Origin of the sequence: Nocardioides sp. WS12 (assembly GCF_014108865.1) — a bacterium.
Taxonomy (GTDB): domain Bacteria; phylum Actinomycetota; class Actinomycetes; order Propionibacteriales; family Nocardioidaceae; genus Nocardioides.
Genome location: NZ_CP053928.1, coordinates 4,200,008 through 4,255,959, shown reverse-complemented (window position 1 = coordinate 4,255,959; position 55,952 = coordinate 4,200,008). Strand labels below are relative to the sequence as shown.

Sequence of the window (55,952 nt, the reverse complement as noted above, 5' to 3'; positions counted from 1 at the left end):
TGCCGGTCGACAGCCTCGGCCGCCTGTCGGTCGACGCGCTTCGCGCCGCCGTCGAACTCGAACCCGCTTCCGTCGCAGCAATCACCGTGATGTGGGCCAACAACGAGGTCGGGACGCTCCAGCCGATCGACGAGGTCGTCGCCCTCGCCGCCGAGCACGGCATCCCCGTCCACACCGACGCAGTCCAGGCGATTGGTTCGGTCCCGGTCGACTTCGCCGCCTCCGGTGTCGACGCGCTGTCAGTCTCGGGTCACAAGGTCGGCGGTCCGCAGGGTGTGGGTGCCCTCGTCGTACGACGAGAGGTGGACCTGACCGCGCTGCTGCACGGCGGTGGCCAGGAGCGGGATGTCCGCAGCGGCACGCTCGACGTCCCGGCGATCGCGGGTTTTGCGGCTGCGGTCGAACTGGCCGTCAAGCAGCAGGCGGACCACGCCGCACGGCTGACCGTCCTGCGCGACCGTCTCGTTGTCGCCGTACGACGCGAGGTGCCTGACGTGGTGCTCAACGGTGACCTCGACAACCGGCTCCCCGGCAACGTGCACCTCGGTTTCCCCGGCTGTGAGGGCGACTCGCTGTTGATGCTGCTCGACGCCCGCGGCATCGAGTGCTCCACGGGTTCGGCCTGTTCGGCCGGCGTCCCGCAGCCGTCACACGTCCTGCTCGCGATGGGGCGCAACCCCGAGGACGCACGCAGTTCGCTGCGGTTCAGCCTCGGCCACACCAGCACCGACGCCGACATCGAGGCCGTCGCGGCCGCCATCGCTCCCTGTGTGGAGCGGGCTCGCGCGGCCCGCGCATGACCGGCGTCGGGGGAACAAGGTGATCGTGCGATGAAGGTCGTTGCCGCCATGTCCGGTGGGGTGGACTCCGCCGTCGCAGCCGCGCGCGCCGTCGAGGCCGGCCACGATGTCACGGGCATCCATCTGGCGCTGTCGCGCAATCCGAAGTCGTACCGCTCGGGTGCGCGGGGTTGCTGCACGATCGAGGACTCCAACGATGCGCGCCGGGCCGCGGACGTGATCGGGATTCCGTTCTACGTCTGGGACCTCTCCGACCGGTTCCACACCGACGTCGTCGAGAACTTCATGGACACCTACGCCGCGGGGGAGACGCCCAACCCCTGCCTGCGCTGCAACGAGAAGATCAAGTTCGCCGCGGTCCTCGACCGTGCCCTCGCACTCGGCTTCGACGCGGTCGCAACGGGTCACTACGCCACCGTCGTGACCACCGACGCGGGGGTCGAACTGCACCGCGCTGTCGACAACGCCAAGGACCAGTCGTACGTCCTGGGAGTCCTCGACGAGCAGCAGCTGCGGCACTCGATCTTCCCCCTCGGTGACACGACGAAGGATGTGGTCCGCGTCGAGGCTGCGCGCCGCGGCCTGCTCGTCGCGGACAAGCCGGACAGCCACGACATCTGCTTCGTCGCCGACGGCGACAACGCCGGCTGGTTGCGCGAGAAGCTCGGCGATCGCGCACCGAACCACGGCGGCGAGATTCGCGACGAGGCGACCGGAGAGGTGCTCGGCCACCACGAGGGCACCTTCGGCTTCACCATCGGCCAGCGCAAGGGTTTGCGCATCGGCACCCCCGCCGCCGACGGCCGCCCCCGCTTCGTGCTCGACATCGAGCCGGTCTCCGGCACCGTGACGGTAGGCCCGCGCGAACGCCTCGCCGTCGACCGCGTCGAGGGTGACCGGCTGCGCTGGTGCGGAACGCCGCTGCCGTCCGGGACGGTCCTCGACGGTGATCGGGTGACGGTGCAGATGCGCGCGCACGGCGCCGAGCATCGCGCCGTCGTACGCGTCACCGACGACCGCTTCGAGATCGACCTCATCGACATCGCCGAGGGCATCGCCCCCGGCCAGGCCGCCGTTGTGTACGACGGCACGCGGGTCGTCGGTTCGGCGACGATCACCGCGACGCAGCGGGTGCCTGCGTGACGGTCCGCGCCACCGGCATCGGCTCCTTCCCCGGCGACACCCAGCGCGACTTCGACGAAGCCGTCGCGCTCGTGCTCGGAGAGCTCGGAGGCGACGAACACGGGTTGCCGTTCCTGCCCGAGGTCCCCGGCCGCGGTGCGCCCGCGGGAATGATCGGCCGGACGCTCGGCCTGGTCACCGGCCTCGATGTCGACCTCCAGCCCGGAGGTTGGCGCCTGACCGGGACCAGCGGGGCGCCGGCCATCGATCAGCGTCGGGCCCGCAGCCAGTTCGCCCAGGACCTCGACGGGCTGGAGGAGCGGGCGTCGGACCACGCCGGTCCGTTCAAGGTGCAGGTCACCGGTCCGTGGACCCTGGCTGCGAACGTAGAACGCCCGCGCGGTGACCGGATCCTCGCCGACCACGGTGGTCGCCGGGAGCTCGCCCAGGCGCTGGCCGAGGCCGTGACCGATCACCTTGCCGACGTACGACGCCGGCTGCCCGCCGCGACGGAACTGATCCTGCAGATCGACGAACCAGCCCTGCCGGCCGTGCTCGCTGCCGCCGTCCCGACCGCATCGGGTTTCGGGCGCCACCGCGCGATCCATCCGCCCGAGGCCAGCCAGGCGCTGGAGTGGGTGATCGCCGCCGCGACCGAGGCCGGGGCAACGCCGTGGGTGCACTGCTGTGCGCCGGACGTGCCGATCGGCTTGCTCCGCGGTGCCGGCGCTCGTGGGGTCATGGTGGACCTCGGTCTGCTCGACGCCACCGGCCACGACGCCGCGGGGGAGGCTCTCGAGGCCGGCGACACGATCGCTCTCGGCATCGTCCCGACGACCGACGACGCCACCGGAGACGCGCCCCTCGTTGAGCGGGTCCGGCGCTGGCTCGACATGCTCGGGCTCGACCCGGAGCAGGTGGGCGGCTCGTTGGTCATCTCGCCGGCCTGCGGCCTTGCGGGCGCGACGCCCGGATGGTCACGCCGGGCGCTCGAACTCTCTCGTCTGGTGGCGCGGTCGCTGGACGGATGACCCGAAAAGGCGACGAGGCCCGCCGGAGCAGTGCTCCGACCGGCCTCGCGCCTGGGGGGATCTGATCAGCCGACGTGGACACCCTCCGGGGCGTCGGTCGCCAGTTCGTCGTGCTTGACGTCCAGGAACGTCCAGATCACGGCGGACGCCGCGAGCATCAGGATCGCTGCGGCCAGGAAGGCATGGGTGGCGCCTTCCGGGAAGCTCGAGCTGAAGATGGCGGCCTGGAGGAAGGACGGGTCGACCTGCCCGCCGTTGGTGCCGATCGCATCCGCCATCGGGCCAGCCACATCGGTGGCCTGCTTGTTGGTGAAGTGGAGCGCGACCGTGCTCAGGGTCGCGAGACCGATGGCGCCACCGACCTGCTGCATGGTGTTGAGCACGCCGGACCCGATGCCGGAGTCCTCCGCCCGCACGTGGTGCACCGCGGTCAGGGTCAGCGGCACGAAGACCAGGCCCATGCCGACGGCCATCATGATGATGAACGGGAAGATGTGCGTCCAGTAGTTGACGTCGGCGCCACCGTCGGCGATCGCGGAGAGCACCGCCTTCGGGGACTCGTCGATCGGGATGCGCGAGAACATGAACAGGGCGACCGCTGCCAGCAGGGTTCCGGTGCCGGCGAGGAAGCGCGGGTCGACCCGGGAGATCAGGTTCGACGAGAGCGCGGCGCCGATCACGATGCCGAACGAGAACGGCAGGAACGCGAAGCCGGCCTCGAGCGAGCTGAAGCCCATGATCTGCTGGATGAAGAGGCTGAGGAAGAAGAACATCGAGAACATCGCGGCGGGGGCGATCATCATGGCTGCGAAGCTGGTGGCCCGGGTGCGGTTGGCGAAGATCCGGACCGGCAACAGCGGGTGCTCGACCCGCGACTCGATGAAGGCGAACGCTGCCAGCAGGGCGAGACCCGCAATGAGCGGGATGATCGTCTGGGGGTCGTCCCAGCCGTAGGCCTCCTCGCCCGCACGGGACAGGCCGAAGACGATGCCGAGCAGACCGAGGGTGCCGGTGATGGCGCCGGGGATGTCCATCTGGCCGGGGTGCGACTCGGACTCGGTGAGCACGCGCGGCACCATGAACGCGGCGATCAGACCGATCGGCACGTTGATCAGGAAGGTCATCCGCCAGCCCTCGACGTCGAGCCCGACGAACGAGTCGAGACCGGTCAGCCAGCCACCGAGGATCAGGCCGATCGCTGCGCCGACGCCCGACATGGTGGCGTAGGCGGCCATCGCCTTGTTGCGCGCCGGACCGGCCGGGAAGGTGGTGGTGATCAGCGCGAGGGCAGCAGGTGCAGCCATCGCGGCACCGACTCCCTGCAGCGCCCGGGAGGCGAGCAGCAGGGCCTCGTTGGTGGCCAGGCCACCGAGGGCCGAGGCCACGGCGAACGTCACGAGGCCGATCATGAACAACCTGCGTCGTCCGTAGAGGTCGCCGAGGCGGCCGCCGAGGAGCAGCAGGCCACCGAAGGCGAGGGCGTAGCCGGTGACGATCCAGGTCAGGTTCGCCTGGGAGATGTCCAGGTCCGCGCCGATGAACGGCAGGGCGATGTTGGCGATGGTGGAGTCGAGCACCACCATCAGCTGGGCGGTGAGGATGAGCACGAGCGCGAGGCCGGCGTGCTTGCTGGGAGTGGAGACCTCGGCGCCTGCGGACGAGGTCGTCTCCGCAGGGTCGAGGGATTCGACGTCGGTCATGGGTGGTTCCTTCGTGAGGTGGTGATGGTGCGTCGGGTCAGCCGCGGGTGGCGGCGGGAAGAATGATCTGGTCGATCACGCGAGCGATCAGATCCGGTGTGGGCGGATCGCCCAGCAGGAACATGCGGTGCAGGATGATGCCGGGCAGAGCCGTCGAGAGCAGGTCGATGTCGGCGTCGTCACGCAGCTCGCCGCGATCGCGGGCCCGTTCGTAGATCTCTCGGCCCACCGCGGCCTTCGGCGCGATGAAGCGGTTGCGGAACTGAGCAGCGAACTCGGCGTCGCGGCCGATCGCCGTGATGACACTGCCCAGCAGGTCGGTCTGGTGCTTGTCGGTGAGGCCGCCGGAGCCGCAGAACACGGACAGCAGGTCACCGCGCAGGCTGCCGGTGTCGTCCTTGACGACCAGCGGTGCCTTCTGTGACATCAGGGCATCGATGACGAGGGCGGCCTTGCCGTCCCACTTGCGATAGAGCGTCGCCTTCGACGCCTTCGCCCGGGACGCCACCGCGTCCATCGTCAGCCGGTCGTAGCCGACTTCGGCGAGCACCTCGAGCGTGGCCTCGAGCAGTTCCTGCTCGCGGTCGCCCTCGACGCGAGGACGGGTGCCCGCCTCCGGCGAGGTGGGGCTCGTTCGCGGTGACATCGTGGTCGTTGCTCCTGACGGGGTGGATCTGAACCGGGGTGGATCTGCATGGAACGGTACGGTTCCGTTTCACTACGATAGTACGGAACGGTTTCGTTTCGCAACCTATTCCGTACGACGAAGTCGGGGTCGCTCGACGAGCCTGACAGCCGCCACCGACAACGGTCGTGGGTCGCGGAGCGGTTGTCGGCGGGGCGCGGCATCATGGTCCCCATGAGCGACGCCACACCCCCCGTCGTACCCGCTGAGGCGCGCGAGGAGCACGCCACCGTCGCCGAGGAGCTCGAGGACGCTCGCTGGCGCTACTACGTCCTCGACGACCCGACGTTGTCCGACGCGGACTTCGACAAGCGGATGCGGCGCCTGGAGGAGCTCGAGGAGCAGTACCCGGAGCTGCGGACCCCGGACTCGCCGACACAGAAGGTCGGGGGCGCGGTGTCGACCGACTTCACTGCCGTCGACCACCTGCAGCGGATGGAGAGCCTCGACAACGCCTTCTCCTTCGAGGAGCTCGGTGCCTGGCATGCCCGCCTGGGCCGCGACGGGATCGAGAGCCCCGCGCTGCTGTGTGAGCTCAAGGTCGACGGCCTCGCGATCAACCTGCTCTACGAAAAGGGGCGCCTCGTGCGCGCCCTGACCCGTGGGGACGGCCGCACGGGTGAGGACGTCACTCCCAACGTCAAGACGATCGCGTCGGTGCCGCACCGGCTCACGGCCACGGCCGACTTCCCGGTGCCCGACCTGGTCGAGGTCCGGGGTGAGGTCTTCCTGCCCGCCGTCGCGTTCGAGCGACTGAACGTGTCGATGACCGAGGCGGGCAAGCCCGCGTTCGCCAATCCCCGCAACGCAGCAGCCGGTTCGCTGCGCCAGAAGGATCCACGGGTCACCGCGACCCGTGACCTGGGCATGGTCTGCCACGGCATCGGGGCGCGCCAGGGCTTCGAGCCGACGGCACAGTCGGAGGCCTATCGCGCCCTGGCCGCCTGGGGCCTTCCGGTGTCCGAGGCCGTCAAGGTGCTGCCGACCCTGACCGACGTCGAGGGCTACATCGCGCACGCCGGTGAACACCGGCACACGATCGTTCCCTACGACATCGACGGCGTCGTGATCAAGGTCGACGACGTCAGCCTGCAGCGCCGCCTCGGCTCGACCAGCCGGGCGCCGCGCTGGGCGATCGCCTACAAGTACCCACCCGAAGAGGTGAACACCAAGCTCCTCCGCATCGACGTCAACACCGGCCGCACCGGCCGGGTGACGCCGTTCGGCGTGATGGAGCCGGTGAAGGTCGCTGGTTCGACGGTCGAGATGGCCACGCTCCACAACGGCTACGAGGTCAAGCGCAAGGACGTCCGTCCGGGCGACACCGTCATCCTGCGCAAGGCCGGCGACGTGATCCCCGAGATCGTCGGCCCGGTGCTCGCGCTGCGGCCCGAGGGCTTGGCCGAGTGGGTGATGCCGACCGCGTGCCCATCGTGCGACACCGCACTGGTCGAGCAGAAGGAGGGCGACAAGGACCGGCGTTGCCCCAACCACGAGCACTGCCCGGCGCAGGTCCGCGAGCGGGTGCACCACGTCGCCGGTCGCGGCGCCTTCGACATCGAGGGCCTCGGCTACGAAGCGGCGGTCGCGCTCCTCGACTCCGGTGCGATCCGCAACGAGGGCGACGTCTTCGACCTGTCGGTCGAGCAGTTGCTGATCACGCCGCTGTTCACGCGCACCGCCAAGAAGGACGAGGAAGGCCCGCAGCTCAGCGCCAACGGGCAGAAGTTGCTCGACAACCTCGGCGAACGCAAGGCGACGGTGCCGCTGTGGCGGGTCCTCGTCGCACTCTCGATCCGGCACGTCGGTCCGACGGCCGCCCGCGCGCTGGCCACCGAGTTCGGCTCGATGGAAGCGATCCGCGCCGCCAGCGAGGCCGACCTGGCCGCCGCCGAGGGTGTGGGTCCGACCATCGCCGACGCCGTCATCGAGTGGTTCGCGGTCGACTGGCACGTCGCGATCGTCGAGAAGTGGACCACGTCCGGCGTCGCGATGGCCGACCAGCGCGACGAATCCGTCGCCCGCACGCTGGAAGGCCTCACCATCGTGGTGACCGGATCGCTGCAGGACTTCTCCCGCGATTCGGCGAAGGAAGCGATCCTTTCCCGCGGGGGCAAGGCCGCCGGCTCGGTGTCGAAGAAGACCGACTTCGTGGTGATCGGTGAGAACGCCGGCTCCAAGGCCGAGAAGGCTGAATCGTTGGGCGTTCCGATCCTCGACGAGGACGGTTTCAAGCGACTCCTGGCCGAGGGGCCGCCGGAGGGCACACTGGAGTCATGAGGCGGTGGATCCCGGCGGTGCTGCTCGGACTCCTCGCGACGTCCTGCTCGGGCGCCGACGAGTCCGGTGACGCTGACCCGGGCGCTCCCACGTCCGGTGGCACCACCACGGCCGCCCCCTCCACCGGGGCGACGGAGGCAACCACCAGTGCCGCCGCCGTACCGAACCGGGTGTCCTTGCCCGCCCTCCGCCAGAAGACGTACGACGGCGACGGGTTGACGCTCGGGGCCGAAGTCCTGCGGACGGCCAGCCACACCCAGTACGACGTGACCTACCGCAGCGGCAAGCTCACCATCTCGGGGCGACTCGCCGTCCCGAACGGCGACGGGCCGTTCCCGACGGTGGTCCTCGCCCACGGCTACATCGAGCCTTCGGTCTACAAGATCGGGCAGGGGATGACCCGCGAGCGCGCCTGGTTCGGGGACCACGGGTACGTCGCGCTGCACGTCGACTACCGCGGTCACGGCGGCTCGGACCCGGATCGCACCCAGGGCCTCGACATGCGGATGGGCTACACCGAGGACGTCATCAACGCGGTCCATGCGCTGCGTGCGTGGGACGGCCCCGTGGACGACGAGCGGGTCGGTCTGGTCGGCCGGTCGATGGGCGGGGGAGTCGTCCAGAACGCACTCGTGGTCGCCCCCGGTCTCGTCGATGCGGGCGTCGTCTTCGCGTCGGTGAGTTCGATCGCCGCCGAGAACTTCAACCACTTCATCCGCTCCGACGGAGCCCGTGACGGCATCACCAACGCGATCCTGAACGCGTACGACGAGCCGAAGGCCAACCCGGAATTCTGGGGCGGCATCAGCGCGCGCACGTACTTCGGTGACATCGCCGAACCGGTGCTGGTCCTCCACGGCACCGCCGACGACACCTGCCCGATCCGGTGGAGTCGCCAGACCACGCGGGCGATGCGGCGGGCGGGGGTCGACGTGACGCTGGAGACCTACGCCGGCGAGGGCCACGCCTTCGGGCCGCAGTTCGATCGTGCGATGCAGGACACCGGCGCCTTCCTCGCCCGACACCTTTCCTGAGACGACTGTCTGCCGCCACTACGCTGGTGCCTCCAGATCACCCTCGAAAGGCGCGACGTTGGCACGCATTCCCGGTGTGGGCGACCTGCTCGGTCCCTACCGGATCACCCGCGAACTCGGTGCGGGCGGCATGGGGATCGTGTTCGAGGCGATCGAGGAGGGGCTCGGGCGTCGCGTCGCGCTCAAGGTCCTCTCGCTGCAACTGGCGTCCGAGCCGGAGTTCCGCACCCGGTTCAAGCGCGAGGCGTCGGTGCTGGCCCGCAGTGACAGTCCGCACATCATTCAGGTCTACAGCCACGGCGAGCAGGACGGCTGCCTCTACCTCGCCACCCAGTTCGTCTCGGGCGGTGACCTGGCGGCTCGCGTCGCAGGCGAGGGGCTGCCGGCTCCCGACGTGTCGCTCGACATCGCGGCCCAGGTCGCCTCCGCCCTCGCGGACGCCCATGCGGTCGGCGTGATCCACCGCGATGTCAAGCCGCACAACGTGCTGCTGCGCTCCGGCCAGGGCCAGGTGCATGCCTACCTCTGCGACTTCGGCATCGCCCGCGACGGCGACTCCTCGCTGACCAGCAGCGGCGTGGTCGCGGGCACCTACGCCTATCTCGCGCCCGAGCGGTTCCGCGGCGAGGCCGCCACCCCGGCGAGTGACACCTACGCCCTCGGCTGCCTGTTGTGGTTCCTGCTCACCGGTCGTCCTCCGTACGACGGAGGGCTGGTCCAACTTGCCCACCAACACGAGTTCTCACCGATCCCGCAACTGCCTGGCGCGTCCGACCAACTCAACGGATTCCTGCTGCGCGCGATGGCCAAGGACCCCGCGGCACGACACTCCAGCGCGGCGGCGGCCGCGGCCGCGTTGCGCGCCATCCGGGCCAGCGGTCGGGTGCCGGACCAGCACTTCGTCGTACCGCCTCCGGCGACGCCGCCGTATCCGTCGTACCCGTCAGGCCCTTCGTACCCGTCAAGCCCGTCGGCGCCGTCGGCCCCGTCCTACGTCGTCGCGGCGTCGGTGCCACCGCCGCTGGCCGCGCCGATCGCTCAGCCGGCATCTCCGCCGCCGTCGTACGCCACCCCCAACCTGCCGACGCCAGTCCCGCGCTCGCGTCGGGGCCCGCTGGCCGCGGTCATCGCCGTGCTCGCCGCCCTGGTCATCGGCGTCGGTGGCGGGGTCGCCTGGCACTTCCTGCGCGACGACGGCGGTGGCACGGACAGCACCAACCCGACCCTGAGCCCCGAGCCGCAGGAGACGCCGACCGACGGCGAGACCGTCGATCCTCCGGGAGCGCGCGTCGGGCCCGTCACGCCCGCCGACGTCAACGGAGACGGCAACGACGACACGATCCTCATCGACAACAGCGCCGACCAGACCCTGGTGCTGACGTCCGACGAGGCGACCGACACCGGTTTCGGTGACTTCGAGACCTGGGCGGGGACGGCGTACGGGTCCGCCAAGGTGGTGCGGGGCGACTTTTCCGGCGACGGCTGGACAGACCTCGCCCTCGTCGAGACGGACCGGGTCCAGGTCGCGCGCTCCAACGGCGTCGGCTTCGAGGCGCCCGAGGACTGGGGCGACGTCCAGTTGCCCGCCAGGTTCAAGGTCACTGCTGGTGACTTCGACGGAGACGGCGTGACGGACCTCGCCTACCTGACCGGTGCAGGGGAGGACTTCATCGCGATCGACGTGGCGCTGTCCGACGGCTCGACCTTCGGCACCGCCAGCAACTGGGCGGGCGTCGAGGGCTGGAAGTTCGACGACATGAAGATCGGGGCCGGCGACTTCGACGGCGACGGTGACGCCGACCTGATCGAACTCGGCAAGCCGTCCGAGGGCGGCGTGGACCTGCGCCTCTTCCGCTCCGAGCGCGACACCTTCGCGGACAACGAGCTGTGGCTCTACTCCGCCACGTGGGAGTGGGGCCGAACCCACCCGGTCATCGGGGACTTCGACGGCGACGGTGACGCCGACGTGGTGGTGATGCTGGACGAGGGCAACGCCCGCTTCGTCCGCATCCTCTCGGAGGGCACCACGCCCGAACTCGAGAGCCAGCACGTCGACGTCGACGACGTCGCCTACGCCGATGCCCGTCCGGTTGCCGCGGACACCGACGGCGACGGGACGACCGACCTGGTGCTCCTGGACCGATCGACGGCGACGGTGCGGCTGTTCCGCTACGGGAGCGACGGCCTCGAGGACACGGGCCGGCTCGCGGCCGGGATCGACGCCGAGAACACGGTCGTCGTCGGCATCACGCGCTGACGGCCGCCAGCCACGCCTCGGACGCGGTCGGTCCGGCGAGGTGCACGAAGCCGACCTCGGGGTGGGTCTCGGTGATGGTCGCGAGCCACGTCAGGTCCGGCTCGGAACCGTCGGCGCGCATCCTGCGCACGGTTCGCCGCACGAGGCCCCGGAGTGTGCCCGGCTCCTCGTGGGTCACGTGCACCACGAGGTCGGCCCGGTCGAGCAACAAGGCCCGCGTGGCGTCGTACTCACTGGTGGTGACCCAGCCGTCGAAGGACGCCAACTGGTCGGCATCGGACGGATCTGTGAGTTCGGCCAGGGGTACGAGAGGCACGTCGAGGGCGGCAGCGAGCCGCTCGAGGAAGCTCGCCATGGCTGGTCCGGCGGTCCCCGCGGTGATCACCCGCTGCGGGATCCGCGGCGGAGTGGGAGTGGGCGGGTGCACCCGGCGGATTCTAGGCACCTGCCCGCGGCCCCGGGACACGGGTCGGAATCATTGCCTCGCTGGAGCACCCTCGGCACGCACCTCGCTGCGTTGCCGTCGGTCGACGGGCCACGGCCCGCCTTCCCTCCGGCGCCTTGCGAGGCACGCACCGAGGGCACCCCAGCAAGACAAGCATTCCGAACCGTGGCCCTAGAATCACCGCCATGTCTCAACTCTCCCGCGACGAGGTGGCCCACCTGGCCGATCTCGCCCGGATCGACCTCGATGCCGCCGAGCTGGATCACCTGGCGCCCCAGCTCAACGTGATCCTCGAGGCGGTCGCGTCCATCAGCGGAGTGGCCGGTGACGACGTCCCGCCGATGTCGCACCCCATGCCGCTCACCAACGTCTTCCGCGAGGACGTCGTGGTGCCCGGCCTGACCGCCGAGCAGGCACTGTCCGGCGCGCCGGAGGCCGAGGAGCAGCGCTTCCGCGTGCCGCGGATCCTGGGGGACGAGCAGTGAGCAACTGGATCACGAAGACCGCCGCCGAACTGGTCGACGCCCTTGCTGCGGGCGAGACCACCTCGGTCGAGCTGACGCAGGCGCACCTGGACCGGATCGCTGCTGTCGACGGTGACGCCACCGCCGGCGTGCACGCCTTCCTCCACGTCGACGCCGAGGGCGCGCTGGCCCAGGCCGCCGAGTCGGACGCTCGTCGGGCTGCGGGGGAGACCCGCCACCTGCTCGACGGCATCCCGATCGCCGTCAAGGACGTGCTGGCCACCCAGGGGCTCCCCACGACGTGTGGGTCGAAGATCCTCGAGGGCTGGATTCCGCCGTACGACGCCACGGTGGTCCGCAAGGTCAAGGCCGCCGGTCTGCCGATCCTCGGCAAGACCAACATGGACGAGTTCGCGATGGGTTCCTCGACGGAGCACTCCGCCTACGGCCCCACCCGCAACCCGTGGGACCAGACCCGCATCCCCGGTGGCTCCGGCGGTGGCTCCGCTGCCGCTGTCGCCGCGTTCGAGGCGCCGCTGGCCCTCGGCACCGACACCGGTGGTTCGATCCGCCAGCCCGGTGCCGTCACCGGCACCGTCGGTGTGAAGCCGACCTACGGCGGGGTCTCCCGTTACGGCCTCGTCGCGCTCGCCAACAGCCTCGACCAGGTCGGCCCGGTCACCCGGACCGTGCTGGACTCGGCACTGCTGCACGAGCTCATCGGCGGGCACGACCCGCTCGACTCCACCTCGGTCAACCAGCCCGTCGGTGCCTTCGTCGAGGCCGCCCGCCAGGGCGCCGCCGGCGACCTGGCCGGCCTGAAGGTCGGTGTCATCAAGGAACTGGCCGGCGACGGCTGGCAGCCCGGTGTGATGACCCGCTTCGCCGAGACGGTCGAACTGCTCACGAAGCTGGGCGCGGAGGTCACCGAGATCGCCTGCCCGAGCTTCGTGCACGCGATGGCGGCGTACTACCTGATCCTGCCGGCCGAGTGTTCCTCGAACCTCGCCAAGTTCGACGCCATGCGGTACGGCCTGCGCGTGGTCCCCGAGGGCGACCCGTCCGCCGAAACGGTCATGCGCGCGACCCGCGACGCCGGCTTCGGTGACGAGGTCAAGCGCCGGATCATGATCGGCACCTATGCCCTGTCGAGCGGCTACTACGAGGCCTACTACGGCCAGGCGCAGAAGGTCCGCACGCTCATCTCGCGCGACTTCGCGGCTGCCTTCGAGCAGGTCGACGTCCTCGTGTCGCCGACGTCGCCGACGACGGCGTTCCCGCTCGGCGAGAAGCTGGACGACCCGCTCGCGATGTACCTCCAGGACCTCGCCACCATCCCGGCCAACCTGGCCGGCGTCCCCGGCATCTCGGTGCCGGCAGGTCTCGCCGACGAGGACGGCCTTCCGGTCGGCTTCCAGGTGCTCGCACCTGCCCTGGCCGACGACCGGCTCTACCGCGTGGGTGCGGCCGTCGAGGCCGCGCTGTCCGCCACCTGGGGCGGCATCCTGCTCAACCAGGCCCCGGCGCTCGAAGGAGGGTCCAAGTGACCACGGTGACCAAGCTCGTCGACTTCGACGAGGTGATCGAGAAGTTCGATCCCGCCCTCGGCCTCGAGATCCATGTCGAGCTCAACACGAACACGAAGATGTTCTGCGGCTGCCCCGCGGTCTTCGGCGGCGAGCCGAACACGCAGGTCTGCCCGACGTGCCTGGGCCTGCCCGGCGCCATGCCCGTCGTGAACGGCAAGGCCGTCGAGTCGGCCATCCGGATCGGCCTCGCACTGAACTGCGAGATCGCGGAGTGGTGCCGGTTCGCCCGGAAGAACTACTTCTACCCGGACATGCCGAAGAACTTCCAGACGTCCCAGTACGACGAGCCGATCGCCTTCGAGGGCTTCATCGACGTCGACGTGGAGGGGGAGACCTTCCGCATCGACATCGAGCGCGCCCACATGGAGGAGGACACCGGCAAGTCGCTGCACGTCGGTGGCTCGGACGGCCGGATCCACGGCGCCGACTACTCGCTGGTCGACTACAACCGCGCCGGCATTCCCCTGATCGAGATCGTCACGAAGCCGATCATGGGCACGGGCGACAAGGCGCCGGCGGTGGCGAAGGCCTACGTCTCGGCGATCCGTGACCTGATCGTCGCGCTCGGTGTCTCCGACGCGCGCATGGACCAGGGTTCGATCCGTGCCGACGTGAACCTGTCGCTGGCCCCCAAGGGCGCCGGCGGTCTCGGCACGCGTTCGGAGACCAAGAACGTCAACTCGCTGCGCTCGGTGGAGCGCGCGGTGCGCTATGAGATGGCCCGCCACGCCGGCATCCTGCTGGACGGCGGATCGGTGCTCCAGGAGACCCGCCACTTCCACGAGAACGACGGTTCGACCTCCTCGGGCCGCGAGAAGTCCGACGCCGAGGACTACCGCTACTTCCCCGAGCCCGACCTGGTGCCCGTGGCGCCGAGCCGCGAGTGGGTCGAGGAACTGCGGCTGACGCTGCCCGAGAACCCCGCTGAGCGCCGCGTGCGCCTGCAGGGCGCCTGGGGCTTCGCCGACCTCGAGATGCGCGACGCCGTCGCCGCCGGCGCGATCGAACTGATCGAGGAGACCGTTGCGCAGGGCACGGCACCGCAGTCGGCCCGCAAGTGGTGGGTCGCCGACCTGCTGCGCCGTGCGAACGATGCCGGCGTCGAACTGGCGGCGGTCGGAGTGACGCCGACGCAGGTGGCGGCGGTCCAGGCACTCGTCGACGCCAAGACGATCAACGACAAGCTGGCCCGTCAGGTCTTCGACGGCCTCATCGCAGGTGAGGGCACGCCCGCGGAGATCATCGAGAAGCGTGGTCTGGCCATGGTCTCCGACGACGGTCCGCTGCTGGCTGCCATCGACGAGGCCCTCGCCGCTCAACCGGCCATCGCCGAGAAGATCCGTGGCGGCAACCTCGCTGCGGCTGGGGCGATCATCGGTGCAGTCATGAAGGCCACCCGTGGCCAGGCCGATGCCGGCCGGGTCCGCGAGCTCATCCTGGAGAAGCTGGCCTGACGATCACCCCACCGGCGTCTCGGGCGCCGCGGGGGTGCACGGACTGGGGTTGCCGGGCAGGATCGGCCGGACGCTGGCGTCGACCGATGTCGTACCGATCGCCCAGGTGTGTTCCAGTCGGCCTTCGTTGGTCAGCCCTTCGAGGGTGACGACGTCCTTGCCGGTGACCTCGATGCAGGGATCGCCGAACTGGGTCGACCCCTGCTGTGTGTTCGCGAAGGGCCGCTCGAGCGGCCACTCGAGTTGGCCCGGTTCGTCGTCGGGACGCAGGACCAGCGCCACCTTTTCGGGGCGGTACGACGCCCGCTGGGTCGCGATGTCCCCATCGGTCGTCGTGGCCGCGGTGTCGGCGAGGTCCTCCAGTTCACCGATCGCGCCGAGCAGTCGGTCCCATTCGTGGTCCTCGATGTCCTCGTCGTGACCCAGTCCGTAGACGGAGACCGATTCGGGGCTCCCACCGAGCGTCGTGAAGACCGACGTCACCGGCTGGTCGGTCCACTTGCTCTCCTCGTAGTCGTGCTCGCCGAACGCGACCGTCCGGAACGCTTCGCGGACGCGTTCGATGCCGGCCGGTGTGAGGGTGAAGGTGTCGACGCCGAGGCCGTCCGCGCCGTTGAGGTAGACGGTTCCGTCGGTGCGCACCTCCGCGTCGGGGACGAATGTCCCTGGCGCCCCGCTGCCGCCGGTCGAGTAGACCGACACGAGCACGTCGGCGGCGTGCGCGCTGACCACCTGGGGACTGGCGAGGGTGCCGTGCCCGGGGCCGTTGGGGGTGACGTCGATGGGCGGGTCGGAGGAGTCGCCGCAGGCGGTGAGGCCGAAGGCGAGCAGGATCCCGAGAGCCGCGGCGTTGTGTCGTCGCATGTCACGTAGGACGTGCGGGAGTGCGTCAGGGTTCCCCGGACGCCACTCCTACTGCTCGATCAGCATCCGGTCGTCTTCGTGCTCGACGGCGCACAGGTTGGTGAGGGAGATCCAGCCGCGCCGCCCGTTGGAGGTCTCGACCGAGGCCCATGCGCGCTGGCCGTTGACCGCCTCGCCACGCTCGGTGATCCAGCCGGTGTTGAACTCCTTGCCCCGGATGAAGGTCGCGATCGTGCGGTCCTTGGTGCTCGGGCCCTGGCGGACGTTGGTGGTGGTGCTGACCCGGAAGGTCCAGTCACCGGCGGTGCCGGCGTACGGCTCCCTGCCGATCGTGGAGACGTAGCGGGCCGTCGACCGGCGGGCCTTGCCGTAGATCGTGTGCCAGTGCGCGTGCTGGGCCATGGGGTGACCTTTCCCGAGGGCTTTGAAGGAAGACGTTCTGAACAACAGACGTTGCAGACCGCCAGAAGGTTGCGTCCGGGGCCGAAAGGGCACAGGCAACGCGCCCAGAACTGGTCAGTTCGGGCCATGTCACCGCAGGTAAAGCGGTCTAGCGTCGAATGTCGACGGACCATCATGGGGGTGGTTCGCGCCCGCCCACGGGAGTGCCCGATGCAACGCTTGAAGAGAACGCAGAGGGCCGTCGTAGCCCTCGTTGTCGGGATCGGGGCCGTGCTGGCCGCGTCCCTGGTCGTGGTTCCGGCCGCCAGCGCCGCGAGCCACTCGGCGGCCCTGGTGGTGAAGGGGCCGAACGGATCCGCCTACACCGCCGGCCACGTGGTCAGCTTCGTCGGGAAGGAGGGGGCGACGGCCACCTACACCTTCCAGGTCCGCAACACCGGCACGACGCTGGCGCAGTACCGCATCAACATCGCGGACTGGACCGGCGCACAGGCCCAGCTGTACGACGGCACGCTGCTCCTCAAGCCGCTGGCCAGCAGCGCGGACGGTTACTACACGAAGGCGCTCCCGCCGGGCGGCAACCAGACCCTGACCGTCAAGATCCCGATCCCGGTCGGGACCGCCGCCTACGAGCACTACTCGACCATCCGCTTGTCCGGAACCGACGGCTTCTTCATCGACGACGCCTACCTCGTCGCCGAGGAACCGTCGGTTCTCACGGGGGCCACGCCCGCTGACCTGTTCCTCAAGAACGGCAGCCAGCTCGCCGTCGGGGGACCCGGACGGGCCTACCAGATTGCGACCGCGCCGACCATCGCAGGCACCCAGGTCGCGACCTACACCGTGACTCTCCAGAACTCCACGGGTCCGACGGGGAGCATCGGGTTCTCTCTGTCGGCCTCCATCTCCTGTGGTGAGGTCGTCATCGTCAAGGACGGCGCCGTCGACGTGACCACGGCCGCCCGCAATGGCACGTATCTGAGCCCGCCACTGGCCAGGCTCGGCAAGCGCAACCTGACCGTCACGGTCAAGAACCTCACCTGCCACTTCGTGCAGCTCATCGCAGCGGCCAAGGAGCCGGGCGGCTTCTTCGTGCAGCAGTCGGTCATGGAGGTGAACAGGGCGTACTGAGCCCACCCACCCCGGGGACGGCCTACGGCTCGACGAGCAGGATCCGGTCGTCCTCGGGGGCGGGCGTGCCGCGGCCGTCCTCGTTGCTGGTGGTCAGCCACAGGCGGCCGTCCGGTGCCCGGGCGACGGTCCGCAGCCGGCCATAGTCGCCCGCCGTGTCTCCGTCGAAGTACGACGCCGGGTCGCTGACCTGACCGCCAGCGACCTTGATCCGCCACAGGCGTTCGCCTTGCAGGGCTGCCATCCAGAGGTACCCGCCGGCGTACGCCAGACCGGAGGGAGACGCCACGCCCGTCTTCCAGGTCAGGTCGGGCTGCGTGAAGCGCTTGGGGCCGCCCGTGCCCTCGACCTTCGGCCAGCCGTAGTTCTCGCCGGGCAGGATGCGGTTGAGCTCGTCGGCCTTGTCCTTGCCGAACTCCGAGGCCCACAGCGAGCCGTCGGCGTCGAAGGCGAGGCCCTGCACGTTGCGGTGACCCCACGACCACACGGCCGTGTTGAACGGGTTGCCGGGCGCGGGCTGGCCGTCGGTCGAGATCCGCAGGATCTTTCCGGCCAGCGACTTCTTGTTCTGCGACAGGTTCTCCCGGCCGCCCTCGCCGGTCGACACGTAGAGGTAGCCGTCCGGTCCGAAGGCCAGCCGACCGCCGTCGTGGATGTCGCCGGTCGGGATGCCGGTCAAGATGGGCTCGGGCTCACCGAGCTCGTTGCCGTCGAGCCGCGCGCGGACGACGCGGTTGTCCTCGGCGGTGCACACGTAGAAGTAGAGAAGCTTGTCGGTCGCGAACGCGGGGGACACGGCAACGCCCAGCAGGCCTGCCTCACCGCGTGGGTCGACCTCGGGGATCCGGCCGACCTCGACGACCTTGCCCTGCTCCTTGGTGGGCTCCTTGCCGATCTTCGGCGACGTGACGACCAGGACCCGCGCGCTGTCGCGCTCGGTGACCACGGCCCGGCCGTCGGGCAGGAAGTCGAGGCCCCACGGCGTCGCCAGTCCAGTGGCAATGGTGGCGACCACGTCCGGGACGCCGTCCACAGCGAAAGTGATCTCGCCACCCTGGACCGTCCCGGTCGGTGCCGCTGTCGCCGTACCGGACACGTCGATGTCGGTCGTGTTGCCACCCTGGCCGCAGCCGGTCGCCACCAGCCCGATCACGAGGAGTGATGCTGCCGCGCGACGGTTCAGGGGTTGCGTCATGCGACGCGCTCCAGGAAGTCGAGCAGCAGTTGGTGCACGCGGTCGGGCTGTTCGAGCTGCACGAAGTGCGAGCCCCGCAGTTCGACGTACTCGCTCTCCTCGCCGCGCTCGGCGAGCCGTCGCGAGGCCGAGGCCATGTCCCGGGCCCCTGCCAGGACGTCGTACGTCGCCGAGACGAACATCGTGGGGACGTGGATCTGGCTCAGCCGGACCCGGGGGTGGCGTGAGGTGCCGATGGCCAGCCGCGCGTACCAGTCGATCGGCGTGGTCAGGAACTCCTCGAGGCCGATCGCAGTGGCCTCCAGGTCCTCGACCGGAAAGATGAAGCCGGTGCGGGTGATCAGCTTCACCGTGCGCGGTCCCATCGGGATGCGCCGGGCGATCGGGTTCACCACGAGCCCGGCGTGCTGAGCCACCCGGCAGGCGTTGATCGTGACGGCCCGGGCAACGAAACGCGGCAGGTGGAGGGGCGCGAGCATCGTGGAGAACGTGTCTCCGGGCACGCCACACATCGCGAAGATGCCGCGGACGCGCTCGGGGTGCCGGTAGGCCAGTTCGAAGGCGGTGTTGACGCCCATCGACCAGCCCATGAGGACGGCGTTGTCGATGCCGAAGTGGTCCATGACGGACAAGCCGTCCTGCACGAAGTGCTCGATCTCGACGTGCTTGCGATTGCGCGGCCGCTCGGAGCCGCCGACGCCGCGGTGGTTCCACGAAACGATCCGCACGCCGCACTCGGGGTCCAGCAGCCACGGCCAGAGGTACGGGTTGGTGCCCAGCCCGTTGCAGAGCACCACCGTGGGGCCGTCGATGACGCCGTCGGGGTCGTTCGTCCACGCCCGGACGGTCGTGCCGTCGTCGGACAGGATGTCGCGGAAGGCGATCGACGACGGCCGGACGCGCTGCTCAGGCCTGGGTGCGGGAGTCGACATGCGGTCGATTCTGCCCGAACCGGCGCAGCACGGGGCGCGTCTCAGCCGTGGCGCGAGTCAAGGGTCTCGGCGGGCGCGACCTCGGGCTCGGGGTAGCGGCCCGCGAAGAACCGGTCGACGTCCTCGCGTTCCGCCCGGCGCTGGGTGCACTCGGTGAGCGCGATCATTGCGTTGCGGCGTGCGTGCTGTTGGGCGGCAACCGGCCAGGCGCGGACGGCGGCCAGGGTGCGAAGCAAGGGGAAGAGGGGAGACACGGGTCTGCCTTCGAGAGCTGGGGAAGTGCTCCGACCCTAGCGATCCCAAGGTGTTCGCCGGGTCACCCTGAGGTGACATCTTCGTGAATCGGGTGTCGGGTCGCGCGGGTCGCCCCGACGCTCGCCACCACGACGCAGACGATGGCTGCCCACTGCACCGGTGCCAGTTCCTCGCCCACCACGAGCAGGCCCGCCAGGGCGGCAGCGGCGGGCTCGAGGCTCATCAGGACCCCGAAGGTCGCGGCCGGCAAGGTGCGGAGCGCGGCGAGTTCGGCGCTGTAGGGGACCACCGAGCTGAGCAGGCCTACGGCCGCACCGATCACCAGCACCCGCGTGTCGAGCAGGTCGCCACCATCGACGGTGAACAGCAGCAGGGGACTCAGCAGCACCACCGCGACCAGGCTCGCGACGGCGAGGCCATCGATCCCCTGCCAGCGTCGCCCGGTCGCGGCGCTGGAGAGGATGTAACCCGCCCAGGCGGCCCCCGCCAGCAGGGCGTAGGCGACGCCCACCGGGTCCAGGTGGCCTCTCTCGAAGCCGAGCAGCAGGACGCCGACGGCAGCCAGCCCGACCCACACCAGGTGCCGCGGGCGACGGAAGCCGACCGCCGCAAGGACGAGTGGGCCGATGAACTCGATGGTCACCGCGACACCGATCGGGATGCGCGAGAACGACTGGTAGATGCCCCAGTTCATCGCGCCCAGGCAGGCGCCGTAGCGAACGGCGACCAGCCAGTCCTCGCGGCTGCGGCCGCTCAGCTTCGGCCGCGCCCACAGCAGGAGTACGACGGCGCTGGTCGCCAGGCGCAGCCACACCACGCCGTTCGGCTCGAGGTCGTCGAACAATCGCTTGGCGAAGCCGGCCCCCAGTTGCACCGAGCCGATGCCGAGCAGGACCAGCGCGATCGCCACCCCGAGCGGAGGGCGGTGGTGGCCCTGGTGCTGCTCGGCATCGGGGGTGGTCGTGGGCACGGGCAGACGGTACCGGCGGCACCGGTGACTTTTGTCGGCCCCGTCGGTCAGAGTGAGGAGAGGCAGTTATTCGACCGCTACCTGCACGGAGGAACGATGACGACGATCCTGATGGTCGGGACGCGCAAGGGCTTGTGGATCGGTACGTCGGAGGACCGGCAGGACTGGTCCTTCACCGGCCCCCATCACGACATGGAAGAGGTCTATTCGGGCCTCGTCGACACCCGCGGCGCGACGCCACGGCTCTTCTCCGGTTCCTCGTCGAGCTGGCTCGGCCCGCAACTGCGCTGGTCCGACGACCTCGGCGCGACCTGGCACGAGACCCCGAACGGCGCGATCCGGTTCCCCGAAGGTGCCGGGGCCACGGTCGAGCGGATCTGGCAGATCGTGCCGGGCGTCGGGGACGGCGTACTGCATGCCGGCACCGAGCCGGGCGCCGTCTTCACTTCCACCGACGGCGGAGCGAACTTCGCGCTGGAGGAGGGGTTGTGGAACCACCCGCAGCGTCCGGAATGGGGTGAGGGCTTCGGCGGCCAGGCCTTCCACACCGTGCTGCCGCACCCGACCGATCCCAACTCGATCACGGCCGCGATCTCCACCGGCGGCGTCTACCGCACCACCGACGGGGGAGCGTCCTGGAACGCGCGCAACCACGGAATCCGGGCGGACTTCCTGCCCGAGGACCAGCGGTATCCCGAGTTCGGCCAGTGCGTGCACAAGGTCACCCGACACCCGAGCCGCCCCGAGCGCCTGTACCTCCAGAACCACGGCGGGGTCTACCGGTCCGACGACGAGGGCGGTTCGTGGACGTCGATCGGCGACGCGCTGCCCAGCGACTTCGGTTTCCCGATCGTGGTCCATCCGCACCGTCCCGACACGATCTGGGTGTTCCCGCTGGCGGGCGGCGAGGAAGGTCGGTACCCACCTCAGGGCCAGGCCCGCGTGTGGCGCTCCGACGACGCGGGGGACTCCTGGTCGTCGTACGACGTGGGCCTGCCGGCGGACTTCTACGTCGGCGTGATGCGCGACGCGATGTGCGTGGACAGCCACGATCCGGCGGGCCTGTACTTCGGTGCCCGCAACGGATCGGTCTGGGCGTCGTCGGACGACGGCGAGACCTGGAGCCAGATCGTGGCCAATCTGCCGGACGTGATGACCGTCAAGGTCGGCGTGGCCTAGGTTCGCCGTCATGCCTGCCTTCGCCCAGACGCACGAGACCACGATTGCGGCGCCGCCGGCGACCGTGCACGCCCTCATCGCGGACTTCCACGAGTGGATCAAGTGGTCCCCGTGGGAGGGCCTCGACCCTGACCTGAAGCGCACCTACGAAGGCGAGGGCGTCGGTGCCCGTTACACGTGGGCCGGCAACAAGAAGGCCGGTGAGGGCGCGATGACGTTCGCCGGGATCACGGCCTCGGAGGTCAAGGTCGACCTGCAGTTCCTCAAGCCGTTCAAGGCCGAGAACGACATCACCTTCGCGCTCACGCCCGCGGGCGAGGGAACCCACGTGGCCTGGACGATGTACGGCAACCGCAACCTCGCGTTCGCGATCATGGGCAAGCTCTTCTTTGACAAGGCGATCGGCAAGGACTTCGACAAGGGCCTCGCGTCCCTGAAGGTGGCTGCAGAGGAGGGCTGACCCGTCCCACCTGAGATATGGCGCGTGGTCACCAGAGGGGCCGACTAATCTGTGCACATGACCGATGCCCCCGACATCAAGCCCCGTTCGCGCGACGTCACCGACGGCCTGGAGAAGGCCGCCGCCCGTGGCATGCTCCGCGCGGTAGGCATGGGGGACGAGGACTTCAAGAAGTCGCAGATCGGTGTTGCGTCCAGCTGGAACGAGATCACCCCCTGCAACCTGTCGCTCGACCGGCTCGCGAAGGCCGTCAAGAACGGCGTGCACGCCGGTGGCGGCTACCCGCTCGAGTTCGGCACCATCTCGGTCTCCGACGGCATCTCCATGGGCCATGAGGGCATGCACTTCTCCCTGGTGAGCCGCGAGGTCATCGCCGACTCGGTCGAGGTCGTGATGAGCGCCGAGCGGCTCGACGGCTCCGTGCTGCTCGCCGGCTGCGACAAGTCGTTGCCCGGCATGCTGATGGCCGCTGCCCGCCTCGACCTGGCCAGCGTCTTCCTCTACGCGGGCTCGACCATGCCCGGCAGCGTCGACGGCAAGGACGTCACGATCATCGACGCCTTCGAGGCTGTCGGTGCGTGCCTGGCCGGCAAGATCACCCGTGAGGAGGTCGACCGCATCGAGCGGGCGATCTGTCCGGGTGAGGGTGCCTGCGGTGGCATGTACACCGCCAACACGATGGCCGCCGTCGGCGAGGCGTTGGGCATGTCCCTGCCCGGATCGGCTGCTCCGCCGGCCGTCGACCGCCGCCGTGACGGCTACGCCCACAAGTCCGGTGAGGCCGTCGTCAACCTGCTGCGTCTGGGCATCACTGCGCGCCAGATCATGACCAAGGAGGCGTTCGAGAACGCCATCACCGTCGTGATGGCACTCGGCGGCTCGACCAACGCCGTCCTGCACCTGCTGGCCATTGCCCGCGAGGCCGACGTCGACCTGACCCTCGACGACTTCAACCGGATCGGCGACAAGGTCCCGCACCTGGCCGACCTCAAGCCCTTCGGCAAGTACGTCATGAACGACGTCGACAAGATCGGCGGCATCCCCGTCGTGATGAAGGCGCTGCTCGACGCTGGCCTGATGCACGGCGACTGCCTCACCGTGACCGGCAAGACGATGGCCGAGAACCTCGCCGAGATCGACCCGCCGGACCTCGACGACGACGTGATCCACAAGCTCGACCGCCCGATCCACGCGACGGGTGGCCTGACCATCCTCAAGGGTTCGCTGGCGCCCGAGGGTGCGGTCGTGAAGACCGCCGGTTTCGACGCCTCGGTGTTCCGCGGCACCGCGCGGGTCTTCGACGGCGAACGCGCCGCACTCGACGCACTGGCCGAGGGCAAGATCGTCGCGAACGACGTCGTGGTCATCCGCTACGAAGGCCCCAAGGGTGGTCCGGGCATGCGCGAGATGCTCGCGATCACCGGTGCCATCAAGGGTGCCGGGCTCGGCAAGGACGTCCTGCTGATCACCGACGGACGCTTCTCCGGCGGCACCACCGGCCTTTGCGTGGGACACATCGCCCCCGAAGCGGTGGACGCCGGACCGATCGCGTTCGTGCGTGATGGCGACCCGATCGTCCTCGACGTCCTGAACCGGACGCTCGAGGTCGAGATCGACGACATCGAGGCCCGCAAGGTGGGCTGGGAGCCGCTCCCGCCGAAGTACACCCGGGGTGTGCTCGGCAAGTACGCCAAGGTCGTGCAGTCCGCGGCCCACGGCGCCGTCACCAGCTGAGGACGCGATGGGCAAGGTCCACGACCAGGTCGACGGACGGCTGCGTGCCTTCGTCGAGAAGCAGCAGGTGTTCTTCGTCGCGACCGCGCCGCTGTCCGGCGACGGTCACGTCAACCTTTCCCCGCGGGGCATCGTCGGCACTTTCGGGCTGATCGACGACCAGACGTTCGCCTGGCTCGACACCACCGGCAGCGGCAGCGAGACCATCGCGCACCTGCGCGAGAACGGCCGGATCACGGTGATGTTCTGCGCCTTCGAGGGACCCCCGAATATCGTCCGCTTCCATGGCCGCGGCCGGGTCGTGTCGCTCTACGATGCCGAGTACGCCGACCTGGCGGCCCGTTTCGAGGACCAGCCCGGCGCCCGGGCAGTGATCGTGGTCGACATCGAACGGATCTCCGACTCGTGCGGCTACGGCGTCCCGTTGATGGAGTACGCCGGCCAGCGCGACCTGCTGCGGCCGTACTTCGAGCGCAAGGGCGTCGCGGGCTCCGCTGAGTACCGCCGCCAGAAGAACCGGACCAGCCTCGACGGGTTGCCCGCCTTCGACTTCGATCCGACCGACGAGCAGTACCAGTAGCCGAGCAGGATCGCGCATGTGCGCGATGTTGGTCGGTTCAGCAGCGCTCAGGGCGACCAGAATCGCGCAGGTGCGCGATCACGTTCAGCCGCGCACCGGGAAGTGCGCCCGCCATGCGCAGCCTCGACTCCATCGGCGAGTCCACCCGCGAACGCACGAACGCGAGGGCAGCCCGAGCCTGGGCGGCGCCGGGACCGCAAGCCTCGGCACAGTGCTGACGGAGCTCGTCGAGCCCGATCATGCGTCGGACCATGGCGTCCCCGACGACGACCAGATCGACGAGCGGGAGCTTCTGGGCGAGTTCGATGAAGGTCTCGGGTAGGGCGGACACCCGGATCCCGTCGACGATGACGGAGCGGCCGCTGGGGTCGACGTGGCACCGGACGCCAGCGCGAGACCGGCGCGCCGCGGCGGTGGGAACGGTGACGTGTTCGTCCGGATCGATCGGCACCGGCAGCCGCCATGCCCGGGCCGCGGTGCTGTGGCTGCCGCGGGCCGCGTCGCCGAAGGGCAGGAGTGCCGCCCGGGCGAGCAGGGCCGGTGTCACCTCGACGTCCGCGGCGACGTAGATGCCGGTCAACAGCCTCCGGTAGCGCTGGGACCGGAGCTGGCGCGGCGTGATCCCGGCGGCGAGCGCCTGCTCCCGGGTGAAGGGCTGACGGACGTCGATCTCCGTCGTGCGGGCGGTCGCGGTCATGGGATGAGGATGTTCCAGATCATCGGGCGGCGTCGGTGCTCATCCACAGACCACAGCCCACTAGGGTCGGCAGGTGCCTGACGTCAACGAGTTCGGCCAGCAGGTCGGCGCCGTCGTACCCGACTGGGAACCCCGGCCCTTCCCGGAGCAGGTGACCCTGCCGGGGCGCTACGTCTCGGTCGAACCGCTGACTTCCGCGCGCTACGCGGACCTGTTCGCATCGACCTGTGGTCCCGACGACGGCGCACTGTGGGCCTACCGGCCGGTGCCGCGACCGACGTCGCTGGCCACCTTGTGGATGCACCTGGCCGGTTTGCTGGAGGCGCCCGACTGGGTGACCTACGCGCTGATCCCGCTCGAGGGTCCGGGTGCCGGCAAGGCGGCCGGCATCGCGTCGTACATGCGCATCGAGCCGGGCCACGGACAGGTCGAGGTCGCGGGCGTCCTGTTCGGGTCCGCCCTCCAGCGCACCCGCGCTGCGACGGAGGCAATCCACCTGCTGATGCGCCACGCCTTCGACGACCTCGGCTATCGCCGGTTCGAGTGGAAGTGCGACAGCCTGAACGAGCCGTCCCGACGCGCGGCGTCGCGGCTGGGCTTCGTCGAGGAGGGCCGGTTCCGCAACCACATGGTGACCCAGGGCCGGAACCGCGACACGGACTGGTTCTCGGTCATCGACAGCGAGTGGCCGGCTGTCCGGACCGCGCATGAGCAGTGGCTGGCAGCGGACAACTTCGACGCCGACGGGCAGCAACTGCGCGGGCTTCGAAGTTTTCTCGGCGAATGATGTCGTAACCCGGTTTCCCGTTCGTGGAGAGGGTGAGAGGCGGTCACCGGATCGCCACCATCCGAAGGGAAACGGCAATGTCTGCCATCACCACCAGCACGACCAGCACGACCCCCACCTCCTCCGTCCGCACCGCCCCCGCCCGCCGTGTTCCGGTCGGCGTGTACGCCTTCGGCGTCGCGTTCGTCGGCGCCGTCGTCACCGGCGGTTTCGAAGCCGTCACCCGCGCCGTGGGCGTGCCCTACGAGTTCGCGTTCCCGGGTGCCGAGCCGGCCAGCATGCCCGTCAGCGGCCTGTTCTTCGCCGTCCTCGAGTTCGGCGTGATCGGCGCGATCATCGCGGCCTGCCTCGCGCGGTGGGCCCGGCAGCCGCGGTCGACCTGGCGCCGCACCACGGTCACGCTCGTCGTGTTCTCGGTGGTGCCGTCGCTGGTCGCGGCCACGACGACGTACGCCACCAATGTCGCTCTGGCGGTCAGCCACGTGGTCGCCGCCGTCGTGATCATCCCGCTCGTCGCCCGGCGCCTGTCCGAGACGAACCCGCGTCGCGCGTGACCCTCGCGTCGGACGATGTCGGCGCAGGGTGATGGAGTGGATCCATGGACCAGCGCATCAGCTTCATCACCCTCGCCGTTGCCGACCTGGACGCCACCCGCCGCTTCTATCGCGACGGACTGGGCTGGACTCCGGAGATCGACGTGCCGGGCGAGGTGCTCATGTTCCGCGCGGGTGAGCATCTCGTCCTGTCGCTGTGGGACCGCGCCTCGTGTGAAGCCGAGGTCGGCACGCTGATGAGCGGTCCCGGCATCGCGCCGCTGACGATCTCGCACAACATGCCCTCGCCCGAAGGTGTCGACGAGGTGCTCGCGACCGCGAAGGCTGCCGGCGCTCCGCACGTCCAGCCGGGGATGCAGCGCGACTGGGGCGGCTACTCCGGCTACTTCTCGGACCCGGACGGCTTCCGGTGGGAAGTCGCCCACAACCCGAGTCCGGTCGGCGACATCGTGCTGCCCTGAGCGTCAGCGCTCGATCTGCTGCAGCACGGATCGCGCCTGGGACCGGGCGCCTGCCGCGTTCGGGTGCGCCGGTACGGCGACCGCGAGATCGTTGAGCGAGATGACGCCGAGGCCTTCGACGTACCGGGTCAGCGGACCCGTGCACACGTGATGGCCGGTGCTCAGCGGGTGGGTGTCCACCAGTTCCGCACCGCCGCGCCGTGCGGCCTCGGCCAGCATCGCGTTGAGCTTGACGAACACGGAGTTCAGGTACGCCATGTCGGTGTTGGTGATCGGCACGATCGGCCAGCAACCGCGGACCGGGATCGCGTCCAGGTAGTTCACCAACAGGACCCGTGCGCGGGGTGAACGGCGCTTGATCTCCTTGAGCGCGGCGACGACCTTGTCCTCGGTTGCGGCGACGTTGTCGGCGAGTTGGTCGAAGCCGCCCGCGGTGAACCGCTCCTTGCACCCGCCCAGCGGCAGAGAGGACTCGTCGATCAGCGGGATCACGTCCGGGAAGGGCAGCACGGGCGTCGGGATGCTGATCGGCGATGCGGAGATGCAGGAGACCGCGCCGGACGCCACCTCTGCGTCATTGCCGCCGATCCCGACGGTCACCAGGTCGGTCGTGGGCGTCAGCCGGTCGAACTGCGGCGGGTTGGTGCCACCGAGCGGCAGCCCGGTCTGCGGCTGGGCGAAGTGCTCGGTGGTCGCCGAGCCGCAGGTCGCGTCCCGGAACACCGGGATCGCCAGGGTGCGGGCCACGAGCTTCGGGTAGTTGGTGTGCGACTGGAAGCAGTCCACCGGCGCATGCGTCGAGTCCGGCACGCCGTTGCGGTCGAAGAGCACCACATCGGCCGACCACGAGTCGCCGAGGGCGACGTACTCCTGATAGCGCGGGGTGGCCTCGGCGTGCGCCACCGGAGCGGCGCCTGAGGAGATCAGGGGAGTGGCAGCCAGTCCGAGCAGGGCAGCAACGAGGGCAGGCACGGCGGTACGACGGCGCATGCGGGTCCAACGAGCGACTGTGGCGCGCGTCACACGGCCTGCCCTGACGCCGGGTCAGCCGACGAGAGCGCTCATCTGCCGCACCACTTCGAGCAGTGGACCCAGGGCGGGTGACGCATCACCCGCGCGATGCACCGTCGTGAGCGGGCGATGGATGGGCGGATCGAAACTGCGGACGACGACGCCCGGCACCGGCGCCCGGGCGGCTTCAACGCTGTGCCAGATGCAGGACGCCAGGCCTGCGGTCACGGCAGCCAGCCAGACGTTGCGTTCGTCGGTCTCGACGGCCACCTCCGGCACCACTCCGGCGCGGGCGAAGAATCCGTCCAGGGCGGCCCGTCGCTTGCTGCCGGCGGTCGGGAGGACGAGGGGCAGGCCGGCGAGGTCGGCCATCCGGACCCGATCCGGCAACTCGAGCGCAACGGGGGAGTAGAGCCGGATCTCGGCGCGGCCGATGGTCACCTGCACCAGATCGGACGTCACGGCGCTGTCGCAGATCCCGAGGTCAGCCGTCCCGGCGGTGACCAGGTCGACGACTTCGGCCGAACTGCTGCAGCCGACCAGTCGTGACGGCATCGCGACACCGTGGTCCCGCAGGGCCGCAAGGATCGGTACGGCGAGCGCGGCCTGCAGCGTCGGCGACGCGGCGATGACCAGCGGTGCAGCGTGATCGGTGGTGCTGGCCACCGACTGCAACGCGTCGATGCTGGCCAGGACGCCGCGGGCACGGCGCACCAGTTCGGCGCCTTCGGGACTCAAGGTCACGCCGCGACCGGACCGCTCGAAGATCGTGATGCCGAGCTCGCGCTCGAGGTGGCGGATGGCCCGGCTCAGCGCTGGCTGGGCGACGAACACGGCCGCCGCCGCGGCGGTCATGCTCCCGTGGTCGACCGTCGCGACGACGTACCGCAACTGCTGGATGTTCATCGCGTGCCTCCTGGGTCCTGCCGGTGCTCATGCCGAACGGGTCTTGGACGCCCGACCGTGTCGCCTCCGAATGTAGAACCTGTTCCACTCGGGCACATCCCCATCGAGGAGTAGCAATGCGTTCTGTTCCCTCCATCCCCGCGAGCATCCCCATGGTCAGGCGGCTCGCCGCAGTCGGCCTGACCCTCGTCGCGGCTCTCGCCGGCTCGGTCGCGTCGGCTCCGGTGACGGGCGCCGCGCCCGTCGAAGCCGCGGCCTCGGCTGCGCCTGCCCTGGCCGGCCTCAAGGTCGTGTTGACCAACGACGACAGCGCCCGCGGTCTCGACGCCGGTTTCGGTACCGACGGCAAGGGCCTCTACGAGCTGCGCCGCGCGCTCTGCAACGCCGGTGCCGACGTCCTTGTCGTGGCGCCGTGGGCCCAGCAGAGCGGCGCCGGCGCGCGGATGACGTCGCCCGGCTTCTCGCCGATCGCCATCACCGTCCAGGCCGTGACGCCCCCGGCGGCGTACGCCGGTGACTGTGGCGCTGCCTCGACCGGTGGTGCTGTGTTCGGTGTGTGCGTGGCCGTGGCGCCCTGCACCTCGACGTCACCGTCGGCCTCGCCCGCTGACGCCGTGAACGTCGCACTCAGCCGCTTCGCCGCGAACTACTGGTCCGACGGGCCGGACGTGGTGCTCTCCGGCACGAACTTCGGACAGAACATCGGGACCACGCTGAACCACTCCGGCACCGTTGGCGCCGTCGTCACCGCCCATGAGTACGGCGTCGCCGCGATCGCCTTCAGTGCTGAGGTGCCGCGGGACCTGGCCCAGATCCCGAACGTGCCGTTCACCGCCACCGCGAACTTCGCGGTCCGCCTGCTCGGATCCCTGGTCAAGTGGGACGCGCTCACGAGTGACCTGGTCCTCAACGTGAACCACCCGTTCGTCGGACCCGGCGAGACCATCGGTCGCGCCGTCAAGGCTGATGTCGGGTACAGCAACGACCTCGGTCTGAGCTTCATCGACAACGTGCCGGCCACGGGGGGCACCTATCGCCTGACTGTGGGCGCACCGGTGGCGGAGACCCGCCGCAACGCCGACACGACTGCCCTGGCGCGCAACGACATCCCGATCACCGCGCTCGACGGCGACTGGGGCCGGTCCATGCCGATCCAGATCGCCCTGCTCATCGCGTCACTCCGCTGACGCGCCGCCCGTCCGGTGACACGATGGGTCCGTGACCCACGCGTTGCCGGACGGGCAACCGGCCTTCTCGGGCGGCGACATGCTGACGGCTGTCGTCGTCGACCTGAGCCGGATGATCACGGACCGACGAGGACCGGCACTCGCTGACGAGTCGGATGCGGTGCACCAACTCCGGACCTCGGTCCGCCGGATGCGCAACGTGCTCGCGGCCTTCGGCCCCTGTTTCGACGAGGATCTGGCCGAGAAGTTCGCCGTCGTGCTCGCGGCCTACGGCGGGCTGCTGGGGGAGTGCCGCGACCTCGAGGTGCGGGCTGCCGATGCTGCTGCGGCGCTGGAAGCGACCGGGCAGGGCGACCTGTACGACAGCGTGGTCGCTCCGCTGCTGGCCGATCACGACCGGGCCCACGCCGCGCTCGTCGTCTGGCATCGGGCCGGTGGTGCGGAAAGCCTCGACGCCCTTCTTGCGCACTGGTCCGCCGAGCCGCCGCTGACGAGTCGGGCCGACCGGCCCGCCACGAAGGTCGCCGTGAGAGCGGTACGCCGCCAACTCAAGCGGGTGCTCGACCGGGTCGACCGGCTCGGCGGCGAGGACACCGCCGAGGCGGAAGAGGCTGTGCACGCCCTGCGTCGCGCGGCCCGGCGACTGCGGCACACGGCCGACGCCGTCGAGGGAGTCGATGGCGTCGACGGCGCGGCCCGGGTCGGCGACCTCGGCCAGCGCATCCAGGGTCTGCTCGGCGATCACCGCGACGCGGTGTTGCTGGCCGACCACGTGCGGCAGTGCGCTGCGGGTGTGGCCGACCGGACGTCGTACGACCGGGTGATCGGGCACGCAGTGACCCTCGCGGACGACGCGATGGCCGGGCTCGATGGCGCCCTGGCGGACCTCCGTGGGGTGGTCGTCCCGTGAGACGGACGTCTTGTATCCTGAGACGAGGGGGCACCCTCATTCGACGGTCGATGGGCGACGGCGTACGGTGGGCCCATGCATGAACAGCTTCTCGTACGCACCGGACGCGCCGCCTGACATCGTCAGTGTGACGCGTCCCGCCCCTCGTTGCCCGGCAACCGAGGGGTTTTTGCTTGTACGACGAACGTGAGCCAGAACATGAGCACAGACAAGGAAGAACCGGATGACTGAGCAGCAGGGCTCGGGCGAGACCATCACCGGCGCGCAGAGCCTGATCCGTTCGCTGGAGGCGGCCGGTGTCACGGACATCTTCGGCATCCCCGGCGGCGCGATCCTCCCCGCGTACGACCCCCTGATGGACAGCAGCATCCGGCACATCCTCGTCCGCCACGAGCAGGGTGCCGGCCACGCGGCGCAGGGCTATGCCTCGGCGTCCGGCCGCGTCGGCGTCTGCATGGCCACCTCGGGCCCCGGTGCGACGAACCTGGTCACGCCGATCGCCGATGCCCACATGGACTCCGTGCCCATGGTCGCCATCACCGGTCAGGTGGGTGCCGCGATGATCGGCACCGACGCCTTCCAGGAAGCCGACATCCGCGGCATCACGATGCCGATCACCAAGCACAACTTCCTGGTGACCGACCCGGCCGAGATCCCGATGAAGATCGCCGAGGCGTTCCACATCGCCTCGACCGGTCGTCCGGGCCCGGTCCTGGTCGACGTCACCAAGTCGGCCCTGCAGGCGATGACCAGCTACCAGTGGCCGACGGAGCTCAACCTCCCCGGCTACCGCCCCGTCACCCGTCCGCACGCGAAGCAGATTCGCGAAGCCGCGCGCCTCATGCTCGAGTCGCGCAAGCCCGTCCTGTACGTCGGCGGCGGCACCATCCGCTCCGGCGCCTCCAAGGAACTGCTGACCCTCGCCGAGCTCACCGGCATCCCGGTCGTCACCACCCTGATGGCCCGCGGCGCGTTCCCCGACAGCCACCCGCAGCACCTCGGCATGCCCGGCATGCACGGCACCGTGGCCGCAGTCGGTGCGTTGCAGAAGAGCGACCTGATCATCAGCCTGGGCGCCCGCTTCGACGACCGGGTGACCGGCAACCTGGACTCCTTCGCGCCGCACGCCAAGATCATCCACGCGGACATCGACCCGGCGGAGATCGGCAAGAACCGCTACACGGACGTCCCGATCGTGGGCGACGTCCGTGAGGTCCTCATCGACCTGGTCACCACGCTGCGCACCGAGCAGGACGCCGGCAACACGGGCGACTACGAGGGCTGGGTGGCGTTCTGCGCCGGCATGAAGCAGCAGTACCCGGTCGGCTACGACACCCCCGAGACGGGCCTCTCGCCGCAGTACGTCATCGAGCGCCTCGGCGTGCTCTCGGGCCCCGACACGATCTACACCGCCGGCGTCGGCCAGCACCAGATGTGGGCCGCGCACTACGTCAAGTACGAGCGCCCCAACACGTGGATCAACTCCGGTGGCCTCGGCACGATGGGCTTCGCGGTCCCCGGCGCCATGGGCGCCAAGGTCGCCATGCCCGACCAGACCGTGTGGGCGATCGACGGCGACGGCTGCTTCCAGATGACCAATCAGGAGCTCGCCACCTGTGCGATCAACGACATCCCGATCAAGGTCGCGATCATCAACAACGAGTCGCTCGGCATGGTGCGGCAGTGGCAGACGCTGTTCTACAACTCGCGCTACTCCAACACCGACCTGCACTCGAAGCGAATCCCCGACTTCGTGAAGCTCGCTGACGCCTACGGCTGCGTGGGCCTGTCCTGCGACAACCCGGGCGACGTCGACGCGACCATCGAGAAGGCCATGTCGATCAACGACCAGCCGGTGGTCGTCGACTTCCGCGTGTTCCGCGACGCCATGGTGTGGCCGATGGTCGCCGCAGGAACCAGCAACGATGAGATTCAGTACGCGCGTGACCTCGCGCCCCAGTTCGATGAGGACGATGTCTGATGGCGCAGCACACCCTGTCGGTCCTGGTCGAGAACAAGCCGGGCGTCCTGGCCCGGATCTCGGCACTGTTCAGCCGTCGCGGCTTCAACATCGAATCGCTCGCGGTCGGCCCGACCGAGCACGCCGAGATCTCGCGGATGACGATCGTCGTGAACGTCGACGAGTCGCCGCTCGAGCAGGTCACCAAGCAGCTCAACAAGCTGGTCGAGGTGATCAAGATCGTCGAGCTCGATGCGGCGTCCTCGGTCACCCGTGAGCTGGTCATGGTCAAGGTCGGCGCGACGGCGGACAACCGCGGCGAGGTCCTCGACATCACCCAGCTGTTCAAGGCCAAGGTGATCGACGTCGCTTCGGACGCGATCACCATGCAGGTCGTCGGCAACTCCGACAAGATCGCAGACCTGCTGCGCGTGCTCGAACCCTTCGGGATTCGCGAGCTCGTGCAGTCCGGCATGGTGGCCATCAGCCGCGGCTCGCGGTCGATCTCCGAGCGTGGCAAGCCGGTCGCCGTACCGGTTCCGCCCGCTGCCAACGCCTGACAACCCACCCACCCGAGAAACAAGGAGAGCCCCCAGTGGCTGAGATTTTCTACGACGACGACGCCGACCTGTCCCTGATCCAGGGCAAGAACGTCGCCGTCATCGGTTACGGCAGCCAGGGCCACGCCCACGCGCTGAACCTCCGCGACTCGGGCGTCGACGTCCGCGTCGGCCTGAAGGAGGGCTCCAAGAGCCGTGCCAAGGCCGAGGAGCAGGGCCTGCGTGTCCTCTCGGTCGCCGACGCCGTCGAGGAAGCCGACGTCATCGTCATCCTCGCGCCGGACCAGTTCCAGCGCCACATCTACGCCGAGTCGATCGAGCCGCACATTGCTGAGGGCGACACCCTCGTCTTCGGCCACGGCTTCAACATCCGCTTCGGCTACATCAAGCCCCCGGCCGGCGTCGACGTCATCCTCGTCGCCCCGAAGGCCCCGGGCCACACCGTGCGTCGCGAGTACGTCGCCGGCCGCGGCATCCCGGACATCATCGCCGTCGAGCAGGACGCGTCGGGCACCGCGTGGGAGCTCGCCAAGTCCTACGCCAAGGGCATCGGTGGCACCCGCGCGGGCGTCATCAAGACGACCTTCACCGAGGAGACCGAGACCGACCTGTTCGGTGAGCAGGCCGTCCTCTGCGGTGGCGTCTCGCAGCTCGTCCAGTACGGCTACGAGACCCTGACCGAAGCCGGCTACCAGGGCGAGATCGCCTACTTCGAGGTCCTCCACGAGCTCAAGCTCATCGTCGACCTCATGTGGGAGGGCGGCATCGCCAAGCAGCGCTGGTCGGTCTCCGACACCGCTGAGTACGGCGACTACGTCTCCGGCCCGCGGGTCATCGACCCGTCGGTGAAGGAGAACATGAAGGCTGTCCTCGGTGACATCCAGAGCGGCGCGTTCGCCGAGCGGTTCATCGGCGACCAGGACGCCGGCGCGCCGGAGTTCCTCGCGCTGCGGGCCAAGGGCGCTGCCCACCCGATCGAAGAGGTCGGCAAGACGCTGCGCGGTCACTTCTCCTGGAAGCAGACCGACGACGACTACACCGAGGGTTCGGCCGCGCGCTGACCTGACGTCGTACGTTGCGGGGCCCCTGGACCGACTGGTCCGGGGGCCTCGTGCGTTCGCCGGTCAGAGTCGCGCCAACTGGTGGTCGAGTCGCTGCCACAGGTCGAAGGCGGCCTTCTCGGCGAGGACCAGGCGCGGGTGACGAGCCTCCAGTGACTCGATCACCACCCAGGGTGTTGCTTCGCCCACGTGGCGGCCAATGCGAATGGTCAGCGTCAGGGGCGTCAGTGAGGCAGTCAGCGGAACCTGGTCGCCGGCGCCGGCGACGCCGGCGAAGAACGACGGTTCGCTCTGGTGGTAGCGGTCCTCGGGGTGGTCGTCCTCCAGGTGAGCGCGCACGCACCAGGGCGGGCAGGGCTCGTCGAGCCAGGTCGGAGTACTACTGCCCGTCACCTGTCACCCCCAAGTCGTCGTCGAGATCTGGAACCTACGGGGGACCGGCGACATCGGTGCCGTCGGAGTGCCCGTTGTCCACAGGCTTGTCCGCCTCAAGGTAAAACCATACGCGTATGGTCGCAAACAGGTGGGATGGTGCGAATGATGATGCCGTGGCGGCGAAGCGTTCTGACCTCAGCTGGGAGACCTATGCCCGTGAACTCGGGCACAACCTGCACCGGGCCCGGATGGCGCGGGATCTCAGTCAGGAGCGTGTCGCGCACCTGGCCGGGTTGGCGGGCTACACGTACCAGAAGTTCGAGAAGGGCGAGTCCCGCCCGGGCACACCGATGAACCCGCGACTGAACACGTTGATCGCGCTCAGCCAGGTCCTCGAGGTCCCGCTGGTCGAGCTCCTGCCGGACTTTGATCCAGAGGTCCTCGAAGGCCAGCGTTGATGGCGCGCAGCGTCTACGTCACCTCCCCGGAGGGCCACACCGGCAAGTCGTCGGTCGCCCTCGGACTCGTCGAACTCTTCGCGCCCCAGGTGCGGGTCGGGGTCTTCCGGCCGATCGCCCGCGCCGATGAGCACAGCGACTCGGTGCTCGCGCTGCTCCTCGGGCACGACGGCGTCGACCTCGAATACGACCAGTGCATCGGCGTCACGTACGACGACGTCCATGCCGACCCGGAAGCGGCGCTGGCCCGGATCATCGAGCGCTATCGCCGCATCGAGGACCTCTGCGACGTGGTGGTGATCGTCGGATCCGACTACACCGACGTCGCCGGTCCCGCCGAACTCGCCTACAACGCGCGGATCGCGGCCAACCTGGGCTCGGCCGTCGTGCTTGTCGTCTCGGCCGTGGATCGCCACGCCGGCGACGTACGCCAGATGGTCGACATCGCGACGGCCGAACTCCGCGCCGGACATGCCGAGGTGGTGGCCGTGGTGGCCAACCGGGCTGACCCGGCCGAACTGGAGGCGGTGCAGGCGGCCCTCGAGGGCGTCACCGTCCCGACCTGGGTGATGCCGAATGTCCCGCTGCTGTCGGCGCCCACCCTCGGCGACCTGGTCGAAGCGGTGGACGGCGCGTTGCTCGCCGGGGACCCCGAACTGCTCGAGCGCGAGGCCGAGCACATCATCGTCGGCGGCATGACCATGGAACACGTCCTCGACCGGATCGTCGACGGCGCCGTCGTGGTGGTGCCGGGCGACCGCTCGGACGTCGTCCTGGCGATGGTTGCGGCCCACGCAGCCGAGGGCTTCGCGTCGTTGGCTGGCCTGATCCTCAACGGTGGCTACCTCCCCTCCGATTCGGTACGACGCCTGATCGGCGGGCGGGGCCAGCGACTGCCGATCGTCACCACCTCGCTCGGCACCTTTGACGCGACCCGTCGCGTGGCGGAGACGAAAGGACTGCTGTCGACCGGCTCGCAGCGCAAGCTCGACACGGCCCGCTCCACGTTCACCCAGCACGTCGATGGTGCGGCCCTGCTCGCGGCCGTGAACGTGCCGCGCGCGGAGGTCGTCACGCCGCTGATGTTCGAGTACGACCTCATCGAACGCGCCCGCGCCGACCGGCGCCACGTCGTACTCCCGGAGGGTGACGACGACCGGATCCTGCGCGCCGCGAGCACGCTGCTCGCTCGCGAGGTCGCGGACCTGACGATCCTCGGCGACGAGGCCGCGATCCGCGCTCGCGGCAGTGAGTTGGGCCTCGACCTGGCCGCCGCGAAGGTGCTGTCGCCGCTCGACCCCGAACTGCGTGACCGGTTCGCCGACGTCTACGCCGAACTGCGGGCGGCCAAGGGAATGACGGTCGACCGGGCCCGGGAGATCGTCTCCGACGTCTCCTACTTCGGCACCCTGATGGTGCAGCTCGGCCTCGCCGACGGGATGGTCTCCGGTGCCCGGCACACGACGGCGCACACCATCAAGCCGTCCTTCGAGATCGTGAAGACGATCGAGGGCGTCTCGATCGTGTCGTCGGTGTTCTTCATGTGCCTCGAGGACCGGGTGCTGGTCTACGGCGACTGCGCCGTCAATCCCGACCCGACCGCCGAACAACTCGCCGACATCGCGATCTCGTCGGCAGCGACAGCCGCCCAGTTCGGCGTGACGCCGCGGATCGCGATGTTGTCCTACTCGACGGGCGAGTCCGGCTCGGGCGCCGACGTCGACAAGGTGCGCAAGGCCACCGAACTCGTGCATGCGCGGGCGCCGCACCTGGTGGTCGACGGCCCGATCCAGTACGACGCCGCGGTCGACGTGTCGGTGGCGAAGTCGAAGTTGCCGGACTCCGAAGTGGCGGGCAAGGCAACGGTCTTCATCTTCCCGGACCTCAACACGGGCAACAACACCTACAAGGCCGTGCAGCGCTCGGCGGGCGCGGTGGCTGTCGGCCCGGTGCTGCAGGGCCTGCGCAAGCCGGTCAACGACCTGTCGCGCGGCGCTCTGGTCCAGGACATCGTCAACACGGTCGCGATCACCGCGATCCAGGCACAGGGCACCTCGTGACGACCCGGGTGCTGGTGATCAACTCCGGTTCCTCGTCGCTGAAGTACCAGGTGGTCGACGCCGCCGACGGGGACGTCCTGGCGACGGGTCTGGTCGAGCGGATCGGCGCCGCGGGTGGGGTGATCACGCACGAGGTCCAGGGGGAGAAGCACGTCCTCGACCGCGTCGTACCTGACCACGATGCGGCGATGGCTGCGATGACCGAGGCGTTCGCCGACCACGGACCGCAGTTGCACGAGGTGGGGTTGATCGCCATCGGACATCGCGTGGTGCAGGGCGGTGAGGAGTACGGCCGCCCTGTCGTGATCGACGACGACGTCGTGCGGGTCGTCACCGAACTGGTCGACCTCGCTCCGCTGCACAACCCGGCCAACCTGGCGGGGATCCGGGTGGCCCGGGCGGAGTTCCCGGACCTGCCGCACGTCGCGGTCTTCGACACGTCCTTCCACAGCACGATGCCGGCCCGTGCCTACACGTACGCGATCGACGCCGAGGTGGCGCGCGAGCACCGGGTCCGCCGCTACGGCTTCCACGGGACCTCGCACGCCTACGTCTCCCGCGAGGCCGCCCGTCTGTTGGGTCGCACGCCAGAACAGACCAACGTGATCGTGCTGCACCTCGGCAACGGTGCGTCCGCGACCGCAGTCCGCGGCGGCGCGTCCATCGACACGTCGATGGGCCTGACGCCCCTGGAGGGGCTCGTGATGGGCACCCGCAGCGGCGACGTCGACCCGGCGATCGTCTTCCACCTCGCCCGCACCGCCGGCATGGACATCGACGACATCGACGACCTGCTCAACAAGCGCTCGGGCGTCCTCGGCCTCTCGGGTCGCCAGGACATGCGCGACCTGGTCGCGGCCGCCGAGAGCGGTGACGCCGCAGCCGAGCAGGCGCTCGACGTCTACTGCTACCGCCTGCGAAAGTACGTCGGCGCCTACACCGCCGCGCTCGGCCGGGTCGACGCGGTCGTCTTCACCGCCGGGGTGGGGGAGAACTCCGCGCCGGTGCGGGCACGGGCGCTCGAGGGGCTGTCGGTCCTCGGGATCGAGTTGGACGCCGGGGCGAATGCGGCGCCCGACCGGTCCGCGCGCGACATCGCGACCCCCGGCTCGCGGGTGCGGGTGCTCGTCGTACCGACGAACGAAGAGCTGGAGATCGCCCGGCAGGCGGCCGAGGTCGTCAGTCGCTGACCCACCAAGGTGGAGCTACTTCACCTCGGACCGCCGCAGGAAGAAGACCCCGATGATCAGGGGAACCACGATCCAGATGGCGGTCGTGGAGCCGAGCATCGCCCATTCCTTGGCGGTGTCCGTGGCGCCTTCGAAGAGGTTCACCTGGCTGGTGTTCCAGTCGACCCACGGCTGCAGGTCGGAGAACCAGTCGCGCACCTCGGCGAGCAGCACCAGGATGCCCGGCATCACCAGCGACACCACGAAGTAGCCGACGATCGCTGCCGGGGAGCTGCGCAGCACGACGCCGAGGGTGAACCCGATCGCCATCCCGACCAGGTTGCCGAGGACGATCTGCGGCACCGTCGAGAAGGGGATGTTCCAGACCGTGTCGACGCCGACGATGGCGGATCCGACGAGGTTGCCGAGGGCACCGACCGCGAAGGCGACGGCCATCGACACGACGCCGACCAGGAAGGTCGCCGTTGCCTTGGCTCCGATGACCCGGCCACGACCGGGCACCAACGTGAACGTCGTGAGCCCGCTGCGCTGGCTCCATTCGCTGGTGACCGCGAGGATCGCGATCATCGGCAGGATGATCGACATGGGGAGGCCGATCGAGGTCGCGAAGTTCTCGTAGGTGATGTCGCTGTCCGACGCGAAGATGATGACCGCGGCGGTCGCGATGACCGAGAGTGCCCCGATGCTCACCATCAGCCAGAAGCCCGAGCGGGTGTCGAACATCTTGCGCAGTTCCACGTTCAGCACGCGGCGGAACGGGGTCGCTGCCGGGACGGCACGGGCGGGGACGGCGGCGGTGGGCGCGGCGCCCACACCCGTGCGGACCTCGACTTCCGAGGTGGTCATGGCTACTTCACCTCGGAGCGGAGTACCAGGCGCAGGCCGATGGCGAGCGGCAGGGCGATCCAGAGCAGCGAGGTGAGGCCGAGCTGTGCCCACTCCTGGCCGGTGAGGGTGGTGTCGAACAACAGGAAGCGGGTCTGGTTCAGGTCGAACCAGCCGGCGTTGTCCGCCCACCACTCCTGCGCCGCGCCGAGTGCACCGGACAAGCCGGGCAGCACCAGGTTGACGACGAAGTAGCCGACGATCGCGGCCGGCGAGTTGCGGAACAGCAGGCCGAGCGCGAAGCCGAGCAGCATGCCGAGCTCGTTGGCGAGCACGATCTGGGCGAACGTCGAGAACGCGATGTCCCAGACCGGGTCGGTGCCGTTGATCGCGGACGTGACCAGGTTGCCGAGGGCGCCCACGCCCAGGGCGACGAGCATGGAGATCGCGCCGATCACCAGGGTGTTGAGCAGCTTCGCGCCGAGGACGGTACGACGGTGCGGCACCAGCGTGAAGGTGGTCAGTGCCGTGCGCTGGCTCCATTCGCTGGTCACCGCGAGCACGCCGATGATCGGCAGCAGGATCGACATGGGGCTGCCCACCGCTGCGGCGAACGAGTCGAAAGTGAGGTCCTCCCGGTCGCCCAGGATGATCGTGAGCGCGGTGGCGATCACGGACGCGATGACGATGCTCGCCATCAGCCAGAAGCCCGAGCGGGTGTCGAACATCTTGCGAAGTTCGACGTTCAGCACGCGGCGGAAGGGGATCCGCGATGGCGCGGGACGGACGTCGGTGCGGCTGGGCGCCACGACGTCCCGGGGGGCGAGGGTCGTGGCGGTCATGCCGCTGCTCCTTCAGGATCGGTGTGGCTGGCGACGTCGCGCTGGCTCTCGGCCGTGAGCGACAGGAACATCTCCTCGAGGCCCGCACCTTCGGCGGCACGGAGCTCGGTGACGGCGATGCCGGCGGCGAAGGCGGCCTGTCCGACGCGGGCCAGTTCGCCTTCGGCGAGCACGGCACCGCCGGAGGTCGGGCGGGCGGTGATGCCGGCACTGGTCAGGGCGGTGGCGAGGGCGACGCCGTCGGTCGCCCGGACCAGGGTGCCGGCGCCGGCGAGCAACTCGTCCTTGGTGCCCTGGGCGACGATCCGGCCGTTGCCGATCACGACGATGTCGTCGGCGATGACCTCGATCTCGTGCAGCAGGTGCGAGGACAGCAGCACGGTGCCGCCGTCGTCGGCGAAGCCGCGGAGCAGGTCACGCATCCAGCGGATACCGGCCGGGTCGAGGCCGTTGGCCGGCTCGTCGAGGATCAGCACCTGCGGGTTGCCCAGCAGGGCGGTGCCGATGCCGAGGCGCTGGCGCATGCCGAGGGAGTAGTTGCGGACCCGGCGGCTGGCCTCGTCCGGCGTGAGGCTGACCCGCTCCAGCATCTCGTCGACGCGGGTGCGGGGCAGGCCCATGGTCAGGGCGGCGATGGTGAGGATCTCGCGGCCGGTGCGACCGGCGTGCTGGGCGGAAGCGTCCAGGAGGACGCCGACCTCGCGGCCCGGGTCGGGCAGGTCGCGGAACCGGCGACCGAGCACGTGGACGTCGCCGCTGCCCGGGGCGGTCAGGCCGACCATGACGCGCATGGTGGTCGACTTGCCGGCACCGTTGGGGCCGAGGAACCCGGTGACCCGGCCCGGCAGCGCGGTGAACGACACGTTGTCGACGGCCTTGAAGCCGCCGTAGGACTTGGAGAGTGACTCGACAGTGATCATGTCGAGAAGACTCGCGGAGCACGGCGGTCCGCCGCGTCGGGCAGATCCCCTGATCCACCCCTGACCGGACCCTGAGGTCTCTCGGGGTCGGAACAACCCGGACCCTCATGTTGTTCGACCCCACGTGCGTATCGAGATCTGGGCTGACGTCGTGTGTCCGTGGTGCTACATCGGCAAGCGCCGACTGGAGAAGGCGCTGAAGAATCTGGCAGAGACGGGCTTCGAGCACGGCGAGGAGATCGAGCTGGTCTACCGCTCGTTCGAGCTCGACCCGTTCGCACCCGAGGTCGGGACCGAGAGCATCGCGCAGGCGCTGGGCCGCAAGTACGGCAAGGACGAGGCCGGCACCCGGGCGATGATGGCGAACGTCGAGGAACTCGCCGCCGCCGAGGGGCTGGAGTTCGACTACGCCGACGCCACGCACACCCGCACCCTCAACGCCCACCGGCTGCTCCACCTCGCGAAGGAGCACGGACTCCAGCACGCGCTGCTCGAGGAGCTCCTGGCGTCGTACTTCTCCCGTGGGGAGTCGCTCGGTGACTTCGACGTGCTGCGGGCCGCGGCCGCGAAGGCCGGGCTCGACACAGCTCGCGTGGATGAGGTGCTCGCGAGCAAGGAGTACCGCGACGACGTGATGGCCGACATCGCGCAGGCGCGGGCCTACGGCGCCAGTGGCGTCCCGTTCTTCGTCATCGACGAGCGGTTCGGGATCTCCGGGGCGCAGCCGACCGAAGTCTTCGAGCAGGCCATCGACCAGGCCTGGTCGACTCGCTCCACCGCTGGTTGAGGTGCGAGCGCCAGCGAGCCTCGAAACCTAGGGCAGCAGCAGGACGACGGTCTCGGCGACGCAGGCCGGCTTGGCCTCGCCCTCGATCTCGATCGTGTGCTGCACGGTGAGCTGCTTGCCGCTGGGGATGTCGACGACGTCGCCCATCTTCACGGTCAGCCGGACGCGCTTGCCGACGAGGAGCGGAGTGGGGAAGCGGACCTTGTTGACGCCGTAGTTCAGCTTCGCGCCCGGGGTGCGCAGCGTGAAGACCTGGCTGCCGAGCCACGGGACGAGCGACAGGGTCAGGTAGCCGTGGGCGATGGTGCCGCCGAACGGGCCGTTCTTGGCGCGCTCCATGTCGACGTGGATCCACTGGTGGTCGCCGGTCGCGTCAGCAAACTGGTTCACGCGGCGCTGGTCGATGGTGACCCACTCCGTGGTTCCGAGCTCGGTGCCTGCTGCTTCGGCAACCTCTTCGAACGTCGTGAACACCCGCATGGCTGACTCCTTGTCGACTGACGTACTCCTGCGTGGCCGACACTAGTGTCCCGCGCCGAATCGCTTCCAGCGACCCGCCAACCAGGGCAGTGCGCCTGTCGAGATCAGCGCCAGACCGAGCACCACCGGCGGTACGTCGACCCGCCCCGTCGTGACGCCGGCGACCGCCGCGAGGACGACGGTCAGTGCTCCCACCTGGGCGATGCGCGCCACCACACCTCGGAGTACTGCGGCGTCGTCGTCGCGTCCCGGAGGGCCGAGCGCGGCATGGCCGGCGGCGACGTGGAAGACGAGCAGGGACAACGCAACCACGACCGTCGGCCCGAGCCGCACGTCCTCGACCGTCGCGATCCACCAGCCCGCCGTCGCCAGCACGGTCGAGAGCGGGAACATGCTGTCGGGGAGATCGGCCGTGGCCACGGCCAGCAGGACGAGCACCACGGCCGGCCACCACGGCGAGGCCGGAGCCGCCGTGCGGATGACCTGGGCGGCGATGACGATCGGCGCCACGATCGCCAGCCACGCCAGCACATTCGCCACACTCAGGGTGCCGATGCGATGGCCTTGCCGGTCCCGAAAGGTGAGTCCGCTGGTGGTGCTCATCGGCGCCCCAACCGGGGGACTGCCGAACGGCGGGTGAGGTCGCGGAGCACCTGGTCGAGGCTGTGCGGACCGGTCCACGTGACGACGGGGATGCCGAGGGACGCCATCTGGTCGCGTTCGAGTCGGCGCTGCAACATTCGCAGCCGCCAGGCGAGGGCTTCCTGTTCGGTCGTGCCCGGCCCGACGCCCTCGACGAGCTCCTTCGGCAGGGTGTCGATCACGACCACGTCGATCCCGGCGCTGGTCAGCATCGCGACCTGCCGCGTCGACGCTGGTTCGATCAGGGGCGACAGCATCAGGGCGAGCGTCCCGGCGCCCAGGGCCTGCCGGGCAGCGAGCGCATCCTCGCCGCGAGCCGTGCCCGGCTCGATCAGCGACAGCGTGTCCAGCAACCGGCGCAGTTGCATCCGGCCTGCCGCGGACGGCACGAAGCTCACGCCCCAGGCCCCGAACACCCGCATCCCGACCCGGTCGCCGCGCCGCAGGAAGTGATCGGCGAGCACGGCTGCTGCGCGCACCGTGAGGTCCATGCTGCTGTGGGCTCCGTAAATCCCCTCGCTGTCGCCGACGTCGTTGACCGCGTCGACGAGCACCACGACATGGGCGTCCTGGTCGGCGTAGGTGGCCGTGACGTGCAGTCGCCCTGTCCGGGCCGACGTCGGCCAGTGGATCCGGCGCAACCGGTCGCCCGGCTCGAAGGCCCGCACCTTCGCGAACTCCGTACCCTCGCCCGGTCGGCCGGCTCGCTCCATCCCGACCAGGCCGTGGGGGTGGGGTGCCGGCGCCGACGAGTCGAAGGGTTCCGTCGCGGGCAGCACCGTCACCTGGAGCCCGGGGAACGGATCCGGCGTCCAGCGCCAGGCGCCCCAGGCGTCGTACACCGTGATGACGGGGCCGCCGAGGCGACGCCGTCCCCAGCGGGTCGCCCGCAGCGCGACGTCGGCGGTCGCGGTGCCGTCGGGTGCAGCGGCCAGTCGACCGTCCTCCGGTTCGATGTCCAGCCAGCGCTGGCCTGGGTGAAAGGCAGCCAGGGTGCCGCCCGGAGGCATGCCCGTCACGACCGTGCGCCAGCCGAACTCCTCGCTCTCGTGGACGGTCAGCGCGCCCTCGGTGGCGCGCGCGGTCGGCGACTCGTCCGGCCGTGACGCCTGGCCGGCCATCGCGATCAACACCAGTGGCGAGGCCAGGAGTACGACGTCGACCCGGCCGAGCACGAGGCCGGCCACCAGCAGGCCGAAGCCCGCGACCGCGGCGCGCAGGTGGGCATGGGTTGCGCGCCAGTCGCTCACCGGATGCGTTCCCTTGACGTCGACGCAGCGGCGGGCGCGGCCACGTGGCCGAGGACTGAGGCGACCACGGATCGTCCGGACACGTCGCTCATCCAGAGTTCGGGGCGGATCGTGATCCGGTGGGCGAGCGCCGGGACGGCGACCGCCTTCACGTCCTCGGGCGTCACGTAGTCGCGCCCGGCGATCACCGCGAACGCACGTGCCACGAGCATCAGCGCGAGACCTCCACGCGGCGAGGAGCCGACGAGCGTGTGGTGGTGGCTCCGGGTCGCGCCGGCCAGCGCCACGCAGTAGCGGCCGACGTCCGGGTCGACGGTGACGGTCTCGACCGCACCCTGGATGGCCATCAGGCCGGCGGCGTCGATCACGGTCCGGACCGTCTGTTCCTCCTGTCCGCGCGCGAGGCGACGGCGCAGCACCTCCCACTCCTCGGCGGCCTCGGGGTAGCCGAAGTCGACCCGCAACAGGAACCTGTCGAGCTGGGCCTCGGGCAGGGGATAGGTGCCTTCGTACTCGATCGGGTTCGCCGTCGCCAGCACGTGAAAGGGCGCAGCCAGCTGGAAGGTCTCGCCCTCCACCGTCACCTGCCGCTCCTGCATCGCTTCGAGCAACGCGGCCTGCGTCTTCGGTGGCGTGCGGTTGATCTCGTCGGCCAGCAGCAGGCCGGTGAACAACGGCCCGGCCCGGAACTCGAACTCCGAGGTGCGCTGGTTGTAGATGAACGACCCCGTGAGGTCGGCCGGCAACAGGTCGGGCGTGAACTGGGCGCGCTTGAAGTCCAGCCCGAGTGCCTGCGCGAACGATCGCGCTGCGAGCGTCTTGCCGAGGCCGGGGAAGTCCTCGAGCAACACGTGTCCGCCGGCCACGACAGCCGCCAGCACCAAGGTGAGCGCATCGCGCTTGCCCACCACTGCGGTCTCCACCTCGTCGAGGACCTGCTGTGCCAGGCGTGACGCCTCGGCCGGACTCACAGCGCCTCGAGTGCGTCGAGGGCGGTCGCCAGGTCGCGCCGGTAGCGGTCGGGCGAGTCGAGGGGTGGTGCCTCCAGGAACCGTCGTACGGCGGCGGGCAGGGCCGCCCGCGGGTCGACATCTGCAGGTCCGGCGAGCACGGACGTCGTACTCAACAAACGGTCGACGATGCCGAACAGTTGGGCGTGCACGGTGGCCGGGTCACGGGCGCCCAGCAGTCGCGCGAGGTGCGTGAGTTCGAGGTCGTGGGCCCGGTTGTCGCGGACGTGGAGGGGCTCGTCCTCCGGCCAGGCGGGCGACACGACATCGTTCGCGACGGCGATGGCGTAGACGAGCAACCCGCCCACCGCCACGGCGGCGCAGACCCAGGCAACGATCATCGGTGGCCTCCCGGCGCTCGGGTGCGAAGTCCGTCGAGCAACGTGGCCAGGCAGGCCGCTGCCTCGTCGCGTTGCCGATCGGTGATCGGGTGGGAGGAGAAGCGCGCCTCGCGATAGAGGCCGGCCAGTCGACCGATCACCTCTCCATCAAGCGTGTACGACGACAGGACCCGCTCCACGAATTCGCTCGGGGTGTCGGCGGGATTGCGTTCGAACCAGTCCGATTCGGAGGCCTGCTCGAGTCGCAGCCACGCGGCCACGATGCTGTTGCGCGCCGAACCGTGGGTGAGGTCGTCGAGGGCTCCGCCGAGTGCCTCGGCCAGGACCTCGTCGGTGTCCTCGTCGGGATCGGGCTGCGGCGAGGGGAGCAGTGTGGGGCGCAGATGGTCGCCGGACAGGCGGCGGCGCCGTAGCGACACCCGCAGGCGGGCGATCAGGCCGATGACCAGGGCGATGAGGGCGGCCAGCAGGACGAGCGCGGCGAGCCGGCCCGACAGCAACGAGGTCGGTGTGGCGTCGTCCTGGTCGTTCTCCTCGAACTGGTCCCGCTCGACGGCTTCCTCGTTGTCGCCCTCGGGGGCGGAGGGCGCGTCCTCGTCACGTGGCTCAGCGGGGGCGCGGTCGTCGCGCGCGATCGACTGCAGGCCTTCGCCGGACGCGGTCACCAGCACGCAGAGAGCGAGGACCAGCGCGCCGAACGCCAGCAACGCGCGCGACCCGTACCCCATGACGGGAGTCCCCATGAACGGAGGTTACGCCGGTCCCGTGATCCCGGAAAGCGGCCCGGTTAGGTGAGGCTAAGCAAAGGGGCGTAGATTGCCGGTTCGTGCTCGCCAACTTCCTCATCGGACTCCGCGAAGGCCTCGAGGCCGCGCTCGTGGTGAGCATCCTCATCGCGTACCTCGTGAAGACCGATCGGCGTGAGCTCCTTCCGCGGATCTGGCTGGGCGTCGGCATCGCAGTCGCGATCTCGCTGGCCTTCGGTGCCGCCCTCACCTTCGGCCCGCGCGGACTGACCTTCGAGGCGCAGGAGGCGATCGGCGGACTGCTGTCGCTCGTGGCGGTCGCCTTCGTGACCTGGATGATCTTCTGGATGGCCACGGCGGCCCGCGGGCTGGGCGCGGAATTGCGGGGCCAGATCGATCGAGCCGCCTCTGGCAACCGCTGGTCCCTCGCGCTCGTTGCCATGCTCGCCGTCGGGCGGGAAGGTCTCGAGACGGCGCTGTTCCTCTGGGCAGCGACGCAGGCAGGCACCCGCGAGGCCACCGGTGTCGTCGCCCAGACCTGGGAACCCCTGGTCGGTGCATCGCTCGGCATCGCCTGCGCGATCGTCCTCGGTTACCTCATCTATCGCGGCGCGATCAGCCTCAACCTCTCCGTCTTCTTCACCTGGACCGGGGCGTTCCTGATCCTCGTGGCGGGCGGCGTGCTCGCCTACGGCATCCACGACCTGCAGGAGGCGGGCATCCTGCCGGGCCTGCACGACATCGCCTTCGACGTCTCCGCCACGATTCCGCCCTCCTCCTGGTACGGCACCGTCCTCAAGGGCGTCTTCAACTTCTCGCCGGTCACCACGAAGTTCGAGGCCGCCGCATGGCTGGCCTACGTGATCCCCGTCGGCGCCCTGTTCCTGCTGCGCCCCCGACTCATCCAGTCCCGACTTGTCCGATCCCAACGCTCACCCCAGGAGAACTGACTCCATGCGCAAGACCCTGCTCGCCTCGCTGGCCACGCTGGCCGTCGTACCCGCCCTCGCTGCATGCACCGAGAACGCCTCGCCCGATTCCGAGAGCGGCGATGCCCGCACGCTGGCTGTCGCGTCGACCAAGGACGCCTGCGACGTCTCGGCCAAGACCGCTCCGGCGGGCACGATCAGCTTCGACGTCTCCAACACGGGCTCCGACGTCACCGAGTTCTACCTGCTGGCCGAGGACGGGCTCCGGATCGTCGGCGAGGTCGAGAACATTGGGCCGAGCCTCACCAAGACGCTCACCGTCACGGTGCCCGAGGGCGAGTACGTCACCGCATGCAAGCCGGGCATGGTCGGCGAAGGCATCCGCGCCGACTTCAAGGTCACTTCCTCCGACGAGAAGGTGACGGTCAGCGCCGACGAGGCCGAACTCATCGAGCAGGCCACCAACAACTACCGCGCCTACGTCCAGGACCAGACCTCGCAGCTGCTGGTGAAGACGAAGGAGTTCGTCGAGCTCTACAAGGCCGGCGACTCCGACGACGAGGCCCGCGCCCTCTACCCGGTCGCCCGCGAGCACTGGGAGCGGATCGAGACCGTCGCCGAGTCGTTCGGTGACCTCGACCCGAAGATGGATGCCCGCGAGGCCGACGTCGACTTCGCCGCTGGCGAGAAGTGGACCGGCTGGCACGCGATCGAGAAGGACCTCTGGCCGGCCCGTGCAGAGAAGTACGCTGCGTGGACTCCCGAGGAGCGCGCGACGTACGCCGACGACCTGCTCGCCAACACGGTCGAGCTCGACAAGCGGGTCCAGGCCACCGGCACCGGCGCGCTGGAGTACCCGCTCGACGCCATCGCCAACGGCTCGCGCGGCCTGCTCGAAGAGGTCGCGACCGGCAAGGTCACCGGCGAGGAGGAGTTCTGGTCGCGGACCGACCTGTGGGACTTCCAGGCCAATGTCGACGGCGCGCGGATCGCCTTCGAGGGCGTGCAGCCCGTGCTGGAGACCAAGAACGCCGAGCTCGCCGAGCAGCTGACCACCCGCTTCACCGAGCTGAACGAGCTGCTCGACGGCCACCGCAAGGGGGACGGCTTCGTCTACTACGACGAGCTGACCAAGGACGACGTCGACCAGCTGGCCGCCGCCGTCAACACGCTCTCCGAGCCGCTGTCCCACCTCACCGCTGCGGTCGTCTCCTGACGATGACAACAGGGGCAGCAAAGGTCAGCAGGCGCGGGCTCCTCGGCGGTGGCATCGGTGTCGGGGCCGTCGCCGGGGTGGCCGGCGCGTTCGTCGCGGGGCGCGGCACCGCCGATGAGGACGCCGCCGCGGCGGTCGTGTCGTCGTACGCCTTCCGTGGGGAAAGGCAGGCGGGCATCGTCACGCCCGCCCAGGACCGACTGCACTTCGTCGCCCTGGACGTGACCACGGAGGACCGCGACGAACTGATCGGCCTGCTCCAGCAGTGGACCGAGGCTGCTGAGCGGATGACGCAGGGTGGCTCGGCCGGACCGGTCGGCCCGGTCCGGGGGGCGACCGACGTACCGCCCGACGACACCGGCGAGGCGATCGGCCTGCCGGCCAGCCGGCTCACGATCACGTTCGGATTCGGGCCGACGCTGTTTCGCACCACCGACGGCAAGGACCGGTTCGGGATCGCCGATCAGCGACCCGAGGCGCTCGAGCCGTTGCCGCACTTCCGCGGTGACATCGACGACCCGGCCCGTAGCGGCGGGGACATCTGCATCCAGGCGTGCGCCGACGACCCGCAGGTCGCCGTCCACGCGATCCGCAACCTGGTCCGGATGGGCTTCGGGGTCACCGCCGTGCGCTGGTCCCAGTTGGGCTTCGGTCGTACGTCGACGACCTCGACCAGCCAGTCGACCCCGCGCAACCTGTTCGGGTTCAAGGACGGGACGGCGAACGTCAAGGCCGAGGAGGCCCAGGCGCTCGCCGAGCACGTCTGGGTCGGCAAGGACGACGACCAGGCTTCGGGCTGGCTCACGGGCGGGTCCTACCTCGTCACCCGGCGCATCAACATGACCATCGAGGTCTGGGACCGGCAGCCGCTCGGCGACCAGGAGCAGTTCGTCGGCCGCACCAAGGACGCTGGTGCACCGCTGTCCGGTGGCGACGAGTTCACCGACCCCGACTTCGAACTGCCCGGGCGCAGCGGACCGATCATCCCCACCGACGCGCATGTCCGGATCGTCCACCCGGACCAGAACGACGGCGCCCGGATGCTCCGCCGCGGTTACAACTTCGTCGACGGCAGTGATGACATCGGCGGGCTCAACGCCGGCCTGTTCTTCATTGCCTACGTCCGCGACCCGCGCACGCACTTCATCCCCGTGCAACGTCAGATGGCGTCCAGCGACGCGCTCATGGAGTACCTCAAGTTCACCGGATCCGCGCTGTTCGCCGTACCTCCTGGCGTGGCTGCGGGGGAGTACGTCGGCCAGGGACTCTTCGGCTGATTCGACCCGGTCCGGATCTCGTTCACAAGTTAGTAACACGCGATCCGGACGGGTACTGTTGGGCTTCGCACAGCGCCGTGCCCACCCTTTCACCCGCACGATCCTGTGAAGGACCTCGCTGTGACTTCTCGTCCCGTCGTACTCATCGCCGAAGAGCTGAGCCCCGCCACTGTCGAGGCGCTCGGCCCGGACTTCGAGATCCGCCACTGCAACGGTGCCGACCGCGCCGAGTTGCTGCCCGCCATCGCCGACGTCGACGCCATCCTGGTGCGGTCCGCGACGAAGGTGGACGCCGAGGCGCTCGCCGCGGCGAAGCGGCTCAAGGTCGTCGCGCGTGCCGGTGTCGGCCTCGACAACGTCGACGTGAAGGCAGCCACCCAGTCGGGCGTCATGGTCGTCAACGCGCCCACCTCCAATATCGTCTCCGCTGCCGAGCTCGCCGTTGCGCTGATGCTCGCCGCGGCCCGCCACGTGTCGCCGGCCCACGCCGCGCTGCGCAACGGGGAGTGGAAGCGCTCCAAGTACACCGGCATCGAGCTGTTCGAGAAGACCGTCGGCATCGTCGGCCTCGGCCGCATCGGCGTCCTCGTCGCGCAGCGCCTGTCCGCCTTCGGCATGTCCGTCATCGCCTACGACCCCTATGTGCAGGCCGGTCGCGCCGCGCAGATGGGCGTGCGCCTCGTTGACCTCGACACGCTGATGGCCGAGTCGGACTTCATGTCCGTGCACCTGCCCAAGACCCCCGAGACCGCTGGCCTCATCGGCGCCGAGCAGCTCGCGAAGGCCAAGTCCTCGCTCGTGCTGGTCAACGCCGCCCGCGGTGGCATCGTCGACGAGGCCGCGCTGTACGACGCCCTCAAGACTGGCCGCATCGCTGCTGCCGGCCTCGACGTCTTCGCCAAGGAGCCGTGCACCGACAGCCCGCTCTTCGAGCTCGAGAACGTCGTCGCGACGCCGCACCTCGGTGCGTCCACCGACGAGGCGCAGGAGAAGGCCGGCATCGCCGTCGCCAAGTCCGTCCGCCTCGCGCTCTCCGGTGAGCTCGTCCCCGACGCCGTCAACGTCCAGGGTGGCGTGATCGCCGAGGACGTGCGTCCCGGTATCTCCCTCACCGAGAAGCTCGGCCAGATCTTCACCGGTGTCGCCGGTGAGGTCGCCCAGCAGCTCGACGTCGAGGTCCGCGGCGAGATCGCCGAGCACGACGTCAAGGTGCTCGAACTCGCTGCCCTCAAGGGTGTCTTCAGCAGCGTCGTCGAGGACCAGGTCTCCTACGTCAACGCGCCGCTGCTCGCCGCCGAGCGCGGCGTGGCCGTCCGCCTGATCACCGAGAGCGAGAGCCCCGACCACCGCAACCTGATCACGCTCCGCGGCACCCTCGCCGACGGCTCGCAGGTGTCGGTCAGCGGCACGCTCGTCGGTATCCACCAGCGCGAGCGCCTCGTCGAGGTCAACGGCTTCGACATCGACATCGAGCCCACCGACCACCTCGCGTTCTTCACCTACGTCGACCGCCCGGGCATGGTCGGCACCGTCGGCCAGATCCTCGGCCAGGCGCAGGTCAACATCGCCGGCATGCAGGTCTCCCGTGAGACCAAGGGCGGCGAGGCGCTCGTCGCCCTGTCTGTCGACTCGGCCATCCCGGCCGAGACCCTCGCCGAGATCGAGACGGCCATCGAGGCCACCTCGATCCGCGCGGTCGACGTCGTCTAGGCGCGAGTTGGGGTTTGTAGCGCGCGAGTTGGGGTTTCCCTCCTCCGAGTGGTGACTTGTCGTCGTACGGCGCTGCGGCAAACCCCAAGTCGGCGGTCACAAACCCCAAGTCGGCGGTCACAAACCCCAAGTCGCGCTCAGGCGACGAGAACGCTCGCCTTCCCGCTCCGCTTCGTGGAGCGGGGGGCGGCGGTTCGTTCGACGACGGCCCAGGCCGCCGCGATCCGGTTGACCGCCTCCACCAACTGGGGTGCGTCAACGGCGTAGGGGATGCGCAGGTACCGGTCCAGGCCCCCCTCCGGGGCGAACGACGGACCGGGCGCCAGGAGTACGCCGTGTCGCTCGGCTTCCACGGACAGGGCCGTCGCGCCTGCTGAGGGAAGCTGGAGCCACAGCGCCATCCCGCCTGCCGGCATCCGGAAGGTCCAGTCGGGCAGTGTCGTCGCCACGGCCGTGGCGAGGGCGTCGCGCTGCGTCCGCAGTCGGTCGCGCTGCAGGGCCACCATGGCGTCGTGGTCCCCGTTGAGCAGGCGGGTCAGCACCAGTTGCTCGAGCACCGGGGCGCCGAGGTCGAGGCCGACCCGGGCCCGGGTCAGGCGGTCGACGAGCGCGTGGGGTGCGCGGATCCAGCCCAGTCGCAGGCCGCCCCACACGCTCTTGCTGGCGCTGCCCACCGTGACGGCGTCCTTGCTGAAGCACGCGAACGGACGCAGCGCGGGCGCATCGTCCAGGCGAAGCAGGTGGTGGGCCTCGTCGACCACCGCAGTGGCGTCGTTGCGGGCCAGTGTCTTCGCGTACGTCGCGCGCTCGGCCTCCGTCATCACCAGCCCGGTCGGGTTGTGGAAGTCGGGCATCACGTGGACGAGACGCGGACTGGTCCGACCCAGCACCTGGGCCACTGCGTCGAGATCCCAGCCCGACGGATCGAGGGGGATCGACGTGAGTCGCCCGCCGCCGGTCCGCAGTGCCTGTACGGCGTTCGGATAGGTGGGTGACTCGACCAGCACCCGGTCCCGGGGGCCGACCAGGGCGCTGCCGATCACTGCGGTCGCGGCCAGCGCGCCCGGTGTGACGATGATCTGTTCCGGTGCGGTCGGCAACCCCCGGGCGTCGTACGACGCAGCGATAGCGGCTTGCAGGGCGGGCATGCCGGCGGGGTAGTAGCCGTGGCCGCCGAGATGGGCGGGTAGTTCGGCCGCGGCTTCGGTGTAGGCCGCGGCAATGCCGGGCGGTGCGGTGGCGGCGGCGCAGACGAGGTCGATCACGCCCTCGCTGACGTCGGTCGGCCACAGGGCGCGGTCGAGGGCGCGGGTCGGCCCACCCGGCAGGCGGGTGAAGGTGCCGCTGCCCTGCTGGGCCTGGGCGTAGGCGGTGTCGCGGAGGACGGCGTACGCACGCGTGACGGTGGTCCGGGAGACGCCGAGCGCGTCGGTGAGGTCGCGCTCGCTGGGCAGACGGGTGCCATAGGCGATCCGGCCGTCGCCGATCAGTTCGCGCAGGGCGTCGGCCAGGCCGACGTACGCGGGGGAGCGGTCGAACCCTTCGACCAGGGTGGCGAGTCGCGAGGCTGCGAGGAAAGTGGACTGCTCCATGCAGGCCACTGTAACTGGATTGGCTATTTGGCAACAGTCCAATCCCGGGGAGAGTGGAAGCATGTCCTTGGCCGTCCACCCCTCGCCCACGCCCTCGCCCACGCCCGCACTCGTCGACCTCGGCCCGATCGCGCAGCTGCGTGCCGGCCGTCTCGTACGACGCCTCGCGCAGCTGTTCCTCGGGCTGGCGCTCTACGGGGTCAGCCTGGCGATGATGGTGTTGGGCGACATCGGCCTGGCGCCGTGGGACGTGCTGCACTCGGGCTTCATCCGCCACGTGCCGATCACCCTCGGGCAGGCGGTCGTGCTGTTCAGCTTCGTGGTGCTGGTGTTCTGGATCCCGCTGCGGGAGAAGCCGGGCGTCGGCACCATCGCGAACGCGCTCGTCGTGGGCATGTCCGCGGACGCGACGCTCGCCGTGTTCGACGCGCCCGACAACCTCGCGGCCCGGATCGGCCTGATGGTCGGCGGCGTCCTGCTGTGCGGCCTGGCCACGGCGCTCTACATCGGTGCGCAGTTGGGCCGCGGCCCCCGTGACGGCCTGATGACCGGGCTCCACCGCCGTACCGGCCTCTCCATCCGGCTGGTCCGCACCGTCCTCGAGGTCGGCGTGGTCGTCATCGGCCTGGTGCTCGGGGGCACCTTGGGCCTCGGCACTGTCGTCTTCGCGTTGACCATCGGTCCGATCGCCCAGTGGCTGATGCCGCTGTTCCTCATCGAGCTGCAGGCGGACCTGCAGTCGGGGATGCCCGGGGATGCCCCCGAGACTGCCCCTGAAATCGTCGCCTGACCCTGCATGAAGCGGGGGGTGGCTGGATAGGCTCCCCCTCATGACCACCGACGGTTCCCAGGCCCCTGCCCCCGAGCCCAGTCCGCTCGCACCCCCCGAGGCCGTTCTGACGCTGACTGCGCCGGAAGCGGCCGCGCCCGTCGTCGAGACCGCAGCGCCGAAGATGGCGCCGCAGGTTGCGGCTGCGATGGTGCCCGAACTGGATGCCAAGGTCGACAACTTCCTGACCGCGCTGACCAGCACGAAGGCCGGCAGTCCGGAGTTCGCGGCACAGGCCGAGAACGTTCGCACCATGGGTGACGCGGACATCCGCAAGGCCGCCGAGACGTCCAACCGGATGCTCGACAAGCCGGTGATGGCGCTCAAGGAAGGCGGCATCGCGCAGGGTTCCAAGGTCGGCAAGACGCTGCTCGAACTGCGTCGTACGGTCGAGGACCTCGACCCCGGGCAGGCCACCGGTGTCAAGAAGTGGTTCGACAAGCTGCCCTTCAACGACAAGATCGAGGACTACTTCCGCAAGTACCAGTCCTCGCAGAGCCAGCTCAACGGCATCCTGCACTCGCTGCGCAGCGGGCAGGACGAGCTGACCCGGGACAACGTCGCGCTCAACCTCGAGAAGACGAACCTGTGGTCGGTCATGGGTCGCCTCAACCAGTACATCTACGTCGCCGAGAAGCTCGACACGAAGCTGTCGGCCCGCATCGCCGAGCTCGAACTCAGTGACCCGGACACCGCCAAGACGCTGTCGCAGGACGTGCTGTTCTACGTCCGCCAGAAGCACCAGGACCTGCTGACGCAGCTCGCGGTGTCGATCCAGGCCTACCTGGCGATCGACATCATCATCAAGAACAACATCGAGCTCATCAAGGGTGTCGACCGGGCGTCCACCACGACGATGTCCGCGCTGCGGACTGCCGTCATCGTGGCGCAGGCGCTGAACAACCAGAAGCTCGTGCTCGACCAGATCACCGCGCTCAACACCACGACGTCGAACATGATCCAGCGCACCTCGGAGATGCTCAAGGAGAACTCCGCTGCGATCCAGGAGCAGGCGGCGTCCTCGACGATCGGCATGGAGCAGTTGCAGGCGGCGTTCGCCAACATCTACGCCACCATGGACTCGATCGACGAGTTCAAGCTCAAGGCCCTCGACAACATGTCGACCACGATCGGTGTCCTCGAGACCGAGGTGCAGAAGTCCAAGGCCTACATCGAGCGGGTGCAGCAGCACGACTCCCGCAACGCCGCCGGCACGCTCAACATCTCCTGACTCGGGCGACGAGCAGGCAGGACGATCATCGCGTGGGAATGAAGTCGTGGTGGCAGCGTGCCCGGGGTTCCGGGAAGGTGGTGGAGTCGGGGTACGTCGTCCCGCCGGCGCCGACCGAGCAGGACATCCTTGCTGCGCTGAACCGGGTCAACGCCATGCTGCGCGAGGGCAACGCGCCGCCCGTGGTCATCTCGCGGGTGGTCCGGATCGCGCAGACCATCCACCAGACGCTGCCGCGGCTGCGGCAGCTCGGGCTCGGCAGCATGGAGAGCTACTCCGTGGTGGCGACCGCGACCGACTACCTGCCTGAGGCCGTCGGTGGCTACCTCCGGTTGCCGCGCGACTGGGCCGACACCCGGCCGATCGACGGCCACAAGACCGCCTTGGTGATCCTCATCGAGCAACTCGAACTGCTCGGGTCCACCATGGACAAGATCTTCGATGCCGCGAACCGCGCGGACGCCCAGGCCCTGGTCGCCCACGGGCAGTTCCTCGCCGCGAAGTTCGGCCACGCGTCCGACGGTGGCCCCGACCTCACCCTGGGAGCACCGTGAAGAACTCCGGTACGACGACCCTGGCCGCCGC

At 69.7% G+C, this 55,952-nt stretch carries 57 protein-coding genes (2 of these 57 running past the window's edge); 34 read left to right on the top strand and 23 right to left on the bottom strand.

What is annotated here, in order from left to right; genetic code table 11:
- The 3 genes in view from HRC28_RS20595 to HRC28_RS20585 are tightly spaced (at most 30 nt apart) and all read left to right on the top strand, a layout consistent with a single transcriptional unit that may run on beyond the window.
- Window positions 1-800 carry the 3' portion of a cysteine desulfurase family protein gene (locus HRC28_RS20595; protein WP_182377254.1) on the top strand. It extends 376 nt beyond the left edge of the window, so the window shows 800 of its 1,176 coding nt (coding positions 377-1,176); its start codon lies beyond the left edge, outside the window; it ends in the stop codon at window positions 798-800.
- 30 nt (window positions 801-830) lie between these two features.
- A complete protein-coding gene (mnmA, locus tag HRC28_RS20590; protein WP_182377253.1) occupies window positions 831-1,943 on the top strand; it encodes a tRNA 2-thiouridine(34) synthase MnmA in 1,113 nt (370 codons plus the stop codon).
- Window positions 1,940-2,953, top strand: a complete 1,014-nt coding sequence (locus HRC28_RS20585) for a methionine synthase (RefSeq protein ID WP_182377252.1) — start codon at window positions 1,940-1,942, stop codon at window positions 2,951-2,953. Before mnmA ends, HRC28_RS20585 begins: the two co-directional genes overlap by 4 nt.
- A gap of 65 nt (window positions 2,954-3,018) precedes the next feature.
- On the opposite strand, the gene HRC28_RS20580 is transcribed toward HRC28_RS20585, so the two are convergent.
- Both HRC28_RS20580 and HRC28_RS20575 read right to left on the bottom strand, forming a co-directional pair.
- Window positions 3,019-4,653, bottom strand: a complete 1,635-nt coding sequence (locus tag HRC28_RS20580; RefSeq protein WP_182377251.1) for an MFS transporter — start codon at window positions 4,651-4,653, stop codon at window positions 3,019-3,021.
- A gap of 37 nt (window positions 4,654-4,690) precedes the next feature.
- Window positions 4,691-5,299, bottom strand: coding sequence for a TetR/AcrR family transcriptional regulator (locus HRC28_RS20575; protein ID WP_182377250.1), 609 nt, complete (start codon window positions 5,297-5,299; stop codon window positions 4,691-4,693).
- Window positions 5,300-5,512: 213 nt separating this feature from the next.
- Here HRC28_RS20575 and ligA point away from each other — a divergent pair, with 213 nt between their 5' ends.
- The 3 genes from ligA to HRC28_RS20560 are packed head-to-tail and all read left to right on the top strand — an operon-like array spanning window position 5,513 to window position 10,909.
- Complete coding sequence (gene ligA / locus HRC28_RS20570; protein ID WP_182377249.1) at window positions 5,513-7,618, top strand: NAD-dependent DNA ligase LigA; 2,106 nt, start codon at window positions 5,513-5,515, stop codon at window positions 7,616-7,618.
- Entirely contained in the window at window positions 7,615-8,652 is a 1,038-nt protein-coding gene (locus tag HRC28_RS20565) for an alpha/beta fold hydrolase (RefSeq protein WP_202033137.1), read from the top strand. The genes ligA and HRC28_RS20565 overlap by 4 nt, the downstream gene beginning before the upstream one ends.
- A 58-nt stretch (window positions 8,653-8,710) precedes the next feature.
- On the top strand, window positions 8,711-10,909 hold the full coding sequence (locus HRC28_RS20560) for a protein kinase (protein WP_182377248.1): 2,199 nt from the start codon (window positions 8,711-8,713) through the stop codon (window positions 10,907-10,909).
- Here HRC28_RS20560 and HRC28_RS20555 read toward each other — a convergent pair.
- Window positions 10,899-11,336 (bottom strand): hypothetical protein, encoded by a 438-nt coding sequence (locus tag HRC28_RS20555; RefSeq protein WP_182377247.1) that lies wholly within the window; start codon window positions 11,334-11,336, stop codon window positions 10,899-10,901. The genes HRC28_RS20560 and HRC28_RS20555 overlap by 11 nt on opposite strands.
- 203 nt (window positions 11,337-11,539) lie before the next feature.
- Between HRC28_RS20555 and gatC the strand changes: the two genes are divergently transcribed.
- From gatC to gatB, 3 genes are read left to right on the top strand one after another with little or no spacing between them, the layout of a single operon-like run.
- A complete protein-coding gene (gatC, locus tag HRC28_RS20550) occupies window positions 11,540-11,839 on the top strand; it encodes an Asp-tRNA(Asn)/Glu-tRNA(Gln) amidotransferase subunit GatC (RefSeq protein ID WP_182377246.1) in 300 nt (99 codons plus the stop codon).
- The gene (gatA, locus tag HRC28_RS20545) at window positions 11,836-13,365 is read left to right on the top strand and encodes an Asp-tRNA(Asn)/Glu-tRNA(Gln) amidotransferase subunit GatA (RefSeq protein WP_182377245.1); all 1,530 of its coding nucleotides are present in this window, start codon (window positions 11,836-11,838) and stop codon (window positions 13,363-13,365) included. Before gatC ends, gatA begins: the two co-directional genes overlap by 4 nt.
- Window positions 13,362-14,861 (top strand): Asp-tRNA(Asn)/Glu-tRNA(Gln) amidotransferase subunit GatB, encoded by a 1,500-nt coding sequence (gatB, locus tag HRC28_RS20540; RefSeq protein ID WP_182377244.1) that lies wholly within the window; start codon window positions 13,362-13,364, stop codon window positions 14,859-14,861. Before gatA ends, gatB begins: the two co-directional genes overlap by 4 nt.
- Window positions 14,862-14,864: 3 nt before the next feature.
- Here gatB and HRC28_RS20535 read toward each other — a convergent pair whose 3' ends face one another.
- The gene (locus HRC28_RS20535) at window positions 14,865-15,725 is read right to left on the bottom strand and encodes a hypothetical protein (protein ID WP_182377243.1); all 861 of its coding nucleotides are present in this window, start codon (window positions 15,723-15,725) and stop codon (window positions 14,865-14,867) included.
- A 48-nt stretch (window positions 15,726-15,773) separates the two neighbouring features.
- The gene (locus tag HRC28_RS20530) at window positions 15,774-16,127 is read right to left on the bottom strand and encodes an SH3 domain-containing protein (RefSeq protein ID WP_182377242.1); all 354 of its coding nucleotides are present in this window, start codon (window positions 16,125-16,127) and stop codon (window positions 15,774-15,776) included.
- A gap of 219 nt (window positions 16,128-16,346) precedes the next feature.
- On the opposite strand from HRC28_RS20530, the gene HRC28_RS20525 reads away from it, so the two are divergent.
- Window positions 16,347-17,258, top strand: coding sequence for a hypothetical protein (locus HRC28_RS20525; RefSeq protein ID WP_182377241.1), 912 nt, complete (start codon window positions 16,347-16,349; stop codon window positions 17,256-17,258).
- Window positions 17,259-17,280: 22 nt separating this feature from the next.
- Here the strand turns inward: HRC28_RS20525 and HRC28_RS20520 are convergent, their stop codons facing one another.
- From HRC28_RS20520 to HRC28_RS20505, 4 genes are all read right to left on the bottom strand, one after another.
- On the bottom strand, window positions 17,281-18,453 hold the full coding sequence (locus tag HRC28_RS20520; RefSeq protein ID WP_182377240.1) for a PQQ-dependent sugar dehydrogenase: 1,173 nt from the start codon (window positions 18,451-18,453) through the stop codon (window positions 17,281-17,283).
- Window positions 18,450-19,385, bottom strand: coding sequence for an alpha/beta hydrolase (locus HRC28_RS20515; RefSeq protein ID WP_182377239.1), 936 nt, complete (start codon window positions 19,383-19,385; stop codon window positions 18,450-18,452). The genes HRC28_RS20520 and HRC28_RS20515 overlap by 4 nt, the downstream gene beginning before the upstream one ends.
- A gap of 41 nt (window positions 19,386-19,426) precedes the next feature.
- Window positions 19,427-19,639: a hypothetical protein gene (locus tag HRC28_RS20510; RefSeq protein ID WP_182377238.1), complete on the bottom strand. Its 213-nt coding sequence runs from the start codon at window positions 19,637-19,639 to the stop codon at window positions 19,427-19,429.
- 62 nt (window positions 19,640-19,701) lie between these two features.
- Window positions 19,702-20,610 (bottom strand): EamA family transporter, encoded by a 909-nt coding sequence (locus HRC28_RS20505; protein ID WP_237111586.1) that lies wholly within the window; start codon window positions 20,608-20,610, stop codon window positions 19,702-19,704.
- 96 nt (window positions 20,611-20,706) lie between these two features.
- Here HRC28_RS20505 and HRC28_RS20500 point away from each other — a divergent pair, with 96 nt between their 5' ends.
- The 4 genes from HRC28_RS20500 to HRC28_RS20485 are packed head-to-tail and all read left to right on the top strand — an operon-like array spanning window position 20,707 to window position 24,563.
- On the top strand, window positions 20,707-21,789 hold the full coding sequence (locus HRC28_RS20500) for an exo-alpha-sialidase (RefSeq protein ID WP_182377237.1): 1,083 nt from the start codon (window positions 20,707-20,709) through the stop codon (window positions 21,787-21,789).
- A gap of 10 nt (window positions 21,790-21,799) precedes the next feature.
- On the top strand, window positions 21,800-22,249 hold the full coding sequence (locus tag HRC28_RS20495; RefSeq protein ID WP_182377236.1) for an SRPBCC family protein: 450 nt from the start codon (window positions 21,800-21,802) through the stop codon (window positions 22,247-22,249).
- A 57-nt stretch (window positions 22,250-22,306) separates the two neighbouring features.
- Window positions 22,307-23,983 (top strand): dihydroxy-acid dehydratase, encoded by a 1,677-nt coding sequence (gene ilvD / locus HRC28_RS20490; RefSeq protein WP_182377235.1) that lies wholly within the window; start codon window positions 22,307-22,309, stop codon window positions 23,981-23,983.
- Between the two features lie 7 nt (window positions 23,984-23,990).
- Window positions 23,991-24,563: a pyridoxamine 5'-phosphate oxidase family protein gene (locus HRC28_RS20485; RefSeq protein WP_182377234.1), complete on the top strand. Its 573-nt coding sequence runs from the start codon at window positions 23,991-23,993 to the stop codon at window positions 24,561-24,563.
- Window positions 24,564-24,600: 37 nt separating this feature from the next.
- On the opposite strand, the gene HRC28_RS20480 is transcribed toward HRC28_RS20485, so the two are convergent.
- Window positions 24,601-25,260 carry a hypothetical protein gene (locus HRC28_RS20480; RefSeq protein ID WP_182377233.1) on the bottom strand — a complete coding sequence of 220 codons (660 nt, stop codon included), beginning with the start codon at window positions 25,258-25,260 and terminating at the stop codon, window positions 24,601-24,603.
- Between the two features lie 73 nt (window positions 25,261-25,333).
- Here HRC28_RS20480 and HRC28_RS20475 point away from each other — a divergent pair, with 73 nt between their 5' ends.
- From HRC28_RS20475 to HRC28_RS20465, 3 genes are all read left to right on the top strand, one after another.
- Window positions 25,334-26,047, top strand: a complete 714-nt coding sequence (locus tag HRC28_RS20475; RefSeq protein ID WP_182377232.1) for a GNAT family protein — start codon at window positions 25,334-25,336, stop codon at window positions 26,045-26,047.
- A gap of 77 nt (window positions 26,048-26,124) precedes the next feature.
- The gene (locus HRC28_RS20470) at window positions 26,125-26,601 is read left to right on the top strand and encodes a DUF6069 family protein (protein WP_182377231.1); all 477 of its coding nucleotides are present in this window, start codon (window positions 26,125-26,127) and stop codon (window positions 26,599-26,601) included.
- A 44-nt stretch (window positions 26,602-26,645) separates the two neighbouring features.
- Window positions 26,646-27,062: a VOC family protein gene (locus HRC28_RS20465; RefSeq protein WP_182377230.1), complete on the top strand. Its 417-nt coding sequence runs from the start codon at window positions 26,646-26,648 to the stop codon at window positions 27,060-27,062.
- A gap of 3 nt (window positions 27,063-27,065) precedes the next feature.
- Here HRC28_RS20465 and HRC28_RS20460 read toward each other — a convergent pair whose 3' ends face one another.
- Both HRC28_RS20460 and HRC28_RS20455 read right to left on the bottom strand, forming a co-directional pair.
- On the bottom strand, window positions 27,066-28,085 hold the full coding sequence (locus HRC28_RS20460; protein WP_182377229.1) for an SGNH/GDSL hydrolase family protein: 1,020 nt from the start codon (window positions 28,083-28,085) through the stop codon (window positions 27,066-27,068).
- Window positions 28,086-28,106: 21 nt separating this feature from the next.
- A complete protein-coding gene (locus HRC28_RS20455; protein WP_182377228.1) occupies window positions 28,107-28,979 on the bottom strand; it encodes a LysR family transcriptional regulator in 873 nt (290 codons plus the stop codon).
- 116 nt (window positions 28,980-29,095) lie between these two features.
- Between HRC28_RS20455 and HRC28_RS20450 the strand changes: the two genes are divergently transcribed.
- From HRC28_RS20450 to ilvC, 5 genes are all read left to right on the top strand, one after another.
- On the top strand, window positions 29,096-30,166 hold the full coding sequence (locus HRC28_RS20450; protein ID WP_182377227.1) for a 5'/3'-nucleotidase SurE: 1,071 nt from the start codon (window positions 29,096-29,098) through the stop codon (window positions 30,164-30,166).
- 31 nt (window positions 30,167-30,197) lie between these two features.
- A complete protein-coding gene (locus tag HRC28_RS20445; protein WP_182377226.1) occupies window positions 30,198-31,076 on the top strand; it encodes a CHAD domain-containing protein in 879 nt (292 codons plus the stop codon).
- Window positions 31,077-31,299: 223 nt separating this feature from the next.
- Window positions 31,300-33,057 (top strand): acetolactate synthase large subunit, encoded by a 1,758-nt coding sequence (locus HRC28_RS20440; RefSeq protein WP_182377225.1) that lies wholly within the window; start codon window positions 31,300-31,302, stop codon window positions 33,055-33,057.
- Window positions 33,057-33,596: an acetolactate synthase small subunit gene (gene ilvN / locus HRC28_RS20435; RefSeq protein ID WP_182377224.1), complete on the top strand. Its 540-nt coding sequence runs from the start codon at window positions 33,057-33,059 to the stop codon at window positions 33,594-33,596. The genes HRC28_RS20440 and ilvN overlap by 1 nt, the downstream gene beginning before the upstream one ends.
- 35 nt (window positions 33,597-33,631) lie before the next feature.
- Entirely contained in the window at window positions 33,632-34,657 is a 1,026-nt protein-coding gene (gene ilvC, locus HRC28_RS20430; protein ID WP_182377223.1) for a ketol-acid reductoisomerase, read from the top strand.
- 63 nt (window positions 34,658-34,720) lie between these two features.
- Here the strand turns inward: ilvC and HRC28_RS20425 are convergent, their stop codons facing one another.
- Window positions 34,721-35,050 (bottom strand): hypothetical protein, encoded by a 330-nt coding sequence (locus HRC28_RS20425; RefSeq protein WP_182377222.1) that lies wholly within the window; start codon window positions 35,048-35,050, stop codon window positions 34,721-34,723.
- Window positions 35,051-35,205: 155 nt separating this feature from the next.
- On the opposite strand from HRC28_RS20425, the gene HRC28_RS20420 reads away from it, so the two are divergent.
- The 3 genes from HRC28_RS20420 to HRC28_RS20410 are packed head-to-tail and all read left to right on the top strand — an operon-like array spanning window position 35,206 to window position 38,740.
- Window positions 35,206-35,490 carry a helix-turn-helix transcriptional regulator gene (locus tag HRC28_RS20420; RefSeq protein ID WP_237111585.1) on the top strand — a complete coding sequence of 95 codons (285 nt, stop codon included), beginning with the start codon at window positions 35,206-35,208 and terminating at the stop codon, window positions 35,488-35,490.
- A complete protein-coding gene (gene pta, locus HRC28_RS20415) occupies window positions 35,490-37,550 on the top strand; it encodes a phosphate acetyltransferase (protein WP_182377220.1) in 2,061 nt (686 codons plus the stop codon). Before HRC28_RS20420 ends, pta begins: the two co-directional genes overlap by 1 nt.
- Window positions 37,547-38,740, top strand: coding sequence for an acetate kinase (locus tag HRC28_RS20410; protein WP_182377219.1), 1,194 nt, complete (start codon window positions 37,547-37,549; stop codon window positions 38,738-38,740). Before pta ends, HRC28_RS20410 begins: the two co-directional genes overlap by 4 nt.
- Before the next feature lie 15 nt (window positions 38,741-38,755).
- On the opposite strand, the gene HRC28_RS20405 is transcribed toward HRC28_RS20410, so the two are convergent.
- From HRC28_RS20405 to HRC28_RS20395, 3 genes are read right to left on the bottom strand one after another with little or no spacing between them, the layout of a single operon-like run.
- Window positions 38,756-39,586, bottom strand: coding sequence for an ABC transporter permease subunit (locus HRC28_RS20405; protein ID WP_237111584.1), 831 nt, complete (start codon window positions 39,584-39,586; stop codon window positions 38,756-38,758).
- Window positions 39,587-39,588: 2 nt separating this feature from the next.
- A complete protein-coding gene (locus tag HRC28_RS20400; RefSeq protein ID WP_182377218.1) occupies window positions 39,589-40,407 on the bottom strand; it encodes an ABC transporter permease subunit in 819 nt (272 codons plus the stop codon).
- Entirely contained in the window at window positions 40,404-41,327 is a 924-nt protein-coding gene (locus tag HRC28_RS20395; protein ID WP_182377217.1) for an ATP-binding cassette domain-containing protein, read from the bottom strand. Before HRC28_RS20395 ends, HRC28_RS20400 begins: the two co-directional genes overlap by 4 nt.
- Before the next feature lie 124 nt (window positions 41,328-41,451).
- On the opposite strand from HRC28_RS20395, the gene HRC28_RS20390 reads away from it, so the two are divergent.
- The gene (locus tag HRC28_RS20390; protein WP_182377216.1) at window positions 41,452-42,114 is read left to right on the top strand and encodes a DsbA family oxidoreductase; all 663 of its coding nucleotides are present in this window, start codon (window positions 41,452-41,454) and stop codon (window positions 42,112-42,114) included.
- 27 nt (window positions 42,115-42,141) lie between these two features.
- On the opposite strand, the gene HRC28_RS20385 is transcribed toward HRC28_RS20390, so the two are convergent.
- From HRC28_RS20385 to HRC28_RS20360, 6 genes are read right to left on the bottom strand one after another with little or no spacing between them, the layout of a single operon-like run.
- Window positions 42,142-42,594 carry a MaoC family dehydratase gene (locus HRC28_RS20385; protein ID WP_182377215.1) on the bottom strand — a complete coding sequence of 151 codons (453 nt, stop codon included), beginning with the start codon at window positions 42,592-42,594 and terminating at the stop codon, window positions 42,142-42,144.
- Window positions 42,595-42,636: 42 nt separating this feature from the next.
- On the bottom strand, window positions 42,637-43,197 hold the full coding sequence (locus HRC28_RS20380; RefSeq protein WP_182377214.1) for a hypothetical protein: 561 nt from the start codon (window positions 43,195-43,197) through the stop codon (window positions 42,637-42,639).
- A complete protein-coding gene (locus tag HRC28_RS20375; RefSeq protein WP_182377213.1) occupies window positions 43,194-44,486 on the bottom strand; it encodes a DUF58 domain-containing protein in 1,293 nt (430 codons plus the stop codon). The genes HRC28_RS20380 and HRC28_RS20375 overlap by 4 nt, the downstream gene beginning before the upstream one ends.
- The gene (locus HRC28_RS20370; RefSeq protein WP_182377212.1) at window positions 44,483-45,457 is read right to left on the bottom strand and encodes a MoxR family ATPase; all 975 of its coding nucleotides are present in this window, start codon (window positions 45,455-45,457) and stop codon (window positions 44,483-44,485) included. The genes HRC28_RS20375 and HRC28_RS20370 overlap by 4 nt, the downstream gene beginning before the upstream one ends.
- A complete protein-coding gene (locus HRC28_RS20365) occupies window positions 45,454-45,837 on the bottom strand; it encodes a hypothetical protein (RefSeq protein ID WP_182377211.1) in 384 nt (127 codons plus the stop codon). Before HRC28_RS20365 ends, HRC28_RS20370 begins: the two co-directional genes overlap by 4 nt.
- Window positions 45,834-46,580, bottom strand: coding sequence for a DUF4129 domain-containing protein (locus tag HRC28_RS20360; protein ID WP_182377210.1), 747 nt, complete (start codon window positions 46,578-46,580; stop codon window positions 45,834-45,836). The genes HRC28_RS20365 and HRC28_RS20360 overlap by 4 nt, the downstream gene beginning before the upstream one ends.
- Window positions 46,581-46,663: 83 nt before the next feature.
- Here HRC28_RS20360 and efeU point away from each other — a divergent pair, with 83 nt between their 5' ends.
- The 4 genes from efeU (at window position 46,664) to serA (ending at window position 51,715) form a co-directional block, all read left to right on the top strand.
- The gene (gene efeU / locus HRC28_RS20355; RefSeq protein ID WP_182377209.1) at window positions 46,664-47,533 is read left to right on the top strand and encodes an iron uptake transporter permease EfeU; all 870 of its coding nucleotides are present in this window, start codon (window positions 46,664-46,666) and stop codon (window positions 47,531-47,533) included.
- A 4-nt stretch (window positions 47,534-47,537) separates the two neighbouring features.
- Window positions 47,538-48,728, top strand: coding sequence for an iron uptake system protein EfeO (gene efeO, locus HRC28_RS20350; protein ID WP_182377208.1), 1,191 nt, complete (start codon window positions 47,538-47,540; stop codon window positions 48,726-48,728).
- Window positions 48,729-48,730: 2 nt separating this feature from the next.
- Complete coding sequence (gene efeB, locus HRC28_RS20345; RefSeq protein WP_182377207.1) at window positions 48,731-50,005, top strand: iron uptake transporter deferrochelatase/peroxidase subunit; 1,275 nt, start codon at window positions 48,731-48,733, stop codon at window positions 50,003-50,005.
- Between the two features lie 120 nt (window positions 50,006-50,125).
- Window positions 50,126-51,715 carry a phosphoglycerate dehydrogenase gene (gene serA / locus HRC28_RS20340; RefSeq protein ID WP_182377206.1) on the top strand — a complete coding sequence of 530 codons (1,590 nt, stop codon included), beginning with the start codon at window positions 50,126-50,128 and terminating at the stop codon, window positions 51,713-51,715.
- Between the two features lie 137 nt (window positions 51,716-51,852).
- Here the strand turns inward: serA and HRC28_RS20335 are convergent, their stop codons facing one another.
- Window positions 51,853-53,307, bottom strand: coding sequence for a PLP-dependent aminotransferase family protein (locus HRC28_RS20335; protein WP_182377205.1), 1,455 nt, complete (start codon window positions 53,305-53,307; stop codon window positions 51,853-51,855).
- 61 nt (window positions 53,308-53,368) lie between these two features.
- Here HRC28_RS20335 and HRC28_RS20330 point away from each other — a divergent pair, with 61 nt between their 5' ends.
- The 4 genes in view from HRC28_RS20330 to HRC28_RS20315 are tightly spaced (at most 40 nt apart) and all read left to right on the top strand, a layout consistent with a single transcriptional unit that may run on beyond the window.
- Complete coding sequence (locus tag HRC28_RS20330; protein WP_182377204.1) at window positions 53,369-54,097, top strand: hypothetical protein; 729 nt, start codon at window positions 53,369-53,371, stop codon at window positions 54,095-54,097.
- A 40-nt stretch (window positions 54,098-54,137) separates the two neighbouring features.
- Window positions 54,138-55,367: a toxic anion resistance protein gene (locus tag HRC28_RS20325; RefSeq protein ID WP_182377203.1), complete on the top strand. Its 1,230-nt coding sequence runs from the start codon at window positions 54,138-54,140 to the stop codon at window positions 55,365-55,367.
- A 38-nt stretch (window positions 55,368-55,405) separates the two neighbouring features.
- The gene (locus HRC28_RS20320) at window positions 55,406-55,921 is read left to right on the top strand and encodes a hypothetical protein (RefSeq protein ID WP_237111877.1); all 516 of its coding nucleotides are present in this window, start codon (window positions 55,406-55,408) and stop codon (window positions 55,919-55,921) included.
- On the top strand, window positions 55,918-55,952 hold the 5' end (the start) of the coding sequence (locus HRC28_RS20315; protein ID WP_237111583.1) for an AAA family ATPase. 1,618 nt of this gene lie beyond the right edge of the window; only the first 35 of its 1,653 coding nucleotides appear in the window; its start codon is at window positions 55,918-55,920; its stop codon lies off the right edge, out of view. The genes HRC28_RS20320 and HRC28_RS20315 overlap by 4 nt, the downstream gene beginning before the upstream one ends.

Bases quoted from the DNA above. Each gene is read 5' to 3' on its own strand.
- HRC28_RS20360 (WP_182377210.1), bottom strand. From the start codon at position 46,580: ATGGGGACTCCCGTCATGGGGTACGGGTCGCGCGCGTTGCTGGCGTTC.
- HRC28_RS20440 (WP_182377225.1), top strand. From the start codon at position 31,300: ATGACTGAGCAGCAGGGCTCGGGCGAGACCATCACCGGCGCGCAGAGC.
- HRC28_RS20405 (WP_237111584.1), bottom strand. From the start codon at position 39,586: ATGACCACCTCGGAAGTCGAGGTCCGCACGGGTGTGGGCGCCGCGCCC.
- pta (WP_182377220.1), top strand. From the start codon at position 35,490: ATGGCGCGCAGCGTCTACGTCACCTCCCCGGAGGGCCACACCGGCAAG.
- mnmA (WP_182377253.1), top strand. From the start codon at position 831: ATGAAGGTCGTTGCCGCCATGTCCGGTGGGGTGGACTCCGCCGTCGCA.
- efeO (WP_182377208.1), top strand. From the start codon at position 47,538: ATGCGCAAGACCCTGCTCGCCTCGCTGGCCACGCTGGCCGTCGTACCC.
- ilvN (WP_182377224.1), top strand. From the start codon at position 33,057: ATGGCGCAGCACACCCTGTCGGTCCTGGTCGAGAACAAGCCGGGCGTC.
- HRC28_RS20380 (WP_182377214.1), bottom strand. From the start codon at position 43,197: ATGAGCACCACCAGCGGACTCACCTTTCGGGACCGGCAAGGCCATCGC.
- HRC28_RS20470 (WP_182377231.1), top strand. From the start codon at position 26,125: ATGTCTGCCATCACCACCAGCACGACCAGCACGACCCCCACCTCCTCC.
- efeB (WP_182377207.1), top strand. From the start codon at position 48,731: ATGACAACAGGGGCAGCAAAGGTCAGCAGGCGCGGGCTCCTCGGCGGT.
- HRC28_RS20500 (WP_182377237.1), top strand. From the start codon at position 20,707: ATGACGACGATCCTGATGGTCGGGACGCGCAAGGGCTTGTGGATCGGT.
- HRC28_RS20395 (WP_182377217.1), bottom strand. From the start codon at position 41,327: ATGATCACTGTCGAGTCACTCTCCAAGTCCTACGGCGGCTTCAAGGCC.
- HRC28_RS20515 (WP_182377239.1), bottom strand. From the start codon at position 19,385: ATGTCGACTCCCGCACCCAGGCCTGAGCAGCGCGTCCGGCCGTCGTCG.
- HRC28_RS20320 (WP_237111877.1), top strand. From the start codon at position 55,406: ATGAAGTCGTGGTGGCAGCGTGCCCGGGGTTCCGGGAAGGTGGTGGAG.
- HRC28_RS20335 (WP_182377205.1), bottom strand. From the start codon at position 53,307: ATGGAGCAGTCCACTTTCCTCGCAGCCTCGCGACTCGCCACCCTGGTC.
- HRC28_RS20520 (WP_182377240.1), bottom strand. From the start codon at position 18,453: ATGACGCAACCCCTGAACCGTCGCGCGGCAGCATCACTCCTCGTGATC.
- HRC28_RS20480 (WP_182377233.1), bottom strand. From the start codon at position 25,260: ATGACCGCGACCGCCCGCACGACGGAGATCGACGTCCGTCAGCCCTTC.
- HRC28_RS20535 (WP_182377243.1), bottom strand. From the start codon at position 15,725: ATGCGACGACACAACGCCGCGGCTCTCGGGATCCTGCTCGCCTTCGGC.
- ilvD (WP_182377235.1), top strand. From the start codon at position 22,307: ATGACCGATGCCCCCGACATCAAGCCCCGTTCGCGCGACGTCACCGAC.
- HRC28_RS20575 (WP_182377250.1), bottom strand. From the start codon at position 5,299: ATGTCACCGCGAACGAGCCCCACCTCGCCGGAGGCGGGCACCCGTCCT.
- HRC28_RS20330 (WP_182377204.1), top strand. From the start codon at position 53,369: ATGTCCTTGGCCGTCCACCCCTCGCCCACGCCCTCGCCCACGCCCGCA.
- HRC28_RS20565 (WP_202033137.1), top strand. From the start codon at position 7,615: ATGAGGCGGTGGATCCCGGCGGTGCTGCTCGGACTCCTCGCGACGTCC.
- HRC28_RS20450 (WP_182377227.1), top strand. From the start codon at position 29,096: ATGCGTTCTGTTCCCTCCATCCCCGCGAGCATCCCCATGGTCAGGCGG.
- HRC28_RS20455 (WP_182377228.1), bottom strand. From the start codon at position 28,979: ATGAACATCCAGCAGTTGCGGTACGTCGTCGCGACGGTCGACCACGGG.
- ligA (WP_182377249.1), top strand. From the start codon at position 5,513: ATGAGCGACGCCACACCCCCCGTCGTACCCGCTGAGGCGCGCGAGGAG.
- HRC28_RS20485 (WP_182377234.1), top strand. From the start codon at position 23,991: ATGGGCAAGGTCCACGACCAGGTCGACGGACGGCTGCGTGCCTTCGTC.
- HRC28_RS20400 (WP_182377218.1), bottom strand. From the start codon at position 40,407: ATGACCGCCACGACCCTCGCCCCCCGGGACGTCGTGGCGCCCAGCCGC.
- gatC (WP_182377246.1), top strand. From the start codon at position 11,540: ATGTCTCAACTCTCCCGCGACGAGGTGGCCCACCTGGCCGATCTCGCC.
- HRC28_RS20325 (WP_182377203.1), top strand. From the start codon at position 54,138: ATGACCACCGACGGTTCCCAGGCCCCTGCCCCCGAGCCCAGTCCGCTC.
- HRC28_RS20365 (WP_182377211.1), bottom strand. From the start codon at position 45,837: ATGATCGTTGCCTGGGTCTGCGCCGCCGTGGCGGTGGGCGGGTTGCTC.
- HRC28_RS20530 (WP_182377242.1), bottom strand. From the start codon at position 16,127: ATGGCCCAGCACGCGCACTGGCACACGATCTACGGCAAGGCCCGCCGG.
- HRC28_RS20385 (WP_182377215.1), bottom strand. From the start codon at position 42,594: ATGCGGGTGTTCACGACGTTCGAAGAGGTTGCCGAAGCAGCAGGCACC.
- HRC28_RS20580 (WP_182377251.1), bottom strand. From the start codon at position 4,653: ATGACCGACGTCGAATCCCTCGACCCTGCGGAGACGACCTCGTCCGCA.
- HRC28_RS20465 (WP_182377230.1), top strand. From the start codon at position 26,646: ATGGACCAGCGCATCAGCTTCATCACCCTCGCCGTTGCCGACCTGGAC.
- HRC28_RS20495 (WP_182377236.1), top strand. From the start codon at position 21,800: ATGCCTGCCTTCGCCCAGACGCACGAGACCACGATTGCGGCGCCGCCG.